This window comes from Streptomyces tamarix (genome assembly GCF_032423885.1).
Classification (GTDB): Bacteria; Actinomycetota; Actinomycetes; order Streptomycetales; family Streptomycetaceae; genus Streptomyces; species Streptomyces tamarix.
The window spans coordinates 1-54,732 of record NZ_JAWCTQ010000049.1 but is presented as its reverse complement, the minus strand read 5'-3'; the positions used below and the strand labels follow the sequence as shown (position 1 = coordinate 54,732).

Sequence of the window (54,732 nt, the reverse complement as noted above, 5' to 3'; positions counted from 1 at the left end):
GGCCGCCGCCCCGAGGCACGTCAGGGCTGCCCAGAGGGCCGTTCCCGCGGCGGGCGAAACTCTCATCATCGGCTGCCGGGCGCTCGTACTTGAGGACGGACGCGTCCCCGAATGGCGACGGACGCGTAACAGGGGTTAGGGAGGTGGGGGTCGGCGGGCACTTCCGGAGCATGAAGAACACCCCGCTCTCCCCCCGCCCCCTGTCCCGCCTCTCCGGCGTGTCCGTGCGCGTCCTGACCGCCGCGCAGCTGCGGGCGCACGGTGTGTCCGCGGCCGAGGTCGGCGCGCGGTGCCGGGCCGGCGGCCCCTGGCAGCAACTGCTGCCGGGCGTGTACCTGCTGCACCCCGGCCCGCCGACCGGTGAGGAGCTGCTGCGCGCCGCGCTGCTGTACACGGGGCGGCGGGGCGCCGCGGCGAACCCGGAAGGGTTCGGCGAGGCGATGATCACGGGGGCGGCGGCGCTCGCCCTGCACGGGTTCGACTCCGCTCCCCCGCTGTCCGCCCTGGACCGGGTCGACGTGCTCGTGCCGCGCACGCGGCGGCTGCGGTCGACCGGGTTCGTCCGGATCGTGCGGGTGACGCACGAGTTCCCCGAGGCGTGCGAGGCGGCGTCGCTGCCCGTGGCTCCCGTGGCGCGGGCGCTGGCGGACGCGGTGGCGGAGCCGGCCGACCCGCCGGCCGTGCGCCGGCTGCTGGCGGAGGCGGTACGCGGCGGCCACTGCGAACCGACGGCCGTCGTACGGGAGTTGAGCCGGGCGCGGCTGCTGTCGCGGCCGCACGTGGTGGACGCCGTGGACTCGCTGCTCGCCGAGGGGCGGGCGATGGCCGAGGACCGGCTGTACGCGATGGTGCGGGAGCACGGGCTGCCGGATCCGCTGTGGAACGTGGACCTGCACCTGCCGGGCGGCCCGCACCTGGGGGGTGTGGACGCCTACTGGCCCGACCAGGCCGTGGTGGTGGAGCTCGACACCCGGACGCCGTGCCAGGACGACGACGAGGTGTGGTCGGAGTACACCCGCAAGCGGGAGTACCTGGAGCGGCTGGGCATCACGGTCGTGCACATCACGCCGCGCAAGCTGCGCGAGGCGCGGGACCAGCAGGCGATCGTGGTGCGCACCGCCCTGATGGCGGCCGGCGACCGCGAACCGGCCGCCTACGTGGTCGTCCTGCCGAGGTGACGGCGCGGCGGCGGGGACGGACGGCCCCCGCCGGCCCGGTGGCGCCGCGGGCCCGGTGGCGCCGGGCCGGGTTCCCGGTGGCGCCGGGCCGGTCTCAGCCGTCCTCGCGCGGCGCGGCGCGGCCGGTGGCGGGGCGGTCGCGCCACAGCCGCAGGGCGGTGTCGACGAGGGGGAGGCGCGGCAGGGCCGGGACGTGGTCGAGGGGGTGCCAGGCGGCGAGGTCGGTGCTGCCGCCGACCTCGTGGCGGAGGTCGCCACCGGTGACGCGGCCCTCGTAGAGGAGCCGCAGGCTGTGGAAGTCCATCCGGCCCCGGCCACCGCGGCGCGGGTGGCGCGGTACGCGCAGGGAGTCGACGCCGAGGAGGGCGGTCACCTCGGCGCGGTAGCCGGTCTCCTCCTCGACCTCGCGGACGACCGTGTCGATCGGGTCCTCGCCGTGGTCCATGCCGCCGCCGGGAAGGCTCCACTCCCCGCCGCCCGGGGTGGCGCCCCGGGCGAGGAGGAGCCGTCCGTCGCGTACGCACACGGCATAGGCCGCCACCCTCAACCTCCGTCTCATGGGGGCAGGTTACGACGGGGCACCGACAGGGGGCGTCAACTCCCCCCGCTCCGGCGGGAGTACCGTATCGACCCCTTTGTTCCCCATGGCGGACATCCCGCGGTGGCGGATGTCCGCCACGAGGACATTCCGCCTCCAGCAGACCTCCACAAAACCCGGTCGCGTACGAAAGGCTCAGCGGTCATCCGGTACCGATTTCCGGACCGTCCTTTCATCGACAGGGATGCCGAATGACGCTCGAACCCCTCAGCCCCATACCCGGGGCGAGACGCGCGGCCCGCATCGCGGCCGCCGCGGGCCTGGTCGCCGCGCTCGTCGCGACCGGTGCCGCTCCCGCCTTCGCCGCCCCCGCCGAACCTCCGGCGACCGCTCCCGAGCCCGCCAAGACGGCTGCGGAGAAGCTCGGTTCGGACGACGCCGAACTGCTCGCCGAGGCCGAGGCCCGCGGACAGAAGAACATCACGCTCATGGTCGCCACCGCCCCCGGCGCCACCGAGCAGGTCGCCCGCCAGCTCGACGCGGTCGAGGGCGGCACGGTCGGCCGGACGTACGACGGGCTCGGTTACGTCCGCGCCACCCTCCCGACCGCCCGGGCCGAGGCCGCCATCGGCGCCGCCGCCAAGCTGTCCAGCGTCCAGGGCATCGACCTCAAGCACGAGATCGCGCTGGACGACCCGACGCCGGCCGCCGACCGCACGCGGGGCGGCTCCGCCGGCGCGACCGGGACGTACCCGGCGCCGGGCCCCCGCACCCCGGCCGTCAACCCGTACAACCCGTCCCACGAGACGGGCGCGGTCGACTTCGTCCGGAAGAACCCGACCGCGGACGGCCGCGGCGTCACCATCGGCGTCCTCGACTCGGGCATCGACCTGGGCCACCCGGCGCTGCAGAAGACCACCACCGGCGAGCGCAAGATCGTCGACTGGGTCACCGCCACCGACCCGGTCGGCGACGGCGACCAGACGTGGCGGCGCATGGACACCGCCGTCGCCGGGCCGTCCTTCACCGCCGAGGGCCGCACCTGGAAGGCCCCCGAGGGCGCCTACAAGTTCCGCACCTTCGCGGAGGCCGCCACCAAGGGCGGCGACATGGACGGCGACCTCAACCGCGACGGCGACACGACCGACGTCTGGGGCGTCCTGTACGACCAGGCCGCCGGCACCGTCCGCGTCGACCTCGACGGCGACGGCGACTTCGCCGACGAGGCGGCGATGAAGCCGTACAAGGACGGCTTCCAGGTCGGTTACTTCGGCACCGACAACCCGGCCACCGACGTCGTGGAGCGCATCCCGTTCGTCGTGGAGATCCGCAAGGACGTCGTCCACAACGCCGCCGGCGCCAAGGCCGACTACGTCAACATCGGCGTCATCGAGGGCTCCCACGGCACCCACGTCGCCGGCATCACCGCCGCGCACGGCCTCTTCGGCGGCAGGATGAACGGCGCGGCGCCCGGCGCCAAGCTGGTTTCCTCGCGCGCGTGCACCTGGAGCGGCGGCTGCACCAACATCGCGCTCACCGAGGGCATGATCGACCTCGTCGTCAACCGCGGCGTCGACATCGTCAACATGTCCATCGGCGGCCTGCCGGCGCTGAACGACGGCAACAACGCCCGCGCGCAGCTCTACACCCGCCTCATCGACACCTACGGCGTCCAGCTGGTCATCTCGGCCGGCAACAGCGGCCCCGGCGTCAACACGATCGGCGACCCGTCCCTCGCGGACAAGGTCATCAGCGTCGGCGCCGCCGTCTCCAAGGAGACCTGGGCCGCCAACTACGGCTCGGTCGTCTCCAAGCCGTACGCGATGATGCCGTTCTCCTCCCGCGGCCCGCGTGAGGACGGCGGCTTCACGCCGACCCTCAGCGCGCCCGGCGCGGCCATCAACACGACGCAGACCTGGTCGCCCGGCGGTCCGGTCGCCGAGGCGGGCTACGCGCTCCCGGCCGGCTACTCCATGCTGCAGGGCACCTCGATGGCGGCCCCGCAGGCCACCGGCGCCATGGCGCTGATGCTGTCCGCGGCCAAGCAGGAGGGCATCGACCTCACCCCGGCGAAGCTCCGCACGGCCGTCGTCAGCCAGGCCGACCGCATCCCCGGCGTGCAGGCGCACGAGCAGGGCGCCGGCCTCCTCAACGTCGTCGACGCCTGGAAGGAGGTGCTCCGCGGCGCCCACGCCCACGAGTACGCCGTCAAGGCGCCGGTCGACACCGCGATCGACCAGTTCCTCGCCGAGCCCGGCTTCGGCACCGGCCTGTACGACCGCGAGGGCGGCGCCAAGGTCGGCCAGGAGAAGGTCTACGAGATCACCGTCACCCGCACCACGGGCGCCGACCGCCCGGTCCGGCACGAGCTGTGGTTCGAGAACAACCACGAGCGCACGTTCCGCGTCGTCGGCGACGACGAGGTGCTCCTGCCGCTGAACGAGCCCGTCACGGTCAAGGTCGCCGCCAAGCCGCGCAGCGCCGGTGTGCACAGCGCGATCCTGGAGATCACCGACCCGAGGACCAAGGGCATCGACAAGCAGGTCCTGACGACGGTCGTCGCCGCCGAGCAGCTCGCCAAGCCGGCCTTCGGCCTCTCGGCGCGAGGCACCGTCCAGCGCAACAGCCACCGGTCGTACTTCGTGAACGTCCCGGCCGGCGCCCAGTCCCTGGAGATCGCCCTGGGCGGCCTGGCGAAGGACAGCCAGACCCGCTTCGTCGCGATCCACCCGTACGGCGTGCCGTCCGACCCCACGTCGACGGTGAACTGCTACGCGAACTACACCAACCCGGCCAACACCTGCCGCCCCGACCTGCGCTCCTACCCGAACCCGCAGCCGGGCGTCTGGGAGGTCGAGGTCGAGTCGCGCCGCACGTCGCCGCTGCTCGACAACCCGTACACGCTGGACGTCGCCGTGCTGGGGGCCACCTTCGACCCGGCCGTCCAGACCCTGCCGGAGGTCACCCCGGGCAAGGCCGCGCCGGTCGAGTGGACCGTCACCAACGGCTTCGCCGCGCTCGACGGCAAGCTGAAGGGCGGCTCGCTCGGCTCCGCCAAGGTGACGCGCCCGACGATCGCCCACCACGCGGTGCAGCGCACCACCGTGCAGATCGGTGAGGGCGTCGAGCGGTTCGACGTCGCCATCGGCAACGTCTCCGACAAGGCCGCCGACCTGGACCTGTCGGTCCTGCGCGACGGCGTGCAGGTCGGCTCGTCCGCGGACGGCGACTCCGAGGAGTCGGTGTCCCTGGTGAAGCCCGCGCCGGGCACGTACACGATCGTCGTCGACGGCTACTCGATCCCGTCCGGGGAGACCGCCTACGACTACAAGGACGTGTACTTCTCGTCCGCGCTCGGCGAGGTCAAGGTCGACGAGTCGAAGACGATCTCCCTGGCGAACGGCGCCTCGGCGCGGTTCGGCGCGGAGGTGCTGGTGAACGGCGCCGCCCCCGAGGGCCGCCAGTTCTTCGGCGAGGTGCGGCTGCTGAACGCGCGCGGCACCGCCGCGGGCACCGGCAGCGTCGTGATCGGCAAGGTCACTCCGTAATCTGGAGGGATACGGAGTGCGGGGGCGGGCGTCCGGCGGGACGTCCGCCCCTTCCCGTCCCCGCGCTCGCCCTCCCCCCGCGCCCGTCCCCCGCGGTCCGCCGCGTGCGGGCCGCGGCCCTTCTCACCCCCTGGACAATGGGAACAATGGATTGGCGGGGCGGCCCGGGGCGGACGCATCATGGACCAGCGCCCAGCACACACGTACGGAGGAGTCCCCGTGAAGGTAGGAATCGTCGGAGCCACCGGTCAGGTCGGCACGGTCATGCGCAGGATCCTTGCCGAGCGGAACTTCCCGGTCGAGGAGCTCCGGCTGTTCGCCTCCGCGCGCTCGGCGGGCTCCACCCTGGAGTGGCAGGGCCGTGAGATCACCGTGGAGGACGCCGCCACGGCCGACTACACCGGCCTGGACATCGTGCTGTTCTCCGCCGGCGGCACCACGTCCCGGGCGCTCGCCGAGAAGGTCGCGGGCCAGGGCGCCGTCGTGATCGACAACTCCTCCGCGTGGCGCCGGGACCCCGAGGTCCCCCTGGTCGTCTCCGAGGTGAACCCCCACGCGATCAAGGACCGCCCGAAGGGGATCATCGCCAACCCGAACTGCACCACCATGGCCGCCATGCCGGTCCTCAAGCCGCTCCACCAGGAGGCCGGCCTGGTCGCGCTGGTCGCCACCACGTACCAGGCCGTGTCGGGCTCCGGCCTGGCCGGTGTCGCCGAGCTGGACGGCCAGGTCAAGGCCGTCGCCGAGCGCGCCACCGAGCTCACCCACGACGGCGGGGCCGTCGAGTACCCCGAGCCGGGCGTGTACAAGCGGCCCATCGCGTTCAACGTGCTGCCGCTGGCCGGCTCGATCGTCGACGACGGCTCCTTCGAGACGGACGAGGAGCAGAAGCTCCGCCACGAGTCCCGCAAGATCCTGGAGATCCCGGAGCTGAAGGTGTCCGGCACGTGCGTGCGCGTCCCGGTCTTCTCCGGCCACTCCCTCCAGGTGAACGCCCGCTTCGAGCGCCCGATCAGCGTCGAGCGCGCGTACGAGCTGCTGAGGGACGCCGAGGGCGTCGAGCTGTCCGAGATCCCGACGCCGCTCCAGGCCGCCGGCAAGGACGCCTCGTACGTGGGCCGCGTCCGCGTCGACGAGACCGTCGAGCACGGCCTGGCGCTGTTCGTCTCCAACGACAACCTGCGCAAGGGCGCCGCGCTGAACGCGGTGCAGATCGCGGAGCTGGTCGCCGAGGAGCTGCGCGGCTGACCCGCGCCCGCGCGTGAGCGGCACGGCGCCGCTCGGGGTGGCTCCGCCGGACGGCGGGGCCACCCCTTTTTTGCGCTCCGTGTTCGGCGCCTCCCGTGGAAGGATGGCCCCCACAAGTCGTACATGGAGGAGATGACCGGGTGCCTGGCACAAACCTGACCCGTGAAGAGGCGCGGCGGCGCGCGGCGCTGCTGACCGTGGACGCGTACGAGATCGACCTGGATCTCCGCGGCGCGCAGGAGGGCGGGACCTACCGGTCCACGACCTCCGTGCGGTTCGAGTGCGCCGAGGAGGGCGCGGAGTCGTTCATCGACCTGGTGGCCCCGGCGGTGCACGAGGTGGTGCTGAACGGCAGGCACCTCGACGTCGCCTCGGTCTTCCGGGACTCCCGGATCGCGCTGAAGCACCTGCGGGAGGGCGCCAACGAGCTGCGGGTCGTCGCGGACTGCGCGTACACGAACACCGGCGAGGGCCTCCACCGGTTCGTCGACCCGGTCGACGGCCAGGCGTACCTGTACACGCAGTTCGAGGTGCCGGACGCGCGGCGGGTGTTCGCCAGCTTCGAGCAGCCGGACCTGAAGGCGACGTTCCAGTTCACCGTGACGGCGCCGGAGGGGTGGACGGTCGTCTCGAACTCGCCGACGCCGGAGCCGAAGGACGGCACCTGGGCCTTCGAGCCGACGCCGCGGATCTCCACGTACGTGACGGCGCTGATCGTCGGCCCGTACCACGCGGTGCACTCCACGTACGAGGGCCCGGGCGGGCAGGTCGTGCCGCTGGGCGTGTACTGCCGTCCGTCGCTGGCGGAGTTCCTGGACGCGGACGCGATCTTCGAGGTGACGCGGCAGGGCTTCGACTGGTTCCAGGAGAAGTTCGACTACGCGTACCCGTTCGCCAAGTACGACCAGCTCTTCGTGCCGGAGTTCAACGCGGGCGCGATGGAGAACGCGGGCGCGGTGACCATCCGCGACCAGTACGTCTTCCGGTCGAAGGTGACGGACGCGGCGTACGAGGGGCGGGCCGAGACGATCCTGCACGAGCTCGCCCACATGTGGTTCGGCGACCTCGTCACCATGGAGTGGTGGAACGACCTGTGGCTGAACGAGTCGTTCGCCACGTACACGTCGGTCGCCTGCCAGGCGGACGCCCCCGGCTCGAAGTGGCCGCACGCGTGGACGACGTTCGCGAACCAGATGAAGACCTGGGCGTACCGGCAGGACCAGCTCCCGTCGACGCACCCGATCATGGCCGAGATCCGCGACCTGGACGACGTCCTCGTCAACTTCGACGGCATCACGTACGCCAAGGGCGCGTCGGTGCTGAAGCAGCTCGTCGCGTACGTCGGCACGGGCGCCTTCTTCCAGGGCGTGCAGGCGTACTTCAAGCGCCACGCGTACGGCAACACGCGCCTGTCCGACCTGCTGGGCGCGCTGGAGGAGACCTCCGGGCGCGACCTGAGGAACTGGTCGAAGAAGTGGCTGGAGACCGCCGGCATCAACGTCCTGCGGCCCGTCGTCGGCACGGACGCCTCCGGGGCCATCACCTCGTTCGCGGTGCGGCAGGAGGCCCAGCCGCTGCCCGCGGGCGCGCGGGGCGAGCCGGTGCTGCGACCGCACCGCATCGCGATCGGCTTCTACGACCTGGACGACGCGGGCGGGCTGGTGCGCACCGAGCGCCTCGAACTGGACGTGGACGGCGAGCTGACCGCCGTCGACGCGCTGGTCGGCAAGCGGCGCCCGGCGGTCGTCCTGCTGAACGACGACGACCTGTCGTACGCCAAGGTCCGGCTCGACGAGGAGTCGCTGCGCAACGTCGTGGCGCACCTGGGCGACTTCACCGAGTCGATGCCGCGGGCGCTGTGCTGGGCGTCGGCGTGGGACATGACCCGCGACGGCGAGCTGGCCACGCGCGCGTACCTGGACCTGGTGCTGTCGGGCATCGGCAAGGAGACCGACATCGGCGTGGTGCAGACCCTGCACCGGCAGGTGAAGCTGGCGCTCGACCTGTACGCGGCGCCGGACTGGCGCGACACGGGTCTGGCCCGCTGGACAAAGGCCGCCCTGGAGCACCTGCGGTCGGCACGGCCGGGCAGCGACCACCAGTTGGCGTGGGCGCGGGCCTTCGCGGCGACGGCCCGCACGGACGAGCAGCTGGACCTGCTGGCGGCGCTGCTGGACGGCTCCGAGACGATCGAGGGCCTGGTCGTCGACACGGAGCTGCGCTGGGCGTTCGTCGAGCGGCTCGCGGCGACGGGCCGGTTCGGGGCGGACGAGATCGCCGCCGAGCACGAGCGGGACAAGACGGCCGCCGGTGAGCGGCACGCCGCCACGGCGATGGCGGCGCGTCCGACGGCGGAGGCGAAGGCCGAGGCGTGGGCGTCGGTCGTGGAGTCCGACACGCTGCCGAACGCCGTGCAGGAGGCCGTGATCCTCGGTTTCGTGCAGGCGGACCAGCGGGAGCTGCTGGCGCCGTACACGGAGAAGTACTTCGCGGCGGTCAAGGGCGTGTGGGAGTCCCGGTCGCACGAGATGGCCCAGCAGATCGCGGTCGGCCTGTACCCGTCCTTCCAGGTCTCCCCGGCGACCCTGGAGGTGACGGACGCGTGGCTGGCGGGCGCGGAGCCGAACGCGGCGCTGCGCCGCCTGGTCTCGGAGTCCCGCGCCGGTGTCGAGCGGGCCCTGAAGGCGCAGGCCGCCGACAGGTGACGGGAGGCGGGGTGGGGCGCCCCGGGCGTCCCATCCCGTTCCCTTCCCGCCCTGCCCGGTCCCGTCCGGCCCCGCTTCCTTCCCCGCCCCGCCGGCTCCCGCGGGCGCTACGGGCGGCCGGCCGCCTGCCGCACCGCCCCGGCGGGCGGGAGGTCCGCCGCCGCGCGGGGCCCACGCGCCCGGGAAGCGGTCTGCCCCAGCACCGTCGCGGTGAACGCGACCGCCGTCCCGGCCAGTTGCACGGGCCCCAGCGCCTGGCCGAGCGCCACCCAGCCCACCACCGCCGCCGTGATCGGCGACAGCGGCCCGAGCAGCGTCACGGACGTGGCGGTCAGCCGCTCGATGCCGCGGAACCACAGCCAGTACGCGACCGCCGTGTTCGCCAGCGCCAGGTACGCGTACCCGAGCACCGCCCCGCCGTCCAGCGCCGGCGGCGCCCCCTCGACCAGGAACGCGACCGGCGCGATGACCAGCCCGCCGGCGGTGAGCTGCCACCCGGTCATGGCGAGCGGACCGGCCCCCCGGGGCCGTCCCCACCGCTTGGTGAGGACCGTCCCGGCGGACATCGCCGCCGACGAGGCGAGCCCGGCCGCCACCCCGACGGGGTCGAACGCGGCACCCGCCGTCAGCACCACGAGGCTCACCCCGAACGCCGCCCCGATCGCGGCCAGCAGGGCCCGCGCGGTCGGCCGCTCCCCCAGCAGCAGCGCCGCCAGTCCGACGACGAACAGCGGCCCCACCGAGCCGACGACGGCGGCGACGCCGCCCGGCAGCCGGTACGCGGCGAGGAACAGCAGCGGGAAGAACGCCCCGATGTTCAGCGCGCCCAGGACCGCCGACCGCCACCACCAGGCGCCGGACGGCAGCGTCCGGGTGAGGGCGAGCAGGGCCAGCCCGGCCGGCAGGGCCCGCATCAGACCGGTGAACAGGGGCCGGTCGGGCGGCAGGAACTCGGTGGTGACCGCGTAGGTCGTGCCCCAGGAGACCGGGGCGAGCGCGGTGACGGCGATGACGGCGGCGCGGGACGGCACGGCGATCCCCTCCGAACGAGGCAGCTTGGTGGTAAGTAGCTTAGCGCTAAGCTACTTACCCACAAGGCACTTGTCAGGAAGTCGCTTTCTTGCGAGCGAGCGGGAAGGGGGCGAGACTGCCGCCATGACCGCGACCCCCGACCCCGTCGACGCCATCACCGCCCAGTGGGCGGCCGTGCGCCCCGACCTGGACACGGTTCCCATGGCCGTCTTCGGCCGCGTCTACCGGCTCACGCAGACCATGGCCGAGCGGATGGACCGCGCCTACGCGCCCTTCGGCATCTCACGCGGCGAGTTCGACGTGCTGGCGACGCTGCGCCGCTCCGGCGAGCCGTACACGCTGTCGCCGCGGCAGCTCTCGGCGACGCTGATGCTGACGACGGGCGGGATGACCGGCCGGCTGGACAAGCTGGAGCGGGCCGGGCTGCTCGGCCGGAGCCCCGACCCGCACGACCGGCGGGCGCTGCGGGTGACGCTGAGCGAGCGGGGCCTGCGGGTCGTGGACGAGGCCGTGGCCGCCGGGCTGGCGGTCCAGCGGGAGGCTCTGGAGGCGGCGCTGGACGAGCGGGAGGCGGAGCAGCTCACCGGGCTGCTGCGGAAGCTGCTCCACGCGACGGGCGCCTGAGCGCCGTACGAGGGCGGCCGTACCGGGACAGCCGTACGGTCGCGGAGGACAGCGGGGCGCCGCGCGCCGGGGACGGTTCCCCGGCGCGCGGCGCCCTGGAGGAGCGGGGGTGCGTCAGGCCTGCTTCTTGGAGCGGTCCAGCACCATGACGAGGCCGGCGATGACCGCGAACAGCGCGATCGGCGCCACCACGAACAGACCGAGCGTTTCCACGACGCTCAGACCGGGACCCGGGTCGTCGCCGTCGTCACGCGTGAGCGCGAGCGCGGGGGACGACATGAGCAGCATCATCAGCGTCGTACCGGCCGCGACGGCGCCGGCGCGCAGGGCGTTCTTCTTGTCCACGGAGCAAACGTAGCGAACGCCTAACCGCGCCGCGCGTCCGGGGGTGCCGTACGGGCCTCCGGCACGTCCAGCGCGGCCATCAGGGCGTGCAGCCGGGGCGAGGCGGCGAGTTCCTCCAGGGTGACGGGGCGGCCGTCCGCGCCGGCCACGGGCAGCCGCCAGTTCGGGTACTGGTCCCAGGTGCCCGGCAGGTTCTGCGGGCGCCGGTCCCCCACCGCGTCGGGCAGCCACACGCCGGTCATCCGCGCCGGGGTGCGGCGCAGGAACCGGTACACGGCCCGGATCTCCGCCTCCTCGTCCCGGGCGGCGCCCTCCTCCAGGAGGCCCAGCCCCCGCAGGTACGCGAGCCATTCGGCGACGTCCCCGGCGTCCTCGGCCCGCTCCTCCTCCAGCGGCCGGGCGAGCAGCCCCAGCCGGTGGCGCAGCTCCACGTGTTCCCCGCTCAGCCGGGCGGCGGTGGACGGCAGGTCGTGCGTGGTCGCCGTGGCCACGCAGTCGGCGCGCCACGCCTCCGGCGGCAGGGGGCGGCGGGTGCCCTCCCAGTCGCGCTCGAACCACATCACCGACGTGCCGAACACGCCCCGCCGCCGCAGCACGTCCCGTACGCCCGGCTCGACCGTGCCGAGGTCCTCGCCGATCACGGCGGCGCCCGCGCGGTGGGCCTCCAGGGCGAGGACGGCGAGCATCGCGTCGGCGTCGTACCGGACGTACGCGCCCTCCGTCGGCGGCAGCCCGGCGGGCACCCACCAGAGCCGGAACAAGCCCATCACGTGGTCGATCCGCAGGGCGCCCGCGTGCCGGAACAGCGACCGCAGCAGGTCCCGGTACGGGGCGTAGCCGGACGCGGCGAGGGCGTCGGGGCGCCACGGGGGCAGCCCCCAGTCCTGGCCGCGCGCGTTGAACGCGTCCGGCGGGGCGCCCACCGACATGCCGCGCGCGTACGCCCCGGCCTGCGCCCAGGCGTCGGCGCCGTCCGGGTGCACGCCGACCGCCAGGTCGTGGACGACCCCGACGGCCATGCCGGCCTCGCGGGCGGTGCGCGCGGCGGCGGCCAGTTGCTCGTCGGTCAGCCAGGCGGCCCGGCGGTGGAAGGCGACCCGGTCCTCCAGTTCGGCGCGCGCCCGCCCGGTCGCCGCCGACCGGGGGTCGCGCAGGCCCTCGGGCCACTGGGCGCGGTCGGCGCCGTACCGCTCGACGAGCGCGCACCAGGTGGCGTGGTCCTCCAGGGCCTGCCCCTGGGCGGCGCGGAAGGCGTCGAACGCCGCCCGGCGGCCGGGGCCGAGCGGGACGGTCCCGATGATCTCCAGGGCGCGCCGCTTGAGGACCCACACCGCGTCCCGGTCGATCAGCTCGCCCTTGCGCAGGACCCCGTCGCGCAGCTCCCCGGCCCGCCCGGCGAGCGCGTCGAGTTCGGCGCGGCCGGCCCCGGAGACGTACGCGAACTCGGGGACGTCCTCGATCCGCAGGTGCACCGGGTCGGGGAAGCGGCGCGAGGAGGGGCGGTACGGGGAGGGGTCGGTGGGCGTGCCGGGCACGGCCGCGTGGAGGGGATTGACCTGCACAAAGCCGGAGCCGAGCGCGCGGCCCGCCCAGCCGGCGAGCTCCCGCAGGTCGCCGAGGTCGCCCATCCCCCAGGAGCGGGCGGAGAGCAACGAGTAGAGCTGGACCAGCACGCCGTGGCAGGGCTCGGCGGGCTGCGGCACGCGCGCGGGGGCGACGACGAGGGTGGCGCGGGCGGCGCGCCCGTCGGGGGCGCGGGCCTCCAGGGCGTGGACGCCGGGCGGGAGCTGCGCCCAGGGGACGGGCGACTCGGCGGTGCCGCCGTCCTCCAGGGCGATGCGCAGGGCCGTGCCCGCGGGGAGGGCGGCGACCGGCCGGGGGCGGCCCGCCGGCTCGTCACCCTGCCACACCACGACCGTGGGCGGGAGCAGCCGCGCCGCCCGCGCCCCCTCGGCGGCGGCGAGCGCCGCGTCGACCGCCGCCGGGGTGGACGCGTCGACGTCCAGGGAAGCGAGGACGGCGACCACGGTCGCGTCGGGGACCGGGACCGTGACGCCCGGGGACGGGGAGTACGCGGTGGCGACTCCGTGCAGCGCGGCGAGCCGGGCGAGGGTCATGCGGCCTCCTGGACGCTTCGGTTCTCTACGTGCGGGGGGACTCCGGTCCGCCGGCCGTGCCGCGCGCGGTCGGTTCGCTGGTCAGGGGCGCGGCGTCGGCGAGCGGCGGTTCGCTGGTCAGGGGGGCGGCGTCGGCGAGCGGCGGTTCGCTGGTCAGGGGGGCGGCGTCGGCGAGCGGCGGTTCGCTGGTCAGGGGGGCGCAGGCGGTGGAGAGGGGGGCGGGGCCCGGGGACTGTCCCGGTACCCGTTTGGAGGGCGTGGGGAGCGGCTGGGTGGACGCGGCCATGATGGCCTCCCTGTACGAGGTGGCAGTGGGACGCCAGAGCCCTACCCATCGCACACCGGGGCATCCACGTGACGTGGCACTGCTCACACCCGACGGGCGCGCCGGTCCCGGGGCGGCTCCGCCCGGGTCCGGCGGCTCCGTGTGCAAATACGACACATCGGCCACGCACATTGACACCTTCGCCAGGGGGTGGTGGGCTCGAAACCCGTCAGTAGGACGACCCGTCCGACGACCCGTCAGAACAGCGGTACGGCCACCGGCAAAGCTACCCACAGAACCAGGCAGGACGAGGGGAGACGCGCGTGCAGTTCGGTCAGCTCGCGCAGTTCGGTCGCGGCAGGGGCACCGCGACCGCCATCGCGGTCGCGGTGATCGGCGGTCTGCTCGGCGGCGCGCCCGGCGCGCTGGCCTCGCCCGGCGTGCCCGGCGCCCCCGCCGCGGCGGCGCCCGGCCCGGACACCGGCGCGCGTCCGCCCGCCGTGTGGCCGCGCCCGCAGTCGGCGCGGACCGTGGGCGGCGCCGTGCGGCTGGGCGACGAGGTGGCGCTCGCGGTGGACGCGGCAGCCGACCCGTACGCCGTGTCGGCCCTGGAGGACGCGCTGCGGAAGGCGGGCGTGCGGCAGGTGCGCCGCGTCGCCCCGGACCGCGCGGCCGGAGGGCGCGGTCCGGTGGTGTGGCTGGGCGGGCCCGGCGCGCAGGACGTGTTGCGCGCCCTGCGGGTGCCCGAGCGCGGCGACCTGCCCCCCGGCGGCTACCGGCTCGCGGCCGGCCGCCACCAGGGCCGGGACACGGTCGCCGTGGACGGCGTCGGCGCGGACGGGCTGTTCCACGCCGTACAGACGCTCCGTCAGCTCGTCGCACCCGACCGGACGGTGCCCGGAATCGTCGTACGGGACTGGCCGGGCACGGCCGTACGCGGTCTGACGGAGGGTTTCTACGGCCGCCCCTGGAGCCACCCCCAGCGTCTGGCGCAGCTCGACTTCATGGGCCGCACCAAGCAGAACCGGTACCTGTACGCGCCCGGCGACGACCCGTACCGGCAGGCGCAGTGGCGCGAGCCGTACCCGGCGGCGCAGCGCGCCGAGTTCCGGGAGCTGGCCGAGCGGGCCCGGCGCAACCACGTGACGCTGGCGTGGGCGGTGGCGCCCGCCCAGTCGATGTGCCTGTCCTCGAAGGACGACGTCCGGGCGCTGAAGCGCAAGGTCGACGCCATGTACGCACTCGGCGTGCGGGCGTTCCAGCTCCAGTTCCAGGACTCCGCCTACGACGAGTGGCACTGCTCGCGGGACGCGGACGCGTTCGGCAGCGGCCCCGGGGCGGCCGCCCGGGCGCACGCGCGCGTGGCGAGCGAACTGTCCCGGCACCTCGCCGACCACCACCCGGACGCCGAGCCGCTGTCGCTGATGCCGACCGAGTACTACCAGGACGGGGCGACGGAGTACCGGACCGCGCTCGCCGAGGCGCTCGACGCGCGCGTGCAGGTGGCGTGGACCGGCGTCGGCGTCGTGCCCCGCACGATCAGCGGCGGCGACCTCGCGAAGGCCCGGGACGCCTTCCGGCACCCGCTGGTCACCATGGACAACTACCCGGTGAACGACTACGCGCAGGACCGCATCTTCCTCGGCCCGTACACCGGCCGGGAGCCGGCCGTCGCGGCCGGTTCGGCGGCGCTGCTCGCCAACGCCATGGAGCAGGCGTCCGCGTCCCGCGTCCCCGTCTTCACCGCCGCCGACTTCGCCTGGAACCCGCGCGGCTACCGCCCGCAGGAGTCCTGGCGGGCGGCGCTCGACGACCTGGCGGACGGCGACCCGAAGGCCCGTGCGGCGCTGGGCGCGCTCGCCGGCAACGACGCCTCGTCGCTGCTGGACCCGGACGGCGAGTCGGCCTACCTGCGCCCCCTGCTGGCCGAGTTCTGGCGGACGCGGACGGCGGTGGGCGTCCCGGCCGCGTCCCGCGACCGGGCGGCGCGGCAACTGCGCGCGGCGTTCACCGTGATGCGCGGGGCGCCGGACGCGCTGACCGCGCCCGCGGAGGGCCGCCTCGACGACGAGGTGCGGCCCTGGCTGGAGCAGCTCGCCCGGTACGGGCGGGCCGGCGAGGCCGCCGTCGACATGCTCCAGGCGCAGGCGCGGGGCGACGGCGCGACCGCCTGGCGGGCCCGGTTGGCGCTGGAGCCGCTGCACCGGGCCCTGGCGGCGAGCACCGCGGAGGTCGGCACCGGCGTCCTGGACCCGTTCCTGAAGCGGGCGCTCGACGAGGCGGACGCGTGGACCGGCGCGTCCCGGACGGTCGGCGAACCGTCCCGCACGGGCACCTCGTACACCGTGGACCTGGGCCGGGCGCGCCCCGTGGAGGCGGTCACCGCGATGGCGGAACCCGGCGCGGCCGGGGGCTCCGTCGAGGTGCGCGTACCGGGTGGGGGCTGGCGGCGGCTGGGGCCCCTGTCGCCCACCGGCTGGACGCAGGCCCGCGCGGGCGGGGTGCGCGCGGACGCGGTCCGGGTGAGCTGGGCCCCGGGCGGGGCGGAGGTGCCCGTACGGTCCCTGGTGCCGTGGTTCTCCGACGAGCCGCGGGTCAGCCTGGACCTGCCGCGCGGCGAGGCCGACGCGGTGATCGGCGGCGGCCCCCAGCGGGTGGACGCGGTGCTGTCGACCCGGCGGCCGGAGGCGGTGCGCGGGGCGTTCACGGCGCAGGCGCCGAAGGGCGTCGTGGTGAGCGTCCCGCAGGAGACGACGGTGCCGCGCGGCGTGGCCGCCAAGGTGCCGGTGACGGTCACCGTCCCGAAGGGCACCCCGGCCGGCTCGTACTCCGTGCCGCTGTCCTTCGCGGGCGAGGAGCGGACGCTCACGGTCCGGGCGTACCCGGCGACCGGCGGTCCGGACCTCGTCCGCTCCCCGGGCGCGGTGGCCTCCTCCTCCGGCGACGAGACCCCGGACTTCCCGGCGTCGGCCGCAGCCGACGGCGACCCGGAGACCCGCTGGTCGTCGCCGGCGGAGGACGGCGCGTGGTGGCAGGTCGAGCTGGCCGGGCCGGCGCGGGTGGGCCAGGTGGTCCTCCACTGGCAGGAGGCGTACGCGAAGCGGTACCGCGTCGAGGTCTCCGCGGACGGCCGCACGTGGCGCACGGCGGCGACGGTCCACGACGGCCGGGGCGGTCGCGAGGAGGTCCGCATGGACGCCCCGGACACCCGCTTCCTGCGGGTGCGGGGCGAGGAGCGGGCGACGCGGTACGGGTACTCGCTGTTCGGCGTGGAGGCGTACGCGGTCACGGAGCCGGCCACGGAGTGAGGCGGGGCGGGCCGGGCGGGTGCCGGACGGGGCGCGCCGGGCGGGTGCCGGACCTCCCGGTTCCGCGGGCCCCCGCCCCCAGGGCTCCCGGATCCCGGACCCTCCGGCCCCCGGACATCCCGGCCCCACGGGGCGCCCGCCCAGGGCTCCCGGAACCCGCGGCCTCCCGGCCCCCGGCTCCCGGGCCTTCCGCTCCCCCGGACCCTCCGGCCCCCGGGCCCCGCCCCGCGCGGGCCGGCCCGCCACCCCGTCCCGGGCGGCGGACCGGCCCGCGTACGACGGGGCCCGCGTACAACCCGGCCCGCGTACGACGGGGCCCGGACCTCAGGCGGAGACGCCGTCGATCCGGGCCAGGGCGTCGTCCGCGCCGTACGGCTGCAAGTAGGGCAGCCAGCGCGGGTCCCTGTGCCCCGTGCCGATGATGCGCCAGGCGAGCCCGGTGGGCGGCGCGGGCGGCTGGCGCAGCCGCCAGCCCAACTCGCGCAGGTGCCGGTCGGCCTTGACGTGGTTGCAGCGGCGGCAGGCCGCCACCACGTTGTCCCAGACGTGCTTGCCCCCGCGGCTGCGCGGAATGACGTGGTCGACGCTGGTTGCGACGCCACCGCAGTACATGCAGCGCCCGCCGTCGCGGGCGAACAGGGCCTTGCGGGTCAGAGGAACGGGCCCCCGGTAGGGGACCCGCACGAACCGCTTCAGCCGTACGACGCTGGGGGCGGCGATCGCTCGGGTAGCGCTGTGCATGAAGGCGCCGGACTCCTCGAGGCACACGGCCTTGTTCTCGAGGACGAGTACGAGCGCGCGGCGGAGCGGTACGACGCCGAGGGGCTCGTACGACGCGTTGAGGACCAGGACATGCGGCACGGATGCCTCCTTGTACGCCGGCGGCGCGTGGCTCGCGCCGGGACGATCTGCTCTCAGTCTCTCCTCATGCCAGGTCGAAGCGCCACCACATGGGGGTAACGGGCTGGAGGTGTTTTCGACCACAGGGTGGTCATCCCCACATGAGACAAGGCTCTCCCTCGAACACGGCGCCGAACCCCGTGGCTCCCCCCGTTTAATGGAAGCGACCCGCCCGTGACGCCAGGAGGTTCCCCGCCGTGCTGTGGTCGGCCCCGCCCGCTGTTCCCTCGACCGACTCCGACCCGTCCCCGTCGCCCGCCAACCCCGTGTCGCTGGAGGAGGCCGCCCGCCAGGCCGGGGAGGCCGCGGGCTGGGTGGAGCAGAACTGGGCCACGTGGGTCAACACCGGCCTGCGCATCCTGCTGATCATCGCCATAGCGGTCACGCTCCGCTTCCTGGTCCGGCGGGCGCTGACGAAGCTGATAGACCGCATGAACCGCAGCGTCCAGGCCGTGGAGGGCACGGCGCTGGGCGGGCTGCTGGTCAACGCCGAACGGCGCCGCCAGCGGTCGGAGGCGATCGGCTCGGTCCTGCGCTCGGTGGCGTCGTTCCTGATCATGGGTACGGCGGCGCTGATGGTGCTGGGCGCCTTCCAGATCGACCTGGCGCCGCTGCTGGCGTCGGCCGGTGTGGCCGGCGTGGCGATCGGCTTCGGCGCGCGGAACCTGGTCACGGACTTCCTGTCGGGCGTCTTCATGATCCTGGAGGACCAGTACGGGGTGGGTGACTCGATCGACGCGGGGGTGGCCTCCGGCGAGGTCATCGAGGTGGGCCTGCGGGTGACGAAGCTGCGGGGCGTCGACGGCGAGATCTGGTACGTCCGCAACGGCGAGATCAAGCGGATCGGCAACCTGAGCCAGGGCTGGGCGACGGCCGCCGTGGACGTCACGGTCCGCCCGACGGAGGACCTGGACGCGCTGCGGGGGCTGATCGAGGGCGTGGCGGAGGAGATGGCCGCCGAGGAGCCCTGGAACGAGCGCCTGTGGGGCCCCATCGAGGTGCTGGGCCTCACCGAGGTCCTGATCGACTCCATGACGCTGCGGGTCTCGGCGAAGACGATGCCGGGCAAGGCGCTGGGCGTGGAGCGGGAGATCCGCTGGCGCGTCAAGCGCGCGTTCGACGCGGCGGGCGTCCGCATCGTGGGCGGCGTGCCGCTGCCCGCGGAGGACGACCCGGCCCCCGACCCGACGGCCTCCGTGGCCGCCCCGTCCGCCTTCGCCTCCCCGACGACCCCCCAGTCGATGGCCGCCACCCCCCTCCAGCCCCCCGCCCCGATACCCCATCCGTCGACGGGCCCGAACCTGTCGAAGGGCTGATGTACGCCTGCCATGCTGCCCCGTTGACAATCAACCCCGATTCTTCGTGAGCGTCCGCTGACGGAGCTGAGATTCTGCGGTGCTGTTCCAGGACGAGTGCGTCCTGGAAAATTAAAGTGGGTTGGTTAGGGCTACAGCACACATAGCAAGAGGCCGCCGATCGAGCTGGGCGAGGACATGTTCGAACGGGTTACAGAACCGAGAGGGGACCTTGTTGACCGCTCTGATAGGTGGTGAGGGCTCCTCCGTAGCGCCACTTAACGGAGTTCAGAAGGCACCCCCGGCACCTTGTCCGCCGGAACCAGGATCCGTAGGTGTTCGCACACGGCGACGATCCGGTGCATTCGTGCGGCGGTGACGTCTACGCTCCAGCCGGACAGCACCGGGCGGGCACCAGACCAGCCGATCGGTTGAGTCGGTGACCGCCTGCATGTTCACGCCGTGACTGTGGGCCTTGTCGGAGCGGTGGCTCGGCCGTCGCCGATCCGGTCACGTATTCGGTGATGGGTGCCGTCCACCAGTATGCACCTTGGTTTCACGCGACGTAGAGCCCATAGCGGGGGATCCTTCGGGGCCAAGTGCCCGGTGCCGCTGCATACACAAGCGTGGGCGGTGACCTCGCTGATGTCGAACCCGGTGGCGATCTTCGCGAGGGTGGTGTGCTCGCGTGGGTAGACCAGGGCGACCATAGCCCGCCGGAGAGGGGCCGTCTTGCAGTGACAGCCGTCCTCGCGGGTGACGATGAGCATCATGACCCACTCCGCAAACGTGTGCGGAGGATCGAGTACGGCAGGGCAAGTCACTAACGAAGCCCCCGGAGCGGCGGACTGAGACGTCAGACATCTCGATCAACCATCCGGAGGCCTCGCTCGTCAAACCGTCCATCCATCGCTCGATCAGCGGGCAGGATGAAAAAGGTCAGTCTCCTGGAATTTCACAATACTCGACGGCTTGGCCGGCCTCATCCCAGAAAACCCAAAGACGATTGCACAGCGCACAACGCCATACATCGATGCCCCTACCGAACAAGGCAGCACCATCGACGTCTACGGCATCAAACTCCTTATATGGAAGGAGCACCATACTGTTCTCTGGGTCATCATCTCGCAATATATTTCCACACTTACACCTCATCTTAGCCATCAGCCCCTCCAATGAAGCGAACGTCACTAATGAAGCTGGTCTTTCCCCAGCTACGGATCTGATTATTCACCCGCACGAGCATCCCGTCGAACTCAGAGGCAGAGAGCCTGGTCTGAGAAAGATCGACAATCACGCCACCCCCGTGAACCTGGGAATGCTTCTTGGCGACTTTATTGACGATGGCCTTCACGGCAGTATCAGGATGGGGCGTATAAACATCCCAGGGCACACCATCCACCAAGAGGTCACTCGTTCTGCCCTGCGCCCTAGTACCCTCAGGGTCCCTCAATACAACACGCTTACCGAGAGATGCCATATATTGCGCTCCGGCAACTTCAGAAGCAGATGGCCTGGAGGCCGTCACCGTCAAGCGCCCGATCTGCGGCCCAGAAATTACGGGCCCCTTACCCACAGCACCTCGGGGGACGCCTCCAGCTTTCAATGGGGCCGGGGCCGGAGCCTCCGACATGATGGCCATGTCGATGCCCACATGAGCACAGGCCACAGGCATAGCCGCGCATACAGGAGCGAGAGCAGCTATCGCTGCCGCCCCAGCCAGTCCGTACGCCGCCACACAAGTCCACCCGCTGCACGGCCCATTCAGACTTGGGTCTCCTGCGGGATAGCCCCCCGGTACGTTGACTGTCGGGTGGTAGCCGTTGCTGGTGTCCGTGGTGGCAACGCTGGAACCACCGCTCGAGGCGCAGAAACTCGTACCCATTGCGTAGTGGCACTGAGTGTCGCCTGAGGCTGTACCGCTAGTGGAACCACCGCCACCGCCGCCGCCACCGCCGCCACCGCCACCGCCACCGCCGCCGCCGCCGCTGGGGACGGTGGACGGCTGGCCGCTCTTGCCGCCGTTGGGGTTGGTGGGGCAGGCCTCCTGGTCGGGGCCCTTGCCGCAGGCCAGGCCCAGGCCGGACGGGTCGGCGTTGGCGACCGGGTTCTGGGCGCCGTAGGTGTAGCCGGTCAGGGTCTGGTGGAGGTCGAGCTGGAGGAGCGGGTCGACGCTGAGGAACAGACCGGTGGTCGGGTCGTACTCGCGGGCGCCGATGTGGGTGAGACCCGTGGCCTTGTCCGCCGGCTTGCCCAGGAAGGACTTGTCGTCCGGCCAGGTCGGGGTCGCCGGACCGCGCTGGGCGCCGAAGGGCGTCGTGTAGCGCCTCGTGATCGCCATCGTCGTGGCGTCGAGGGCGACGCTGCCCGTGCCGTGGTGGTCCGCGACCAGGTAGCTGAGCTTGCTCCCGCTCACGCCCGCCGTCGCGGTGCGGACCGCGACGGTCTTGCCGGCCGCCGTGTAGTAGCGGGTGCCGGAGAGGGTCTTCGCGGTGCCCTTCGTGGTGAGGCGGACCTCCGTGGAGCCGAGGTAGAGGACCGTGTCGCCGTCGCCCGTGGCGCGGCGGACGAGCAGTTCGCCGGAGGCGTCGTACAGGTAGCTCGTGCCGAGGGCGGGCTTGGTGCCGGCCGCCGGTTCGGTCGTGCCGACGAGCTTGCCCTCGCTGTTCCAGGTCAGGGTCTGCTGGGCCTGGGTGCCGGGGCGGCCGGTGGTGTTGCCGGCCCTGTCGTAGGAGTAGGTGGCGTTCCTGGCGCCGGTCGTCCTGGCCAGGGGGTGCGGCTGGCCCGCCGCGGTGCCGTAGGCGTACGTGGTGGTCCTGTCGCCCGTGGCCGTGTGCTCGGTCTCCGTGGCGCGCTGTCCGGCGGCGTTGTAGGTGTAGCCGTGCCAGTACGGGGCGGCGCCGTCGAGGTTCGACACGGTGCGGCCGGTGGCCGCGCAGTCGGCGGTCCTGGGCGTCCACGCTTCGGTGAGGCGGCGGTGGCCGTCGTAGGTGAAGCACTGGTGGTCGGGCTTCGCGGTGCCGCCCTGGGTGGCGGTGTCGAAGAGGGAGGTGACGTTGCCCGCGTCGTCCTGGGTGTAGTGCAGGTCCTGCGGCATGTAGGCGTGCACCGTGTCGGTGACGTAGGAGCGCGTCAGGCGCCGGGTTCCCTCTTCGTAGGTGTAGTTGAGGTAGGCCTTGTTCGCCGCGTCGTTCGAGCTGGTGCCGAGGGTGAGCTGGCTCACGTCGCCCTGCGGGGAGTACGCGGCCCCGAGCAGGTAGCCGGTGCCGCTGGCCACCTTCGTCTCCTGGCCCAGGTCGCCGCGCGTGACGGTGACGGTCTCCGCGGACAGACCCGCCACGGCCGGCATGGCCGTGCTCCGGACCGTGCCGTCCTGGTAGTACGTGGTGGACGCGGTCAGCGTCCTGGGCACACCGGCCGCGACGAGCGGATCGCCGTCGGGAAGGTTCAGTTGGCTCCCGGTGGGCTGGTACAGGGCGTTGTAGCCGGTGACCTTCTGCGTGTACGCCCTGCTGGCCGTCTGGTTGACGCCGTTCTCGTAGCGGACCGCGGTGTCCTGCTGTCCCTTGGCGAGGACGTCGTACGTCCAGGCCGCGAGCTTCGCGGCGTCCGTCTTCGTGCCGTCCCACAGACCGGCCTTGCGGCCCAGGACGTCGTACTCGGTGATCAGGGTCCTGCCGCGGGAGTCCGTGGCGCTGACCGCCTGGTCGAGCTCGTCGTAGACGGTGGTGGTCGTCCCCTTGTCCGGGTCGGTCGCGCCGGTCTGGCGGCCGAACAGGTCGTAGGAGTAGCTCCACCTGGCCTGGTCGGGGCCGGTGACGGTGGCCTGACGGCCGCCGGGGAGGTACGTGTACGTGGTGGTGGTGTGGTCCGAACCCGTGGGCTGGGGGCCGCCGTACTCACGGCGTTCCGTCGTCCGCCCGAGGGCGTCGGTCGTCACCGCCGTGGCCTGGCCACCGGCCGGGGCCGTGGTGGTGACCGTGTCACCGGTGTAGGCGGTCTCGGTGGTCCACCGGGGGACGTTGCGGACCTTGGTGACCGACTTGGTCGCGCGGCCCGCGCCGTCGTAGGTGACGTCGGTCTGCGTCGGGGCCTGAGCGCCCTCCGTGGCGACGAGGCCGCCGGACGGGGCGTTCTTCGGGTCCCAGATGTCGGCGGAGGTGGTGACCGCGAGCCCCCGCTCGTCGTACAGGGTCTCGCTGATCACGCGGCCGCCGGACGGTGACGGTACTTGCGTCTGGCGGGGCCGGAGCAGGGTGTCGTAGATCTCGTACGTGGTGTTGTACCCGCCGCCTGCGCCCTGGATGGTGCTGGTGGACACCCACGGGAGGGTGTCACCCGAGTTGGTCACGCTGTAGGCGTAGGTGTAGTTCGGGGGCATCCCTTCGGGTTTGTTCAGGTTGGGCAGCCACACCTTCGTCACCCGGCCGAGGGCGTCGTACTCGGAGTACGTGCTCTTGCCGTTCGGGTCGGTGACCTTCGTCGCGGCGCCGGTGGCGAAGTCCAGGAGGGTGGTGGTGGCGTGCCCCTTCGCGTTGGTGACCTTGGTCGTCGTCAGCGGGCCGGCCGTGGCGGGGGTGTAGACCGTGGTGGCCGTCGTCGTGTCGTGGGTGTCCTTGACGGTCAGCACGCGGCCGAGGGCGTCGTACGTCGCCGTCGACGTCTTCTGCCAGATCGGCTGGTCGTCGGTGCCGTAGCCCTTGGCGCGGCCGGTCCACCGCGGTTCGCCCACCGTGGGCGTCTGCGACGCGGACCAGGTGGTGGAGTCGTAGGCGGTGGCCGTGTCGGAGACGACGTCGCCGGGGCGGCCGGAGTCGGCGGGCAGGTCCAGCCGGTCGTCGGTCACGCAGGTGCCCGCCGTGGTGCGGGTGCGGCTGACCAGCGAGTTGATGCCGACGGCGTCGTTGCGGGCGTACCAGGTACGGGTGCAGGTTTCGTCGCCCTCGACGGCGATGTCGCCCTTGTCGTGGACCTGGTGGGCCATGCCGTAGGCGTCGTACAGGGTCTGGACCGTGCGGACGCGGTCCCGGGCCGGGAGGTTGCCGGTGATGCGGGTCCGGCTGTGCGTGGCCGCCGTGCGGACGAAGTGGGCCTCGGTGTCGGCGTACGACTTGTGCTGGGTGGCGGTGCGCTTCGACCAGGGGTCGTTGACCTGGCCGGACACCTCGGCCTCGCCGTTGTAGGTGACGGTCTCGCGGGTGAAGCCCGCGTACTGTGCCGAGTCGGTCAGGGCCGGGGCGGCGATGCCGGTGACCGTGGCGGTCTTCCGGGCGTCCGGGTCCGGGGTCTTGCCGTCGGGGCCGAGGACGCGGTCGCCGTCCATGCCGCGCATGTACGCGGTGACGGTCCTGGAGCGGGTCTTGCCGGCGATGCCGGTGTGGTGGGTGACCTTGCCGAAGCCTCGCCAGATGGACCAGGTGCGCTCCTTGGCGGGGGTCATGGGGTCGTTGTTGTAGTGCCAGGCGCCGCCACCGTCGTACGTGTAGGTGTGCTCGACGGAGGGGGAGGAGCCGAGGCGGTCGCTGGTGGTGACCGAGCTGACCGGGTACTTGTGGAACCAGTCGAGCATCGGCTCGTCGCCGCCGTTGGGCGCCCAGACGACCGGGTAGCAGCGGCGGGTGTTGGTGTCGACCTTGGGCTTGGGCTGGCTCGCGAGGCAGTCCGCCTGCAGGTAGTTGACGATCGTCTGCGCGCCGGTCTCGGACGTGATCGTGTACAGCCGGGGCTTGTAGAGCGGCAGGATGTCGTCGGTCTCGCCGTCGACCCGGTTCGTCCGGTACTCGTGCGCGAACGTCACCGGCGGCAGCGAGACGGGCGTACCGCGCCGCCCGGTCTGGCGGATCTCCTCGAGCCAGAGGGACTGGTCGGTCGAGTCGCCCGTGTCGCCCGGGTCGAGGTACGTCTGCTTCAGGCTCCAGGAGTCCACCGGCTCGTAGGCGGGCGTGGCGGCGGCCGCGTTCCACGCCTCGGTGGTGATGCCCGTCATGCGCTTGCGGGTGTAGAAGGTCGGGCCGGTGTTGCCCGTGCACTTCTGGCCGGCCTTGCACTCGGCGTCGAAGGGGACGTCGGGCCAGTTGTCCCGGGTGTCCTCGGTCAGCGAGTCGCAGCCGGTGCCGGAGGCGACGCAGCGCTCGGCGTAGTCGAACAGCACGCGGTTCGAGGCCGCCGGCAGGGCGAACAGGGCGTCCTTGCGCTGGCCGTAGCGGATCTCCTTGAGGGTGCCGCCGCGGACGTAGGACGTGCCCGTGTCGTCGTCGCCGAGCATGTCGTAGTGGTTGTGCTCGGCGTTGTACCAGTACGACATGGCGTTGCCGTGGGTGTCCTCGACGTAGTCGAGGTTCCAGCGCCACGCCTGCTTCTCGGCCCGGCCGGAGAAGCTGCCGCTCTGCGTGTGGCCGGGCTCGCCCTCGTCGTCGCCGAAGACCGGGACGGTCCACACGGACTGCGTCGCCTGGGTCGTGGCGCCCGGCAGCTTGTTCAGGCCGAAGTGGTACTTGGTGCCGTCACCGGTGATGACGGTCCAGTACTCGCGGTCGTCGTCGCCGTTGTCCGCCCCGTCGGTGCCCGAGTGGTGCAGGACGGTGGAGGCGTCATCGTTCTTGAGGCGCCACTGGCCGTCGGTGTCGTCCTTGACGAGCTCGGTGGCGTGGCCGTTGAGGACGAGGGAGGCGTTCTCGTACTTCCAGCACAGGTCGTGCTTGTCCTTCTGGTCGTCGTCGTCGCACGAGCCGTACTTCCGCTCGATGTAGGACGACGTGATGTCGAAGCCCTCGCCGACCGTGGTGCCCTGGTTGTTGGTGGACGCCGTGCGGCCGTCGACGCTGCCCGAGTCGTAGGAGATCTTCAGGTCGGGCTTCGGGCCGGCCGCCGAGGGCGGGACCCGCAAGGGGTACGACCAGGTGAACGTGCCGGACGAGCCGCCGGCCTCCCAGGTGGAGGACGCGGCGAGCGGCGTGGCCTTGTAGTCGCCCGTCCCGGACTTGGTGCCCGCGGCGAGCGCCAGCACCATCGTCCGCTGCGCCGCGGGTGCCGGGGCGGAGCGGTCGGCCCGGGACGGGGCGGCCTTGAAGGTCAGTTCGGCCTTCAGCTGCTCGGAGCGGCGGTCGTTGGTGAAGTGCAGCGGCGTACGGGTGCGGCACGCCGCGCCGGTGGGGGTGCTCAGCGCGCAGCCGGGGAGCCGCACGAGTTGGAGACGTCCCGCCCAGTCGCCGCCGTAGGCGGACGCGAAGGCGGTGTAGTCGACGGTGAGGTCGGACGTGCCGCCCCGGGCCGGACCGGTCACCGTCATGACCAGGCCCTTGACGCCCAGTTCGGCGGCGCGCCTCTGGTCGAGGACGGTGACGGTGACGGACTCGGCCGCCTTCTTCGCCCCGCCGCTCCTGGTGAGGGTGACCGGGAGGCCACCCGGGGCGGCCTCGGCCGCGCCCTTCGAGGGCAGTTTCAGGGTGGTGGTGCCGGCGCTCGGCCACGTCACGGACGTGGCCCGGTCCTTGGCGGCCCGCTGGATCGCCCTGCGGTCCGCGGCGGCCGCCCGTTGGACGATCTCGGTCGTCCTCCTGTCGGCCTTGGCGCGGAACGGGGCGACCTCGTCCGCGCGTGGTGCCTGGAGTCCGGGCCTGCCGAGCGGGTCGACGTCGTCGGCCCATGCGGGAGCGGTCAGGAGGCCGGGTATCAGGGCCAGGCCGGTGAGCGCGGCGATCTGCCGCAGCGGCCATCTGCGCCCGCGTCTTCCGTGGGCGGCCTGCGTGAATGAATTCATCAGCTTTTATCCGCTTTTAAAGTCGTTGTGCCGGATGGGCTCGGTGATGGGTGGGAAGGGAGGGCGCGGGCAGGGGCCGCGTGCGGGAGAAGCCGGGGCCCGGGGCGACGTGTCATCGACCCCGGGCCGTTGACCAGCAGGTCAGATGTCACCCGGGTTGCCCAGGACCTTGGAGTCGATCTGGTCCTCGATCATCGCGCCGGTCCACACCCGCAGGTCGCTGACGGCTCCGGGCAGGAAGTGCCCGCTGGTGCCCTTCGCGGTTCCACGGCCCGCCGTCAGCGTTCCCGAGCCCTGGGTGGGCGCGGTGAAGGAAGTGGGCTCGTACGAAGCCTGGCCCGCGGCACCGAGGTAGAGCCGGACGTTGCCGTGTCCCGTCTCCGTCTCTTCGGCGTGGTCGAAGACGCCGGTCACCTGCACCCAGGTGTCGAGCTCGGCCGGTTCCTGGGACGACGTCCACACCGTGTACAGCACCTTCCCCGCGGCGTCGGTGGCCGTGCGGCCGAAGCGCCACCGGTAGGTCTCCTCGGAGGTCTTCTCCACCCACAGCGCCCAGGACGACTCCCCGCCCGCGGGGGTGGCCTGGCCGATCACGTAGGAGCGCGAGCCCACCGGTCTCGCCGCCAATCGGGCACTGTCCAGACGCACCCTGGCGGACACCGTGAAGGATCCGGTCTCGTCGACCACCGGACCGGTGGCCTGGGCGTGGCCCTTGGCCCCGTCGAGACGCAGCTCCGTGCCGTCGTCGCCCTCGACCAGCTGCGCGCCTTCGGCGGACAGGGTCAGCGCCGGTCTGCCGTAGCCGCTCGTCTCCGCGATCTGCGTGCCGGACGCGCCCTCGGCGTTCCAGTGCGCGACCAGTTCGGTGGCCGGGGTCTCGAGTGTCGCCGTCTCCCTGGCCTGCGACTCCTGGCGGATCTCGTCCGCGTTGAGCGCCCGCTGCCAGACGGCGGTCTCGTCGACGTACCCGCGGAAGTACTGCTGGTAGACGCCGCCCGACTTGGTCCGGCCGATCTGCAGGCCGTCGGAGGACGCCCACGGCTCGTACGCCGGGGCCGTCGCGGACAGTCTCATCGGCTGACCCTGGGGGCGGCCGTTGACGAACAGATGGATCGTGTCGTCCGTCTTGTCGGTGGTGCCCTTGGTGTCGAACACTCCGGCGAGGTGGGTCCAGACCTTGGTGGGCGGATGCAGGGTGTCACCGAAGGAGATGACGTCCGGCGACGAGCTCAGGTCCTGACTACCGCGATTGAACGCCCACCTTCCATAACCTGAGGAGTAGTAGAGCGTAAAGGCGCTGTCCTGCGCGCCCGGAGCGGACAGAACCACATGGTTGGTCGCGGTGTCCGTCAGGTACGCCCATGTGGAGACGGTGAACGAGTCCCGCGTGTTCACCGCGGGGCCCGTCGTGGCGGCGTACGCCTCCTGCTTGGCCGGGTCCGTGCTGTTCAGGTCGAGCGCGTGGTCCCCGGCACCCCGGCGGGACCGCTCCGACCACGCGGCGCCGCCCGACAGGGCCGCGTCGTGGCGGACGGTTCCCTCGGTGGCGGTGTCCTTCGTCGTCGTGCTCGTCGCCGTGCCCTGCGGGGGGTCGGCGAACTGCCAGCGGCCCACGGCGCCCTGGCCGGGCGCGACCTTGAAGACGTACTCGGCCTTCTGCCCGTAGCGCTCCCGCACGTCCCGGGCCTCCACGGTGAGGACGTGCGTCCCCGCCAGCGTGGGGGTCACGGACTGGGCCGCGGGTGAACCGCCGTTCACGGTGGAGGCACCGGTCTGGGTGATCAGCCGGTAGCGGTAGCCGGCGATGTCCGTGGCGCCGGTCGTGGCGTTCACGTCCGCCGGGTTGGGGCGGAAGGTGAACAGGCCCGCCCGGCCGGGCGCGCCCGTCGCGGGGCAGTCGTCGGTGAGGCACGGGACGTAGGGCCCGTTGCTGGTGATCTGAGGGGCCTTCGGGGCCGTGGTGTCGGTCTTGAAGTAGCACCACGGCGTGTAGGCCGACGACATGGAGAGCGTCTTGCCGTCGAGCATCCAGTAGGACCGCGTCTGCATCCTCGCCCGGTACAGGATCTGGTCGGCGCGGTGGGACATCTCGATGGTCTCTAGGTGCCCGTCCGACCGGTAGCTGGGGGACAGCGCGTCCCACGTGTGGATCCACTTGGCCGTGTTGGGGTCGTAGCGCTCGGCGTCGAAGTACACCTTCAGGGAGCCCTTGAAGGCGTTGGACGCCGGCTGCACCAGGGTCTGCGCGGCCGCCTGCACCCTCGGTGTGGCGGTGGTGATGATCAGCGGGTCGCCGCTGTTGGGGTTGCAGTACCGCGTGGTGCCGTTGCCGGGGACGATCCCGTACGGGCTCGGCAGGCCCGGCTTCGGCACGTAGTTGATCTGCAGCTGGGCGTTGTCGTCGAACCGCTTCCACGCGTCCGGGTCGTTCTCGTCCTTGGCCCGCAGCATCAGCGTGAGCCTGGGGAACTTGCCGTCCGCGAAGGACCGCACGGTGGAGGTGAGGTTCTCGTCGGTCTCCTCCGGGTTGTCGCTGAACTCGACCCACGAGTCCGGCTGCTCCGGGTCGCAGGCGGTGCCGCGGCCGGCGGACACGTCGCGGTCGCCCATGAGGTCCAGCTGCGCCGGTCCCGGCCAGCGGGTCCCCTCGGAGATGTTGTTGGTGCGCCACAGGTCGACCCACTGCGACGTGCAGGAGAACGACCACGTCTCGTAGGCGCGGAACGTCGCGTCGATCACGTACTTGCCCGACAGGTTGGTCGGCGCGAACTCGAAGTACATGCGGTTGGTGTAGTCGCTGCCGCAGTACCAGGGGCCGAGGCGGTTGCAGTTGCCCACCCCGTGGTCACCGTCGAAGTCGTAGAACCGGTCGCCGTCCGACGACAGCACGGTCCGCTCGTCGAGCGCCAGGCCCATCGGCGGGTCGATGTAGACGGGGAAGACCGTGTCCTCGCCCCGCAGGAGCTCCGGGTCCGGCCTCACCGTCACCGTGTCGGCCGCGACCGTCACGGGCAGGACCGCGCTGGCGTCCCCCTGACCGGGGTGCGCGTCGTCCTGCTCGGACGAGGGTGCGCCCGGTCCCCGTTCCTGCCCGGCCGGTGTCCCGGCCGGGGCGGCCGACAGCGTCTGCGGCCGCGGGCCCCCCTGTTCGTCCCCGGCGGAGTCCCACATCTGGCCCGCGGGTCCCGCGAAGACGGTGTTCCCGTCCTCGTCGACGGCCCGTACGCCGCCGCCGGCTCCGGGCACGATGTCCAGCCCGTCGCCGACGACGGTGAGGTCGATCTTCCGCAGTGCGGGGTTCGCCGCCGCCTCGGGCGTCTTGACGACCAGCACCTCGCGGTAGCCCTCGTCCGTCGCCGTCAGCCGCAGGTCCGTGCCGGGGAACACCTCCGGGTACGTGGCGGTGGCGCCGTCGAGCACCGGCTCGGGCAGCGGCCGGTGCCACCGCATGGTCACCGATCCCCGCTCCCCGCCGAGACGGAGGAGGTCCTTGTCCCCTCCGCCCGAGAACGCCACGTCCGCCACGGCCGCCTTCGGGCCCACAGTGCCGTCGGAGCGCCGCTCCAGCGTGACGTCGACGCTCCGCCACCCGCCGTCCTCGCCGCGGACGCGCTGCGGTCTCGTCGACTGCGTCAGCGTGTACGTACCGTCCGGGTTGGCCGTCGTCGTCGTGTACTCGGTGCGCTCCGAGACCACCTCGACCGGCTCGCCCGACTCGGCGGCCAGGGCCGACGCGTCGCTCGCGCCCGGCTGTCCCGACCGCTGCGCCGTCGTGGCCGCGGCGGCGTCGTCCGCCGGATGCGCGAACGCGTTCCCGGTCGCCATCACGGCCAGGCTCAACGCCACGAGAAATCCGCGGCCGCCCTGTCTTCGCCTGTGAGCAGGCATGGCTGAGTCACCCCCCAAGGGGCCTCCCCAGACCCCCGTTATCGAACATGCGATCCATTTAGATCACCGCTTGACGCTACGGAGTCACCCACCGCAAGGTCAACGCGTTATCGGTCACGACATGGCCGCTTACAAGAAGCTGACCCCCTGCCATGTGCCGCACTCCGTACCTTTTCCGCCCAACAGGGGGGAACGATCGGCTCCGCCCGGGATCCACCCTTGACGAGGACCGAAGGGCCACCTACGTTCGGCGTCGATAGGAAAGTTTCCTAACAGTGCCGAAAGTTGGTGCCGACCGACGTGACCGGAACCGTCCCCGGGACCCCGCGCGTGCTGCGGGCGATGAACGACCGGGCCGCGCTCGACCTGCTGCTGCGGCACGGGCCGCTGTCGCGGGCGCGGATCGGGAAGCTGACCGGGCTGTCCAAGCCGACCGCGTCGCAGCTGCTGGCGCGGCTGGAGGCGGCCGGGCTCGTCGTCGTGACCGGGACGTCCGAGGGGCGGCCCGGGCCGAACGCACAGCTGTACGGGGTGAATCCGCGGGCCGCGTACGCCGCCGGGCTCGACGTGAACCCGCGGCGCGTGCGGGCGGCCGTCGCGGACGTGACCGGGGCCGTCGTCGGGGAGTTCGAGCTGCCGACGCCCCGCCGGGGCCGGCCCGGTGCCGTGCGGCAGGTCACCGACGCGCTCGACGGCGCGGTGGGGGCGGCGGGGCTGGCCCGGCGGGACGTGCACCGGGTCGTGATCGGCACGCCCGGCGCGTTCGACCCGTCGAGCGGTCGGCTCCGGTACGCCTCGCACCTGCCCGGCTGGCACGGGCCGGGCCTGCTGGAGGAGATGGCCGCCGCGCTGCCGATGCCGGTCGAGTACGAGAACGACGTCAACCTGGTCGCCGTCGCCGAACAGCGCCTCGGTGCCGCCGCCGGGTACGGCGACTTCGTCCTGCTGTGGAGCGAGGAGGGCCTCGGCGCCGCCCTCGTGCTGGGCGGGCGGCTGCACCGCGGCCGCACGGGCGGCGCCGGCGAGGTCGGGTTCATGCCCGTGCCCGGCACCCCGCTCGTACGGAACGTCGCCAAGGCCGGCAGCGGCGGCTTCCAGGAGCTGGCCGGCGCCCAGGTGCTGCCCCGCCTCGCCCGCGGGCTGGGGCTCCCCGTGCCGTCCGGCGGCTACCCCGAGGTCGCCGTGCGGCTGCTGCGCACCGCCGCCGCCGAGGGCTCCGGCGGGTACGCCCGGCTGCTCGACGCGTACGCCACCGGGCTCGCGACCGGTCTGGCCGCGCTCGTCGCCGTGCTCGACCCCGAGCTGGTCGTGCTCTCCGGCGACGTGGTCGCGGCCGGGGGCGAGCCGCTGCGCGAACGGGTCGGCGCCGAGCTGGCGGAGCTGGCCGCCGCCCGGCCGCGCCTCGTCCTCGGCGCCGTACGGGAGCACCCCGTGCTGCGGGGAGCGCTGGAGGCGGCGCTGGCCGCCACCCGCGACGACGTGTTCGACACCTCCGCGCGATGAGCCGACGGCCCGATGTCCCGATGAGCCGACGGCCCGATGTCCCGACGGTCCGACGGTCCGACGGTCCGATGACGTGACGACCCGATGTCCCCATGCGCCTATGACCTGACGAGCCGATGACCTGATGTCCCGATGGCGTGACGACGTGATGTCCCGTACGTCCGCGCCGTACGCACGCCCGCGCCGCCCGTACGCCCGTGCGTCCGCACGAACCGCGTGATCCGCACGCCCCGCCGTCCCCCGCCGTCCCCCGTCGACAGGAGACACCGCCGTGCCCGTGCCCCGCCGGTCCCGCGCCCTCCCGCGCGGTCGTCGCCTCCCCGGCCCCGGCCGCCGTCCTCTCCGGTCGCACCGGCTCCTCCGTCGGAGGCGCCCGCGTCGACCCGAACGCCCCGGTGACGCCGACCTTCCGGCACGGCTGTTCCGCGCCGGTCGTCGTCGTGTTCCTCCTCGCCCGGAGGGCTTTCGCCGAGGCGCCGTGCCGACCGGAGCGAAGGGGCAAGGGAAACGGAGATGGGAGTGGGGATGAGTGGCATGAAACTCGTGGTCGTGGGGGGTGGCTCCACCTACACGCCGGAGCTGGTCGACGGGTTCGCGCGGCTGCGCGACACCCTGCCGGTCGGGGAACTGGTCCTCGTCGACCCGGCGGCGGACCGGCTGGAACCGGTCGGCGGGCTGGCCCGGCGGATCTTCGCCCGGCAGGGCCACCCGGGGGTGGTGACCACCACGGGTGACCTGGAGGCGGCCGTCGACGGCGCCGACGCCGTCCTGCTCCAACTGCGCGTCGGCGGGCAGGCCGCGCGACAGCAGGACGAGACGTGGCCGCTGGAGTGCGGCTGCGTCGGGCAGGAGACCACCGGGGCGGGCGGGCTCGCGAAGGCCCTGCGGACCGTGCCGGTCGTCCTCGACATCGCCGAACGGGTGCGCGCCGCCAACCCGGAGGCCTGGATCATCGACTTCACCAACCCGGTCGGCATCGTCACCCGCGCCCTCCTCCAGGCCGGGCACAAGGCGGTCGGCCTGTGCAACGTCGCGATCGGCCTGCAGCGGAAGTTCGCCGCGCTGCTCGGCGCGGCGCCGGCGGACGTGCACCTGGAGCACGTGGGGCTGAACCACCTGACGTGGGAGCTGGGCGTACGACTCGGCGGGCGCGACGGGACGGACGTGCTGCCGCGGCTGCTCGCCGAGCACGGCGACGCCGTCGCCGGCGACCTGGGGCTGCCGCGCGGCCTGCTGGACCGGCTGGGCGTCGTCCCCTCGTACTACCTGCGGTACTTCTACGCCCACGACGAGGTCGTGGACGAGCTGCGCGGCAAGCCGTCGCGGGCCGCCGAGGTCGCGGCGATGGAGCGGGAGCTGCTGGAGATGTACCGGGACCCGGCGCTGGACGAGAAGCCGGCGTTGCTGGCCCGGCGCGGCGGGGCGTACTACTCGGAGGCGGCCGTCGACCTGACCGCGTCGCTGCTGGGCGGCCGGGGCGGCGCCACGCAGGTGGTGAACGTCCGCAACGCCGGTGCGCTGCCGTTCCTGCCGGACGACGCGGTGGTGGAGGTGCAGGCCGAGGTGGACGCCGACGGCGCCCGGCCGCTGCCGGTGCGGGAGCTGGACCCGCTGTACGCGGGGCTGATCGCGCACGTCACCGCGTACGAGGAGCTGGCGCTGGAGGCGGCGCTGCGGGGTGGCCGCGACCGGGTGTTCCGGGCGCTGCTGGCCCACCCGCTGGTCGGCCAGTACGCGTACGCCGACACGCTCACGGACCGGCTGATCGCGCACAACCGGGAGCACCTCGCGTGGGCGTGAACGCGGTGCCGGCCGTGCTGGCGATCGACGCGGGCAACAGCAAGACGGACGCGGCGCTCGTCGGCGCGGACGGGTCGGTCCTCGGGACGGGTCGCGGCGGCGGCTTCCGGCCGCAGCTGGTGGGGGTCGGGGCGGCCGTCGAGGCGCTGGCGGCCGCGGTCGGGGAGGCGGCGCGGGAGGCCGGGCTCGCCGACCTCGGGCCGCCGGACGGCCCGGCGTGCGCGGCGCACGTGTCGGCGTGCCTCGCCAACGCCGACCTGCCGGTGGAGGAGGAGGAGCTGGCCCGCGCCGTGGCGGAGCGCGGCTGGGGCGCGTCCGTGCGGGTGCGCAACGACACTTTCGCGGTGCTGCGGGCCGGGGTGGACGAGCCGCGGGGCGTGGCCGTCGTGTGCGGGGCGGGCATCAACTGCGTGGGCGTGCGCCCGGACGGGCGCACCGCGCGGTTCCCGGCGGTGGGGCGCCTCTCCGGCGACTGGGGCGGCGGATGGGGCCTGGCGGAGGAGGCGCTGTGGTACGCGGCGCGGGCGGAGGACGGGCGGGGCGAGCCGACGGAGCTGGCCCGGGCGCTGCCCGCGCACTTCGGCCTGGAGTCCATGTACGCGCTGATCGAGGCGGTGCACCTGGGCCGCCTCCCGGGCGGGCGGCGCCACGAGCTGGCGCCCGTGGTGTTCGCGGTCGGCGCGGCCGGTGACCCGGTGGCGCGGGCGCTGGTGGAGCGGCTGGCGGAGGAGGTCGTCACGATGGCGGTGGTCGCCCTGGAGCGGCTCGGGCTGCGGGACGCGCCGGAGCCGGTGCCGGTGGTGCTGGGCGGGAGCGTCCTGGCGGCCGGGCACCCGGAGCTGAACGGTCGGATCGGCGAGCTGCTGCGGGAGCGGGCGCCCGCGGCGGTGCCGCGGGTGGTGGACGCGCCGCCGGTGCTCGGCGCGGCGCTGCTGGGGCTCGACGACGTGGGGGCGTGCGCGGCGGCCGGGAGGGCGCTCAGGGCGCACTTCGCGCCGGGGCGGAACCGCGTGGGAGCGGATCGCGTTCTGTGAACGGGGGGTTCGAATGACGGTGCGAAGGGGACGCCGGGCGCGATAAGTACAAGATCCGGTCAAGCCCGTGTCCCCGGCGCCCCCCTGCGGCCATACTGCTGGCCGGGCCGCCGCCCCCCGGTGCTCGGGGAGGCGGCGGGCCGACGCCGGAGACCGAGGGGGAGGTCACGTGTCAGACGCGCGGAACGCGCGGCCCGCACCGGCGGGCGCGCCGGTGCCTCCGGGCGGAGCCGGCGCCCCGCGCGGTGCCTCCCGGCGCGGGCTGCCGGCCCGGCTGCGGGCCGCCGCGACCACGCCGCCCGGCCGGCTGCGGCTCCTGGGCGCCGTACTCGCCCTGCTGGTCGTCGCGTTCGGCGCGGTCACCGCCCTGGAGGTCACCGGCCGGTCGCACGCCGCCGGCGACGTGGTGGGCCGGAGCCAGCCGCTCAGCGCCGACGCCGCGCACATCTACCGCTCCCTCGCCGACGCCGACACGGCCGCCGCCAGCGGGTTCCTCGCCGGCGCGAAGGAGCCCGCCGACGTCCGGGAGCGGTACGAGGAGGACATCGCGACCGCCGCCCGCCTGCTGGTGAAGGCCGCGGCGAACACGGACGGCTCGTCCGCGTCGGCCGCCGAGATCACCACCCTCAACGAGCAACTCCCCCGCTACACGGGCCTCGTCGAGCAGGCCCGTGCCGCCAACCGGCAGGGCCTGCCGCTCGGCGGCGCCTACCTGCGGTACGCGAACCAGCGGATGACGGCCCGGTTGCTGCCCGCCGCCGAGCGGCTGTACGAGGCGGAGACGGCGCGGCTCGCCGAGGACGAGGGCCACGCGCGCGCGTGGCCCGCGCTCTCCCTCGCCGCGGGTCTGCTCGTCCTGGCCGCGCTCGCCTGGGCGCAGTGGCGCGACCACCGGCGTACGAACCGGATCCTGAACCCGGGGCTGCTGGCCGCGACGGCCGCGACGGCGGCGGCGCTGCTGTGGCTCGCGGGCGCCCACACGGCGGCGCGGGCCGGCCTGGGTGACGCCCGCGCCCACGGTCAGGATTCGCTCAAGGTGCTGAACGAGGCCCGGATCGGTTCCCTGAAGGCCCGTGCGAACGAGAACCTGACTCTCGTGGCACGTGGCGCGGTACTCACCGACGACGGCAGGAGCGACAAGTACGCGACCGACTACGGCGCGGCCATGGCCGGGCTGGACCGGGCGCTCGCCGAGGCGCGGCGGCTGGCCGACGACGCGGCGGGCGGCGACCCGGTGGCGGACGCCGCCCGCTGGACCGGCGAGTGGCGGACCCGGCACACGGCGGCGCGGCACACGGACGAGGCGGGCGACTACGACGGGGCGCTGAGGCAGGTCATAGGGGGCGAGGCGTCGACGGGCGCCGCGTTCGACCGGGTCGACGCGGCGCTGCGGAAGGCCCTCGACCACGAGCAGGGGGAGTTCACCCGGGCCGCCGGCCGCGCCCGCGACGCCCTGTCGGGCCTCCCCGAGGGGGCCGCCGCCCTGACCGTGCTGGGCGCGGTCGGCGTGGTGGCGGGCGTCAACCGCAGGCTGGCGGAGTACCGGTGACCGGCGGGGGGAGGGGTGCGGTGGACGACCGTGGAACACGGCGCGGCCGACCGCGCCGCCGGGGAGGGGCGGACGCCCTGGGCGCCGCCTGCCTGCTGGCGGCGGCCTCGGCCCTCGTACCGCCGGGGCCCGGCCCGGCCGGACCTCCCGGCACGGACCCGGCGCGGGCGCTGCCCGCCGCGGCCGGGCAGGCCGCGTCCGCCGGGGAGACCGCCGTCAGGGAGATCGCCGCCGGGCAGGCCACGACTGCCGGTCAGATCGCAACCGCCGGGCAGGCCGCGGAGGACTGCGCGGACCCGGAGGCGTCGCTGCCGCCGTCCGCCGCGGACGGGCCGACGATCGCCGAGATCAAGGCGCGCGGGAAGCTCGTCGTCGGCGTCGACCAGAACAGCTACCGCTGGGGCTACCGCGACCCCGTCAAGGGCACCCTGGAGGGCTTCGACATCGACCTGGCGCGGGCCATCGCCGCGGACGTCCTCGGCAGCCCCGACGCGGTGATCTTCCGCGCCGTGCCCACCAACCAGCGCGTCGCCGCGCTGGAGGGCCGCAAGGTCGACCTGGTCGTCCGGACGATGACGATCAACTGCGCCCGGGCCAGGCAGGTCGCGTTCTCCACCGCCTACTTCGAGACCGGCCAGCAGGTCCTCGCCGCCAAGGACTCCCCGATCACCGGGTACGACGCGTCCCTGGCCGGCAAGCGCGTCTGCTCGGCCGAGGGCTCCACGGCGTACGAGGCGCTGGAGCGCGAGTCGTACGGCGCGGTCCACCGCGACGAGCACGACGGCACCCCGCGCGACCCCGACCGGTACACCGTGCCGAACCAACTGGACTGCCTGGTGCGGCTGCAGGCGGGCGAGGTCGACGCGGTCGTCACCGACAGCGCCCTCGCCGCCGGCCAGGCCGCCCAGGACCCGACCGTGGAGCTCAAGGGCGCCCCGTTCACGACCGAGTACTACGGCGTGGCCGCCAGGCTGGGCCACGACGACCTGGTGCGCCGCGTCAACCACGTCCTCGTGGCATACCGTGCCGGACCGTGGACACGCGCGTACGAGAAGTGGCTCAAGGCGGACCTGCCCGGCATATCCGGGCCGCCCGCGCCCAAGTACCGGACGAAACCGTCCCCCTGAGAGCGAGAGGTGATCGATGGGCGTCACGGGTCCCCCCGGTCCGGTGATGGACCGGGACGAGGTGGACCGTGCGCTGGCACGCCTCGGCGCGGAGCACAAGGCGGTCGAGGACTCGCTGCTCGCGCTGCAGGACCACGCGGGCCGCAGGCTGCTCGAAGGCACCGCGCTGACCGGGACGACCGCGGAGCGCTGGGCCGCGACCGAGCGGACGACGGCGCTGCTGTGGACGTACTTCGACGCGTACACGGACGCGCTGCGCGCCGCCCGCGAGGTGCGCGCCCGGCGCCGCTGGCCGGAGCGCGAGGAGCTGGTGGAGCTGACGGAGCGGCTGTGCGGCGAGAGCGTCGCCGTGCCGGACGCGGCGGAGCCCGGGGCGCCGCCGAAGTCCTCCGCGTGCGCGCGGGTGGAGCGGTTCACGCTGGACCGGCTGGTCGCGCGGATGAACGAGCTGTATGCGCGCTCCCTCGACGTCGTCGTGTCGGCGGACGCCGTCTGGTCGGCGCTACCCGCCCGGATAGACCTGCTCGCGGCGGAGCTGAACCGGACGCGGTCACTGGCGCGTTCCGTCGGCGTGCGGCCCGGGGAGCACCCGGCGGGCGACGACCTGGAGGCCATCACCGAGGAGCTGACCGCGCTGCGCGCCCAGGTCGTCAGCGACCCGCTGGCGTTCTGGCGGCCGGCCGCGGGCAGTTCGGCGCCCGGCAGCGGACGGCCGGACACGGACCGGTACGACCGGGCCGCGCGGGCGCTGGAGGACGTACGCCGGGAGATCGAGGCGGTCCTCCAGGTGCGGCAGGACTCCGAGTCGCGGCTGCTGCGGCTGCGGGACCTGCTGTCGCGGGCCGACCGCACCCTCGCCGAGGCCCGCACCGCGCGCGTCGAGGTCCTGGCGAAGATCGCCGCGTCGGAAGTGCCGGTGGTGAGCGGCCCGCCGACCGCGCTGTACGAGCGGCTGGCGACCGCCGCCGAGTACCGGCGGCACGCCCGCTGGCACCGGCTGTCCCCGCTGCTGGAGGCGCTGGAGCGGGAGGCCGAGGAGGAGCTGCTGCGCGCCCGCGAGTCGCTGGCCGCGGTGACCGCGCCGCTCGCCGTCCGCGCCGAACTGCGCGGGCGCCTCGACGCGTACCGGGCGAGGACGGCCCGGCACGGGCTGGCGGACGACCCGGTCCTGAGCGAGCGGTACGACACGGCGCGCCGCATGCTGTGGAGCGCCCCGTGCGACCTGCGCGCCGCCGAGCGGGCCGTCCTGCGCTACCAGCGGGCGGCGAGCGAGGTCCTGTCGGCCGGGGGGCGCGGATGAGACCGTGCCAGCGCCCGGACTGCGACGGCGCGTACGAGGACGTGGGCGGCGGCGAGCTGTACTGCGACACGTGCGGGCTGGCCCCGGTCGTCGCCCCGGACGGCGCGGTGTCGTCACCGCCGACGAGCGCGATGTCGTCGCCGACGACGGGTGCGGTGGGCGGCGGGCCGGAGGGGGACGGCCCGGCGGGGTCGCCGTCCGCGCGCCCGTCCCGCTCCTCCGCCCGCCCGTCCCACCCGTCCCGTTCGGCGGGCTCGGCGGGTTCGCGCCGGTCGGGGTCCGGGCGGCCGGCGCGGGTCCTGTCGGGTCCGGCGACGGCGCGGTCCGTGTCGGTCCGCAGCTCCGGTTCCTCCAGCGGCCGTTCGGCGCGCGGACGGCTGGGCGCGGGCCTGGTGGCGGTGCCGGCCGTGCCGCGTCCCGATCCGCGTTCGGCGGTGATGGAGCGCCCGGAGGTGCCCGAGCGGCGGCGGTTCTGCTCCCGCTCCGACTGCGGGGCGCCGGTCGGCCGGGCGCGCGGCGGGCGGCCGGGCCGTACGGAGGGGTTCTGCACCCGGTGCGGCCACCCGTACTCGTTCGTGCCGAAGCTGCGGGCGGGCGACGTGGTGCACGGCCAGTACGAGGTGGCGGGCTGCCTCGCGCACGGCGGGCTCGGGTGGATCTACCTCGCCGTGGACCGGGCCGTCTCCGACCGGTGGGTGGTCCTCAAGGGCCTGCTGGACACGGGCGACCAGGACGCGATGGCGGCGGCGATCTCGGAGCGGCGGTTCCTCGCCGAGATCGAGCACGCCAACATCGTCCGCATCTACAACTTCGTGGAGCACCTGGACCAGCGGACGGGTTCGCTGGACGGGTACATCGTCATGGAGTACGTCGGCGGCAAGTCCCTGAAGGAGATCGCGAACGGGCGGCGCGGACCGGACGGCCGGCGCGACCCGCTGCCGGTCGAGCAGGCGTGCGCGTACGGCATCGAGGCGCTGGAGGCGCTGGGACACCTGCACAGCAGGAACCTGCTGTACTGCGACTTCAAGGTCGACAACGCGATCCAGAGCGAGGACCAGCTGAAGCTGATCGACATGGGCGCGGTGCGGCGGATGGACGACCACGAGTCGGCCGTCTACGGCACGGTCGGCTACCGGGCGCCCGAGGTCGCGGAGGTGGGCCCGTCGGTCGCGTCGGACCTGTACACGGTGGCGCGGACGCTGGCGGTGCTGACGTTCGACTTCCACGGCTACACGAACGTGTTCGCGGACTCGCTGCCGGAGCCGGAGCACATCGAGGTGTTCCGGCGGTACGAGTCGTTCCACCGGCTGCTGGTCCGGGCGACGGACCCGGACCCGGCACGGCGGTTCGCGTCCGCGCAGGAGATGGCGGAGCAGCTGACGGGGGTCCTGCGGGAGGTCGTCGCCCTCCGGACGGGCACGCCGAGACCGGCCCTGTCGCCCCTGTTCGGCCCGGAGCCGCGGGTGGCGGACACGGTCCTGTTCGCGGAGCCCGGCGGGGAGGTCTCCCTCCTGGGCCCGCGCGCGCGGCGCCGCAGAAAGGGCGCCCCGGCGGCGGTCGGGCCGGTGCCGCTGCTCGCCGCGCCGGACGCGCGGGGCGCGGCGCTCGCGCTGCCCGTGCCGCACGTCGATCCGGACGACCCGAACGCCGCGTTCCTGGCCGGGCTCGTGGCGTCCGGCCCGGCCGAGCTGGCGGCCGCCCTGCGGGCCGCCCCGGCCGACTCGCCCGAGCTGCGCCTGCGGGAGCTGCGGGCCCTGCTGGAGCTGGGGGACGCGCCGGCCGCCGTACGCGTGCTGGACGCGTTGGAGCGGTCGTACCCGGACGACTGGCGGGTCGTCTGGTGCCGCGGCGTCGTCTCCCTGGCGACCGGCGGCACGGCCACGGCCGCGGCGGCGTTCGACGCGGTGTACGGCGCCTTCCCCGGGGAACCGGCGCCCAAGCTGGCGCTGGCCGTCTGCGCCGAGGTGCTCGGCCGGCCGGACGGCGCCGCCGCGTACTACCGCCTCGTGTGGACGGCGGACCCCAGCCACGTGGGCGCGGCGTTCGGCCTGGCCCGCGTCCAGCTGGCGGCGGGCGACCGGGGGGCCGCGGTGCGTACGCTGGAGTCCGTGCCCGAGTCGTCGATCCACTACACCGCGGCGCGCGTCGCGGCGGTGCGCGCGCGGCTCCGCCGGCGGGACCCGGCGGAGCCGCTGCGGGACGACCTGTACGCGGCGGCGCGCCAGGTGGCGGCGCTCGACACCCTGGGGCTCGACCCGGTGCGGCGCGAACGGCTGTCGGTGGAGGTGCTGGGCCTGGCCCTCGACTGGTGGCTGTCGGGGCGGCCCGGCGGCCTGCCCCCGGACCAGGAACTGCTGGGCAGCGAACTCCACGAGCGCGGGCTGCGGTTCGGCCTGGAGCGCTCGTACCGGGGGCTCGCCCGGCTCGCCCAGCGGGGCGATGAAAGGATCGAACTGGTGGAACGGGCCAACCGGTTCCGCCCCCGGACGTGGGTGTGATCGATGTCTCAGACGCATCAACTGTCGGCCTGCCCGGGCTGCTCGGAGCCGCTGGAGGCGGGTGACCGGTTCTGCGGGGCGTGCGGGTACGACCTGTCGGCCGTGCCCGAGCCGCCCCCGGACCACCCCACGGTGGCCCTGGCCACCCCGCCGCCCGCGCCCCCGGCGGCGCCCCCGCCGCCCGGTCCGCCCGGACCGTCCGCGGCGCCCGGCGGCCCGGCGTACCCGGCTGCGGCTCCCGCGCCCCCGCCCGGTCCCGTACCGCCGCCGGTCGCCGCGCCGTCCCCCGCGCCCCCGGCGCCCTGGACCGGGCCGACGCCCCCGGCGCCCGCCGCACCCCCGCAGGGCCCGCAGGGCCCGCAGGCCCCACCGGTCCCGCTCACGCCGCCGGACGCCCCCGAGCCGTCCGTGCGGCACGACGACCCCCACGGGGACTTCGAGCTCGCGGCGCCCGACCCCCGGGTCGCCCTCCGCCCCGCCGCCACCGGCGGGACCCGCTGCGTGGCCTGCCGGGCCGGGCGGGTCGCGGCGGACGGGTACTGCGAGAACTGCGGACACAAACAGCCACGGGAGCGGGACCACATGGAACGGGAGATGGGGCGCGCCGTCGCCGCCGTCAGCGACCGGGGGCTGCGGCACCACCGCAACGAGGACGCGTTCGCCGTGTCGACCGCCCCCCTCCCGGACGGTTCGTCCGCCGTCGTCGCGATCGTCTGCGACGGCGTGTCCTCCGCGTACCGCCCCGACGACGCCTCGGCCGCCGCCGCCCGCGCCGCCGACGCCTCCCTCCGGGCCGCGCTCCCCCTCGGCGCCAGCCCCCGGCAGGCGATGCACGACGCCATCGTCGCCGCGTCCGACGCCGTCAACGCCCTCGCCGTCGAGCCCCCCGCCGAGGGCCCCGACGGCTTCGAGCACGACGCGCACCGCCACCGCAACGCCCCGGCCTGCACCCTCGTCGGCGCCGTCGCCGCGAACGGCCTCCTCGTCGTCGGCTGGGTCGGCGACAGCCGCGCCTACTGGGTGCCCGACAACCGCGCCGTCCCGGCGGCCCGGCTCACCGAGGACGACTCGTGGGCCGCCCAGATGGTCTCGGCGGGCCTGATGGACGAGGCCGAGGCGTACGCGGACGAGCGCGCCCACGCCATCACCGGCTGGCTCGGCGCCGACGCCTACGAACTGGAGCCGCACACGGCCGTGTTCCAGCCGGACCGCCCCGGCGTGGTCGTCGTCTGCACGGACGGCCTGTGGAACTATGCCGAGGCCGCCGGCGACATGGCCCGCGTCCTCCCCGCCGACGCCGCCGAGCGCCCCCTGCACGGCGCGCGCGTCCTGGTCGGGCACGCCCTCGACGGCGGCGGCCACGACAACGTCACGGTGGCGCTGGTGCCGTTCGCCGTGCCGGAGCCGGGGGCGGTGTCGGCCTGACCGGGGCGCGAGCCCGCTTCCGTCCGTTGTTGTGGAGCACCAAGGAGCCCGGGAGACGACCAGATGGCGAACTTCTCCAAGTCCAGCGTGCCGCGGTTCTCGGTGGACGTGTACCAGAACGAGTACCTGCCGGAGGGCGGGCGCGAGGTGAACGCCGTCGTGACGGTCTCCGCCACGGGCGGCGGTACGACGGGCGGGGCGCCGCTGCCCGCCGAGGCCGCCCGGCACGTACCGCACCAGCGCGACCCGGCGCACGACCGCCGGGCGCCCGGCGGCTCCGGGCACGGCACGGCGGCCGGGCCGCGGCGCGACGCCGCGGTCGTCCTGATGGTCGACTGCTCCGGCTCCATGGAGTACCCGCCGGCGAAGATGCGCCACGCCCGCGACGCCACCGCCGCCGCGGTCGACACCCTCCGCGACGGCGTGTGCTTCGCCGTCGTCGCCGGCACCCACGTCGCCCGGGAGGTGTACCCGGGCGACGGCCGCCTCGCCACCGCCTGCGCGAGGACGCGCGCCGAGGCGAAGGAGGCCCTGCGGCACCTGGTCCCCGGCGGGGGCACCGCCATCGGTACGTGGCTGCGGCTCGCCGACCGGCTGCTCGCGGCCTCCGGCGCCGCCATCCGCCACGGCGTCCTCCTCACGGACGGGCGCAACGAGCACGAGGCGCCGCAGGACCTGCGGGCGGCGCTCGACGCCTGCGCGGGCCGGTTCACCTGCGACGCGCGGGGCGTCGGCACCGACTGGGAGGTGAGGGAGGTCACCGGCGTCGCCTCCGCGCTGCTCGGCACGGCCGACATCGTCGCCGACCCGGCGGGCCTCGCCGCGGACTTCACGCGGATGATGGAGCACGCGATGGGCAAGGAGGTCCCGGACGTCGCGCTGCGGCTGTGGACACCGGCCGGCGCGGAGATCGTCTTCGTGAAGCAGGTCGCACCGGCCGTGGAGGACCTGACGGGCCGCCGTACGGAAGCGGGGCCGCGCGCCGGGGACTACCCGACGGGCTCGTGGGGCGACGAGTCGCGCGACTACCACCTGTGCGTGCGGGTACCGGCGGCCGGCCTCGGCCAGGAGATGCTCGCCGCGCGCGTGTCCCTGGTCCAGGCCGACCCGGCCGGGGGGCCGCCCCGGACGCTGGGGCAGGGACTCGTACGGGCGGTGTGGACGGCCGACGCGGCGGCTTCGTCCCCCATCGACCCGCAGGTCGCGCACTACACGGGCCAGGCCGAACTCGCCCGTGCCATCCAGCAGGGTCTGGAAGCACGCAAGTCGGGCGATCTGCACGGCGCGACGGCCAGGCTCGGGCGCGCGGTGCAGTTGGCCGCCGCCTCGGGGAACGCGGACACCGCGAAGCTGCTTTCGAAGGTGGTCGACGTCGTCGACGCGGCGACGGGTACTGTGCGACTGAAGGCCAAGGTCGCGGACGCGGACGAGATGACGCTCGAGACCCGGTCCACGAAGACGGTTCGCGTGAACCGGACGCACAGGAAGAAGCCGTGACGACGGCCGCAGCGGCGGCCGGCGTGGAGAGGGGGAAGGGCCGAGATGCCGACCTGCCCGAACGGACACCAGTCGGGTGCCGACGACTGGTGCGAGGTCTGCGGCCACCGCATGGCCGGGGCGGGCGCGCCTGCGGGTGCCGTGCCGCCGCCTCCTCCCCCGCCCCCGCCGCCGGCGGCCCCCGGGTACGGCTACCCGGGCCCCTCGGGCGGCGACCCCCACGCCACGCAGCAGGCGGAGCTGTGCCCGCAGTGCCGTACGCCCCGGGAGGCGATGGCGCCGTTCTGCGAGGAGTGCCGGTGGAACTTCCTCACCAACACGGCCACGTCGTACACGCCGATCTCCCCTCCGCCGCCCCCGTCCCGGCCGGGCGGCGGGCTGAACCTGCCGCCCGGCTTCACGTCGGCGCCGCGCCCGCCGGACCCGTACGAGTACCAGGGCTCCCGCCCGTCGCAGGTGAACCGCCCGGCAGAGCCCCTGCCCGCTGAGCCCGGCCCGCGGGAGCCCTCCTTCGCGCCGCCCCCCGGCCAGGAGTCCTCCCCCTTCGACGGTCCCCGCCCGGACCGGTCGGCGGGCCCCGACCGGGGCGGCCCGGCGTTCGGCCGCGACGGCGCGCCCGCACGGGGGCCGCACGGCGGACCGGGCACGCCCCACCAGCCCTTCGGCCCCGGCAACGGCCCCGGCCCCGCGGCCGGCGGCCCGTCCTTCGGCGGACACCCGGGCGGCCCGACTCCCGGCGGTCCGACCCCCGGCGGTCCGGCGTACGGCCCGGGTGGCCCCGGCCACACCCCCGGAGCCCCCGGACAGAATCCCGGGTCCCCCGGTCAGGGTCCCGGAGCCCCCGGTCAGGGTTCCCCCGGTGGCCCCGGCAGCCCCTCTCACGGCGCTCCGGCCTTCGGCCCGGGGGCCGCGCCCGCTTCCGGCGGCGCACCCGGCCAGGAGACCGGCCCGGGGAGCGGTGGGCCCGCGTCGGCGCAGGCCGCGCCCGGCTCTGCGACGCCCCGGGCGTTCCGACAGCCCGACGCCGTCGGCGACGACGACTGGGTACTGCCTCCGCCGTCCCAGCCGCAGCACGGGCAGCACCCGCAGCCACCCGCACAGGGGCAGCCCCCGCACGGACAGGCACACCCGCAGCACCCGCAGGGACAGGCCCCGCCGCCCCAGCCGCAGTACGGGCAACCCCCGCACGGGCAGGCGCAGCAGCACGGGCAACCCCCACAGCACGAGCAGCCACAGCACCCGCAGCACCCGCAGCACCCGCAGGCGGACGCGCCCGCCGGGTGGGCCGTCGTCGTGCGGCCCGACCGCGAGTACTTCATGGCCATGATGCGCCGCAGCGGCCCCGAAGCGGCGAGCCTCAACCTGCCCGCCTACTCGCCCGAGCGGCGCGTGCCGCTGACCGGGCAGCAGGTGACGGTCGGCCGCCGCCGGCAGTCGACGGGCGAGTCGCCGGACATCGACCTGTCGGTGCCGCCGGAGGACCCGGGCGTGTCGCACCAGCACGCCGTGTTCGTGCGGCAGCCCGACGGCTCCTGGGTGGTGATGGACCAGAACTCCACCAACGGCACGACCGTGAACGGCTCCGACGAGCCGATCCAGCCCTACGTGCCCGTACCGCTCCAGGACGGCGACCGCGTCCACGTGGGCGCCTGGACGACGCTCACCGTCGTACGGGGCTAGCCGCCGGCCCGGTCCCGCCGGGCCGGCTCCCCCAGGGGCCAGGCGTACGGGCCCTCGGGGTCGTCCAGCCACGCCCACTGCCGGCCGCCGCGAACGGTCACGCCGTACCGCTCGCGGGCCGGGCGGCCCTCGCGCCGCCACAGGTCGTACGCCTCGTGCGGGTCGAGGCGGCCCGACACGAGGGTCAGCAGGAAGCGGAACAGGTCGCTGTCGAGCGCGCGCCGGGGCAGCCCGCCGGTGCGCGGCTCCGGCGCGGCCGGGAGGGCGCCGCGCAGCGGGACGAAGTACGCGGACGTGGGGAGGAACCGGCCCTCCGCGTGCTCGGCGTCCTCGACGCGCAGCCGGACGATCCCCGTGGACAGCGGCGCGACGACGTACGCGCCCGGCCGGCACTGGGCCGGCCACCCGGGCGGTACGGACGGCAGGGCGCAGGTGGCGACGATCCGGTCGAAGGGCGCCCGGTCCGGGCAGCCGCGGGCGCCGTCGCCGGTGACGACGGCGGGGTGGTGGCCGGCCGCGTGGAGGTGGGCGCGGGCGGCGTCGGTGATGTCGGCGTCGATGTCGACGGTCGTGACGTGCGCGTCGCCCAGCCGGTGGGACAGGAGGGCCGCGTTGTACCCGGAGCCGGCGCCGATCTCCAGCACGGTGTCGCCGTCCCGCACGTCGAGGGCGTGCAGCATGTCGGCCATGAGGGACGGTTGGCTGGCGGACGACACGAGGTCGCCGCCGCGCAGCCGGGTGCCCAGCGGCTCGTCCTCGTACGCGCCCTCCAGCCAGCGCCGCCGGCCCTCCGGGTCGGGGTCGTCGTACCGCAGCCGCTCGTACCCGCCGAGGGTGCCGACGTAGTAGTACGGCACGAACAGGTGGCGCGGGACCTCCTCGAACGCCGCCCGCCAGGCCGGGTCGGGCAGTGCGCCCCCGGCGGCGAGCGCGGTCACCAGCCGGTGCCTCGCCTCGGCGGCGGCCTCGGCGAACGGGTCCCGCTCTCGCTCCACACCCACAGCCATATGTCCACTATCGCCGTTTTTCCATGGGGAGGGCGCGGGTCCGGCGGTCCTAGGGCCGGGGTCTTCCGCCGGCGCGTCTGAGACGATGGACGGGTGAATGAGATTCCGCGCGGCACTCTCCAGGAGCAGACGTTCTACGAGCAGGTGGGCGGCGAGCAGACGTTCCGGCGGCTCGTCCACCGCTTCTACCAGGGCGTCGCCGAGGACCCGCTGCTGCGGCCGATGTACCCGGAGGAGGACCTGGGCCCGGCCGAGGAGCGGCTCGCGCTGTTCCTGATGCAGTACTGGGGCGGCCCCCGCACGTACAGCGACCGCCGCGGGCACCCGCGGCTGCGGATGCGGCACGCCCCGTTCGTGGTGGACAGGGCGGCGCACGACGCGTGGCTGAAGCACATGCGGGACGCCGTGGACGAGCTCGGGCTGTCCGAGGAGCACGAGCGGCAGTTGTGGGACTACCTCACGTACGCGGCCGCGTCGATGGTCAACACCGCCGGCTGAACCGGCGGCGCGCGGCGGGTCCGCGCCCGAACGGCCCGGCGGCCCCGGAGCAGCGGCCCCGGAGCGGCGGATCTCAGGGTGGCCGGCCCCAGGGTGACTGCTCCCCAGTCCGGCGGATCTCAGGGTGGCCGACCCCAGGGCGACTGCTCCCCGGTCCGGGGGATCTCAGGGGCGGAGGCCCCGGGTCTCAGGGGCGGCGGACGGGGGTGACGCCCAGCTTCCCGAGGCCCGTGGCCGTGCGCACGGCCACGGAGCCGTAGGGGGTGCGCAGCCGCAGCCACGGCCCGGCGGACAGCAGCACCACGGGCACCTCGTGCGGGACGGCCCCGGCCGGCGGCAGGAAGCCCAGCGCCTGGGCGGCGTGCGCGGCGCGCAGCGGAAGCCCCGTGCCGGCGAGGGCACGGGACCATATCTCACGGCCGATCCGGTCGCGTTCCGCACGGGTGCGGTGCTGCGGCGGCAACTGCTCGTCCCGCGCGCGGAACTCGGCGACCGCCGCGGCGACGGCGCCGCGCAACCCGGCGGCGTCCGGCAGGCCGGGCACCTCGCGCCAGCCGCCGCGCGGCGGGAGGAGCCCGCTCCACGGCGGGCCGGTGACGGGCGCGGGCACGATCGCCTTGCCCGCCGCCTCCTCGATGCCGTCGAGCAGCTCACCGGCGGAGACGGTCGTGTCGAGGGCCGTGTCGTCGAGGAGGGCCGCCGTGCGGACGGCGAGGACCTCGAACGACGGCGGGCGACCGAAGACGGCCAGGGCCCCGCCGCCCGCCTGGAGGCGGACGGCGGCGGCCCGGTCGTAGTGGATCAGCCGGGCCAGGAAGGCGGCGATGCCCGCCGCCTCCCGGCCCTCGGCGAAGTGCAGCGGCACCGTCATGCGACGGCGCCCTCCGAACGCATCCCGTCGTCCACGTACTCCTGGAGGAACGCCCGCTCCTCGGCGGTGATGCGGCGCGGGCGCTGCGCCTGGAGGTCGTAGGGGACGACCACCGTGGAAGCCCGTACGTACACCTGGTCGGGGTCCTTGATCTCGTACGCGATCGTCAGGGACGCCGCGCCGATCTTGGTGACCCAGGACTCGATGGTCACCGGCTCGTGCCGGTGGACCAGCGGCCGTACGTAGTCGATCTCGTGGCGGGCCACGACGGACCCGCCGGAGAACGACGGGGAGCCGTCCCCCGGCGCCAGCCGGAACATGAAGTCGATCCGGGCCTCCTCCAGGTAGCGGAGGAAGACCACGTTGTTGACGTGCCCGAAGGCGTCCATGTCCGACCAGCGCAGGGGGCAGCTGTAGATGTGCCGAGCCACTCGAAGCGCCGCCTCAGCCCCGGGTGAGCTTCTTGTACGTGGCACGGTGCGGACGGGCCGCGTCCGGGCCGAGGCGCTCGACCTTGTTCTTCTCGTACGACTCGTAGTTGCCCTCGAACCAGAACCACTTGGAGTCGCCCTCGTACGCCAGGATGTGCGTGGCGACGCGGTCGAGGAACCAGCGGTCGTGGGAGACGACCACGGCGCAGCCGGGGAACTCCAGCAGCGCGTTCTCCAGGGAGGACAGGGTCTCGACGTCGAGGTCGTTGGTCGGCTCGTCGAGGAGCAGCAGGTTGCCGCCCTGCTTGAGGGTGAGCGCCAGGTTGAGGCGGTTGCGCTCACCGCCGGAGAGGACGCCGGCCGGCTTCTGCTGGTCCGGGCCCTTGAAGCCGAACGCGGACACGTAGGCGCGGGACGGCATCTCGACCTGGCCGACGTTGATGTAGTCGAGCTCGTCGGAGACCACGGCCCACAGGGTCTTCTTGGGGTCGATGTTCTCGCGGCTCTGGTCGACGTAGCTGATCTTGACGGTGTCGCCGATGCGGATGGTGCCGGAGTCGGGCTGCTCCAGTCCCTGGATCATCTTGAACAGCGTGGTCTTGCCGGCGCCGTTCGGGCCGATGACGCCGACGATGCCGTTGCGCGGGAGGGTGAAGCTGAGGTCGTCGATGAGGACCTTGTCGCCGAATGCCTTGCTGAGGTTCTCGACCTCGACGACGACGTTGCCCAGGCGCGGGCCCGGCGGGATCTGGATCTCCTCGAAGTCCAGCTTCCGCATCTTGTCGGCCTCGGCGGCCATCTCCTCGTACCGGGCGAGGCGGGCCTTGGACTTGGCCTGCCGGCCCTTGGCGTTGGAGCGGACCCACTCCAGCTCTTCCTTGAGCCGCTTGGCGCGCTTGGCGTCCTTCTGGCCCTCGACCTTGAGGCGGGCCTGCTTCGTCTCCAGGTAGGTGGAGTAGTTGCCCTCGTAGCCGATGGCGCGACCGCGGTCGAGCTCCAGGATCCAACCGGCGACGTTGTCGAGGAAGTACCGGTCGTGGGTGATGGCGACGACGGTGCCGTCGTACTTGGCGAGGTGCTGCTCCAGCCACTGGACGGACTCGGCGTCCAGGTGGTTGGTGGGCTCGTCGAGGAGGAGCAGGTCGGGCGCCTCCAGCAGCAGCTTGCAGAGCGCGACGCGGCGCTTCTCGCCACCGGAGAGGTTGGTGACCTGCCAGTCGCCGGGCGGGCAGCCCAGGGCGTCCATGGCCTGCTCCAGCTGGGCGTCGAGGTCCCAGGCGTTGGCGTGGTCGAGCTCCTCCTGGAGCCTGCCCATCTCCTCCATCAGCTCGTCGGTGTAGTTGGTCGCCATCTCCTCGGCGATCGCGTTGAACCGGTCGAGCTTGCCCTTGACCTCGGCGACGCCCTCCTGGACGTTCTCCAGGACGGTCTTCTCCTCGTTGAGCGGGGGCTCCTGGAGGAGGATGCCGACCGTGTAGCCGGGCGACAGGAACGCGTCGCCGTTGGAGGGCTGCTCCAGACCCGCCATGATCTTGAGCACGGTGGACTTACCGGCGCCGTTCGGGCCGACCACACCGATCTTCGCGCCGGGCAGGAAGCTCAGCGTCACGTCATCGAGGATGACCTTGTCGCCGTGCGCCTTGCGCGTCTTGCGCATCGTGTAGATGTACTCAGCCAAGAGAAACCGTCCGGCAATCAGTAGGAGTCGATTCGCGGCTCCGCCGCATGAGGGCAGATACACCCCATCTTGCCTGACCGCCACCCCCAGACGAAAACGAGTAGGTGGGGGGCCTCTGACCTGCGACGCAGTGCGGGCCGTTCGAGTTGATCAGGTGGTCATTGGTGGCCGTTGGTGACTGTTGGCGGCCCTCTGACGGCCCAGAGACGGCCCAGGAAAGGCCGGGAAGCGCAGCTCAGGCAGCCAGAACCTTGCACACGCACCCTCGCTTCCAGCGCGGGTGACGGCGACGAAGAGAGATTCGAATGGCAGAGTCAATCGCTCGGCTCCCTCGATACGCTGGCCAGCAACAGCCGTCGATCCGGGAGTGTGCGCCGAGGATGGGACCCAAGACGCAGAGGGTCTACGAGACGATCCGGTCCTGGATCGAGTCGGGTCGGTACGGACCGGGAGACAAGCTGCCGTCGGAACGCGCGCTGAGCGCCGAGCTGGAGATCGGCCGTACGGCGCTGCGCCAGGTCATGGCACGGCTCGCCAATGAGCGGTTCATCAAGGCGTACGACCGCAGCGCCTACCGGGTCGCGGGTGGAGAAGGGGTCCCCACGCCGCCCGACCTGGATTCGTGGCAGATCCACGGCAGCCGTCGCATCTACGAGAACCGCTGGGTGAATCTCGACCTGGTGGACGTCGAGCCGCCTGGGGTGGAGCGCTTCGAGCACCACGTCGTCCGGCTGCACCACGTCGCGATCACCGCCGTGGTCGACGACCAAGAGCGCGTCCTCATGTTGTGGCGGTACCGCTTCGTCCCCGACCAGTGGGGTTGGGAGCTTCCCGGTGGCATCGTGGACGCGGGCGAGGACGCCGCCGTCACGGCCACCCGTGAAACCGAGGAGGAGACGGGCTGGCGACCGACGAAGGTCGAGCATGTCGTCACGTACCAGCCAATGATCGGCATGGTGGACTCGCCACACGAGATCTTCGTGTCGCGCGGCGCCACAAAGGTCGGGGAGCCGACCGACGCGGAGGAGGCCGGGCACGTCGCCTGGATTCCCCTGGACGAGATTCCCAGGCTCATGGGCGAGGGCAAGCTGCTGGGGTCAGGAACGCTGGTGGCTCTCCTTCACCTCCTCTCCTCGCGGCCTACAGCCGCCCGGTAAGCAGCTCCACGCGTCGGCGGTACCGCACAGACCCGGTTCGGTTCGCCAGCAGTCTGGCCTGCTGTAGGTGGGTACGCGCCTCGTCCAGCTCGTTGCGGGCGAGGTGTGCTTGCGTGAGGTCGCAGTGCAGGCCCGACCGCGCGCGGACAAAGGACGGGTCAGCGCTGTCCAGGGAGGCATACAGCTCGTCCATCGCTGACCCGTCTCCGAGTTTGGCCAGCACGTTTCCGCGCCATCGGGCGAGGTGTCCCGTGTTGAGGAAGATGCTCAGCATGTCGGGATCGCGCGACTCTCCGTCGTCCGGCAGCAGGGCTGTTGCCCGGTCCATGGCTGCCCGAGCGTCCGACTCCATCCCCCCGGCGGCGGCACACAGTTCGGCCTCCGCTGCGGCGAGCCATGCACGCAGCCGGGGCGACTGCTGCTCGGGCTGGGTCTGCTGCGCGGTCCGCACCAGTTCGACGGCGAGCTGCGGGCGGCCAGCATCGGCCAGCACGTACGCCTGCTCGCCCATGGCATGCGCCAGGTACAGCGGTGACTCGGCATCTTGGGCAGCCTTCTTGGCCAGCTCGTACCGCCTCCACGCTCGTTCGACGGCGCCCGCGTCCAGGGCCTGCCACGCGGCGAGGGTGGAGGCCCCGGCGAGGGCTGTCGCGATGGGGCGTCGCGTGCCCGGCAGTACCGCGAAAGTCAGCGCGTCCTCCATGGCCGCGAGGTGACCGTTCATCTGGTCGATCAGACCGGTAGCACCCATCTGCCGGTCCATGGTCCGCAACAACTCGGTCTGGTCGTAGAACGACTGGACCATGGACTCGCTGAGACTGCCCGCCGAGTCGATACGGCTCAGGAGATCTCCGTACCCGTCCGCTTGGGGAGGAGGCGACTCAACCTCTCCTCGCAGCTCAGCATCGGTGACACCGAGAAGTGGCCGCAGTATCCCGGCGTACCGGTCACTGACCGTACGGCGCCCGTTCTCCCACTCGGAGACGTACGTCTTCAGGCTCGCCGCCGAGGCGATGTCCAACAGCCGCCGCTCCGCGAAGCGCTGCATTTCGTAGATCAAACGGTCCTGCGACCAGCCTCGCGCCATCCTGGCTGCCCTTAACCCCGTCGCCATGCCGCCTCCATAAAGCCGCAGGTGAGAGCTGGTTAACACCCTTGAGGTTAACCCCCGTTGGCTACCGAGGCACCCCGTTCCGGCCGTTCCCTGGAGACGCACGCCGACACCAGTTGCACCGCAAGGGTTGCATCTGGTGCGCACCAGATGCCAATCTGTTGGTGCGCACCAGATGGCTTCTCGGAGCGGAATGGCGCGCATGGGAGGGCCTTCTTTGGGCTGCTCCCGACGCCCGGAGGGCCCCCGCGAGACGGGATCAGCTCGAAGGAAGCGATTGCTGGCTTGAGAACTCAATAGGGGACATTCAGGCATCTGCGACAAGCCGTAGGCCCTGCCGCGCGAGTAGCAAGCACCTTCTCCCAGGCCGCCCTTGCGGGGTGGACAAGTGATCCGTGCGCGCGGTGAGACAAGGGCAAAGTTCGCGGGCCCCGCTGGGGCCGTAACGCTTCGCCACCTCCGCAGCCATCGGTTGCGGCCGGTTGCCTCCTCTGCCCGTCCGGGACCTCTTGCGGGGTGTCGTACGGGCGGGGTTGAGGGGAGCCGGAAGGCCCGTTCCCGATCCGTAGGAGCCCGTCATGAGCGCCACTGTTGAGATCGTTTCGTTCGGCTACCTGCACGCCCCCGAGCCCAAGGCTCACCTGACCATGGATCTGCGTCAGCACTTCCGTGACCCGCACGTCAGCCCGGAGCTGCGGTACATGACCGCGGATGACGCGCCGGTCCGGGATGCCGTGATGTCCACGCCGGGCATTGCCGCGCTGGTCGAGGCGACGGCGGCCGCGGTCGTCGCGTTCGCGTCGGGCCCGAGTGCCGGGCCGGTGGTCGTGGCCGACGGATGCGCCGGGGGCCGTCACCGCGCGCCGACGTTCGCCCGTGCCCTGGCCGCCCGCCTCCGGGCCGATGGCCACACGGTCACGGTGCACCACCGGGACCTGGACAAGCCCGTCGTCCAGCGCTGAACCCCTGCCTCTGGTCGGTTGCCTGTGGTCCCGGACTCGTTCCTGGGCCGCTGGGAGCCGGGACAGTCCCGAGCCCGCCGCATTCCACAAGGAGTCCTCATGGGTGCCGCCCGTCACTTCTTCCGCCGCTCCGAGGTGTCCGACGCGCAGGTCGCCGCCGACATCAAGGCTGACGTCGAGTCCTCCCGCAAGGCGGAGCGCACGTTCATGGCCGCTGGCCAGCACCGCCTGGCGGAGGACATGCGCAAGGCCACCGACGAGTACCTGGACGAGTACAACGACCTGAAGTCGGGCCGCTGGTCCCCCAAGCACGCCCGCTGACCCTCGCACACCCCCGAAACGGCAAGAGGCCCCGGAGTTGCAGCTCCGGGGCCTCGTTCTGGGCCGTTCCTGTCTGAAGGGATGCACGACCCAATGAAGTCCATCGCTGCACTTCACGCGGCTGTTACGGCCGTGCCGTTCGACGGTGAGCCGTCGGCGGCGGAGCTGGACGCGATCGAGCAGGAGCTTCCGCTGATCCTGGCGGAAGTGGACCTGCTGGACGCGCAGATCATGACCCTGGACCGGCCGGTCACGGAGCTGGACACCCGGCGCATGCGCCGGGCCCGCCACCGCGTCCTGACCGCCCGCCGGAACCTGACGAACCGCGCCGGTACGGCGCTGGCGGGAGGTGCGGCATGAAGCCCAGCGCGCGCCTGTCCAACAGCTTCGCCGGTGAGTGGGAGCTGTACGTGGTCACCAACCTGACCAGCCTCAACTGGCCCGAGCACTCCTTCGAGCGGACCGGGCCGATTCCGACCCTGGAGGAGCGGGCCGACGCGCTGGCGCTGCTGGGCTACGCCGTCGTGGAGGGT

Annotated in this window: 36 protein-coding genes; 23 read left to right on the top strand and 13 right to left on the bottom strand. The window is 73.7% G+C overall.

The window, feature by feature from the left end; translation table 11 throughout:
• The first annotated feature begins 170 nt into the window (after positions 1-170).
• The gene (locus RND61_RS27935; protein ID WP_315880905.1) at positions 171-1,178 is read left to right on the top strand and encodes a hypothetical protein; all 1,008 of its coding nucleotides are present in this window, start codon (positions 171-173) and stop codon (positions 1,176-1,178) included.
• Between the two features lie 94 nt (positions 1,179-1,272).
• Here the strand turns inward: RND61_RS27935 and RND61_RS27930 are convergent, their stop codons facing one another.
• The gene (locus tag RND61_RS27930) at positions 1,273-1,737 is read right to left on the bottom strand and encodes an NUDIX hydrolase (protein ID WP_315880904.1); all 465 of its coding nucleotides are present in this window, start codon (positions 1,735-1,737) and stop codon (positions 1,273-1,275) included.
• 230 nt (positions 1,738-1,967) lie between these two features.
• Here RND61_RS27930 and RND61_RS27925 point away from each other — a divergent pair, with 230 nt between their 5' ends.
• The 3 genes from RND61_RS27925 (at position 1,968) to pepN (ending at position 9,217) form a co-directional block, all read left to right on the top strand.
• Positions 1,968-5,264 carry a S8 family serine peptidase gene (locus RND61_RS27925; RefSeq protein WP_315880903.1) on the top strand — a complete coding sequence of 1,099 codons (3,297 nt, stop codon included), beginning with the start codon at positions 1,968-1,970 and terminating at the stop codon, positions 5,262-5,264.
• A 219-nt stretch (positions 5,265-5,483) separates the two neighbouring features.
• Positions 5,484-6,512, top strand: coding sequence for an aspartate-semialdehyde dehydrogenase (locus RND61_RS27920; protein WP_315880902.1), 1,029 nt, complete (start codon positions 5,484-5,486; stop codon positions 6,510-6,512).
• A gap of 140 nt (positions 6,513-6,652) precedes the next feature.
• Complete coding sequence (gene pepN, locus RND61_RS27915; protein WP_315880901.1) at positions 6,653-9,217, top strand: aminopeptidase N; 2,565 nt, start codon at positions 6,653-6,655, stop codon at positions 9,215-9,217.
• Positions 9,218-9,324: 107 nt separating this feature from the next.
• On the opposite strand, the gene RND61_RS27910 is transcribed toward pepN, so the two are convergent.
• A complete protein-coding gene (locus RND61_RS27910; RefSeq protein ID WP_315880900.1) occupies positions 9,325-10,248 on the bottom strand; it encodes an EamA family transporter in 924 nt (307 codons plus the stop codon).
• Between the two features lie 124 nt (positions 10,249-10,372).
• Between RND61_RS27910 and RND61_RS27905 the strand changes: the two genes are divergently transcribed.
• Complete coding sequence (locus RND61_RS27905) at positions 10,373-10,873, top strand: MarR family winged helix-turn-helix transcriptional regulator (protein ID WP_315880899.1); 501 nt, start codon at positions 10,373-10,375, stop codon at positions 10,871-10,873.
• Between the two features lie 114 nt (positions 10,874-10,987).
• Here the strand turns inward: RND61_RS27905 and RND61_RS27900 are convergent, their stop codons facing one another.
• The 3 genes from RND61_RS27900 to RND61_RS27890 are packed head-to-tail and all read right to left on the bottom strand — an operon-like array spanning position 10,988 to position 13,621.
• The gene (locus tag RND61_RS27900; protein ID WP_315880898.1) at positions 10,988-11,218 is read right to left on the bottom strand and encodes a hypothetical protein; all 231 of its coding nucleotides are present in this window, start codon (positions 11,216-11,218) and stop codon (positions 10,988-10,990) included.
• 20 nt (positions 11,219-11,238) lie between these two features.
• Complete coding sequence (malQ, locus tag RND61_RS27895) at positions 11,239-13,335, bottom strand: 4-alpha-glucanotransferase (protein WP_315880897.1); 2,097 nt, start codon at positions 13,333-13,335, stop codon at positions 11,239-11,241.
• Positions 13,336-13,360: 25 nt separating this feature from the next.
• Positions 13,361-13,621 (bottom strand): hypothetical protein, encoded by a 261-nt coding sequence (locus RND61_RS27890; RefSeq protein WP_315880896.1) that lies wholly within the window; start codon positions 13,619-13,621, stop codon positions 13,361-13,363.
• 302 nt (positions 13,622-13,923) lie between these two features.
• Between RND61_RS27890 and RND61_RS27885 the strand changes: the two genes are divergently transcribed.
• A complete protein-coding gene (locus RND61_RS27885) occupies positions 13,924-16,908 on the top strand; it encodes a beta-N-acetylglucosaminidase domain-containing protein (protein WP_315880895.1) in 2,985 nt (994 codons plus the stop codon).
• Between the two features lie 324 nt (positions 16,909-17,232).
• On the opposite strand, the gene RND61_RS27880 is transcribed toward RND61_RS27885, so the two are convergent.
• The gene (locus RND61_RS27880; RefSeq protein ID WP_315880894.1) at positions 17,233-17,769 is read right to left on the bottom strand and encodes an HNH endonuclease; all 537 of its coding nucleotides are present in this window, start codon (positions 17,767-17,769) and stop codon (positions 17,233-17,235) included.
• 236 nt (positions 17,770-18,005) lie between these two features.
• On the opposite strand from RND61_RS27880, the gene RND61_RS27875 reads away from it, so the two are divergent.
• A complete protein-coding gene (locus RND61_RS27875) occupies positions 18,006-19,124 on the top strand; it encodes a mechanosensitive ion channel family protein (protein WP_315880893.1) in 1,119 nt (372 codons plus the stop codon).
• A 1,135-nt stretch (positions 19,125-20,259) separates the two neighbouring features.
• On the opposite strand, the gene RND61_RS27870 is transcribed toward RND61_RS27875, so the two are convergent.
• Positions 20,260-26,862, bottom strand: a complete 6,603-nt coding sequence (locus RND61_RS27870; protein ID WP_315880892.1) for an RHS repeat-associated core domain-containing protein — start codon at positions 26,860-26,862, stop codon at positions 20,260-20,262.
• A 141-nt stretch (positions 26,863-27,003) separates the two neighbouring features.
• A complete protein-coding gene (locus tag RND61_RS27865; RefSeq protein ID WP_315880891.1) occupies positions 27,004-30,687 on the bottom strand; it encodes a LamG-like jellyroll fold domain-containing protein in 3,684 nt (1,227 codons plus the stop codon).
• 405 nt (positions 30,688-31,092) lie between these two features.
• On the opposite strand from RND61_RS27865, the gene RND61_RS27860 reads away from it, so the two are divergent.
• The 10 genes from RND61_RS27860 (at position 31,093) to RND61_RS27815 (ending at position 46,163) form a co-directional block, all read left to right on the top strand.
• Positions 31,093-32,253 (top strand): ROK family transcriptional regulator, encoded by a 1,161-nt coding sequence (locus RND61_RS27860; protein ID WP_315880908.1) that lies wholly within the window; start codon positions 31,093-31,095, stop codon positions 32,251-32,253.
• 534 nt (positions 32,254-32,787) lie between these two features.
• Positions 32,788-34,053, top strand: coding sequence for a 6-phospho-beta-glucosidase (locus tag RND61_RS27855; RefSeq protein ID WP_315880907.1), 1,266 nt, complete (start codon positions 32,788-32,790; stop codon positions 34,051-34,053).
• Complete coding sequence (locus tag RND61_RS27850) at positions 34,044-35,087, top strand: N-acetylglucosamine kinase (protein ID WP_315880890.1); 1,044 nt, start codon at positions 34,044-34,046, stop codon at positions 35,085-35,087. The genes RND61_RS27855 and RND61_RS27850 overlap by 10 nt, the downstream gene beginning before the upstream one ends.
• Positions 35,088-35,256: 169 nt before the next feature.
• A complete protein-coding gene (locus RND61_RS27845; RefSeq protein WP_391654283.1) occupies positions 35,257-36,636 on the top strand; it encodes a hypothetical protein in 1,380 nt (459 codons plus the stop codon).
• 20 nt (positions 36,637-36,656) lie between these two features.
• On the top strand, positions 36,657-37,763 hold the full coding sequence (locus RND61_RS27840; protein ID WP_315880889.1) for a glutamate ABC transporter substrate-binding protein: 1,107 nt from the start codon (positions 36,657-36,659) through the stop codon (positions 37,761-37,763).
• A 16-nt stretch (positions 37,764-37,779) separates the two neighbouring features.
• Entirely contained in the window at positions 37,780-39,063 is a 1,284-nt protein-coding gene (locus RND61_RS27835) for a hypothetical protein (RefSeq protein WP_315880888.1), read from the top strand.
• A complete protein-coding gene (locus RND61_RS27830) occupies positions 39,060-41,561 on the top strand; it encodes a serine/threonine-protein kinase (protein WP_315880887.1) in 2,502 nt (833 codons plus the stop codon). Before RND61_RS27835 ends, RND61_RS27830 begins: the two co-directional genes overlap by 4 nt.
• Positions 41,562-41,564: 3 nt before the next feature.
• Entirely contained in the window at positions 41,565-42,986 is a 1,422-nt protein-coding gene (locus RND61_RS27825) for a protein phosphatase 2C domain-containing protein (protein WP_315880886.1), read from the top strand.
• A 63-nt stretch (positions 42,987-43,049) separates the two neighbouring features.
• Entirely contained in the window at positions 43,050-44,483 is a 1,434-nt protein-coding gene (locus RND61_RS27820; RefSeq protein WP_315880885.1) for a vWA domain-containing protein, read from the top strand.
• A gap of 45 nt (positions 44,484-44,528) precedes the next feature.
• Complete coding sequence (locus RND61_RS27815) at positions 44,529-46,163, top strand: FHA domain-containing protein (RefSeq protein ID WP_315880884.1); 1,635 nt, start codon at positions 44,529-44,531, stop codon at positions 46,161-46,163.
• On the opposite strand, the gene RND61_RS27810 is transcribed toward RND61_RS27815, so the two are convergent.
• Positions 46,160-47,170, bottom strand: coding sequence for a methyltransferase domain-containing protein (locus tag RND61_RS27810; protein WP_315880883.1), 1,011 nt, complete (start codon positions 47,168-47,170; stop codon positions 46,160-46,162). The genes RND61_RS27815 and RND61_RS27810 overlap by 4 nt on opposite strands.
• 93 nt (positions 47,171-47,263) lie before the next feature.
• Here RND61_RS27810 and RND61_RS27805 point away from each other — a divergent pair, with 93 nt between their 5' ends.
• Positions 47,264-47,668: a globin gene (locus tag RND61_RS27805; RefSeq protein WP_315880882.1), complete on the top strand. Its 405-nt coding sequence runs from the start codon at positions 47,264-47,266 to the stop codon at positions 47,666-47,668.
• A 187-nt stretch (positions 47,669-47,855) separates the two neighbouring features.
• Here the strand turns inward: RND61_RS27805 and RND61_RS27800 are convergent, their stop codons facing one another.
• The 3 genes from RND61_RS27800 to ettA are packed head-to-tail and all read right to left on the bottom strand — an operon-like array spanning position 47,856 to position 50,648.
• Complete coding sequence (locus RND61_RS27800; protein WP_315880881.1) at positions 47,856-48,539, bottom strand: hypothetical protein; 684 nt, start codon at positions 48,537-48,539, stop codon at positions 47,856-47,858.
• On the bottom strand, positions 48,536-48,970 hold the full coding sequence (locus tag RND61_RS27795) for an acyl-CoA thioesterase (RefSeq protein ID WP_315880880.1): 435 nt from the start codon (positions 48,968-48,970) through the stop codon (positions 48,536-48,538). Before RND61_RS27795 ends, RND61_RS27800 begins: the two co-directional genes overlap by 4 nt.
• A 13-nt stretch (positions 48,971-48,983) precedes the next feature.
• A complete protein-coding gene (gene ettA, locus RND61_RS27790) occupies positions 48,984-50,648 on the bottom strand; it encodes an energy-dependent translational throttle protein EttA (RefSeq protein ID WP_315880879.1) in 1,665 nt (554 codons plus the stop codon).
• Between the two features lie 380 nt (positions 50,649-51,028).
• On the opposite strand from ettA, the gene RND61_RS27785 reads away from it, so the two are divergent.
• On the top strand, positions 51,029-51,805 hold the full coding sequence (locus RND61_RS27785; RefSeq protein WP_315880878.1) for an NUDIX domain-containing protein: 777 nt from the start codon (positions 51,029-51,031) through the stop codon (positions 51,803-51,805).
• Here the strand turns inward: RND61_RS27785 and RND61_RS27780 are convergent.
• Complete coding sequence (locus tag RND61_RS27780) at positions 51,789-52,919, bottom strand: helix-turn-helix domain-containing protein (RefSeq protein ID WP_315880877.1); 1,131 nt, start codon at positions 52,917-52,919, stop codon at positions 51,789-51,791. The genes RND61_RS27785 and RND61_RS27780 overlap by 17 nt on opposite strands.
• Positions 52,920-53,494: 575 nt before the next feature.
• On the opposite strand from RND61_RS27780, the gene RND61_RS27775 reads away from it, so the two are divergent.
• The 4 genes from RND61_RS27775 to RND61_RS32770 form a co-directional block, all read left to right on the top strand.
• Complete coding sequence (locus RND61_RS27775; RefSeq protein WP_315880876.1) at positions 53,495-53,878, top strand: RapZ C-terminal domain-containing protein; 384 nt, start codon at positions 53,495-53,497, stop codon at positions 53,876-53,878.
• Positions 53,879-53,977: 99 nt separating this feature from the next.
• On the top strand, positions 53,978-54,199 hold the full coding sequence (locus tag RND61_RS27770) for a hypothetical protein (RefSeq protein WP_315880875.1): 222 nt from the start codon (positions 53,978-53,980) through the stop codon (positions 54,197-54,199).
• Between the two features lie 93 nt (positions 54,200-54,292).
• A complete protein-coding gene (locus RND61_RS27765; protein WP_315880874.1) occupies positions 54,293-54,559 on the top strand; it encodes a DUF6284 family protein in 267 nt (88 codons plus the stop codon).
• The coding region (locus RND61_RS32770) for a DUF6303 family protein (RefSeq protein ID WP_391654290.1) at positions 54,556-54,732 on the top strand (177 nt) is incomplete at its 3' end. The genes RND61_RS27765 and RND61_RS32770, both read left to right, overlap by 4 nt.

What these genes read in the sequence shown, in the direction of transcription:
- RND61_RS27935 (WP_315880905.1), top strand. Translation starts at nt 171, where the DNA reads ATGAAGAACACCCCGCTCTCCCCCCGCCCCCTGTCCCGCCTCTCCGGC.
- RND61_RS27930 (WP_315880904.1), bottom strand. Translation starts at nt 1,737, where the DNA reads ATGAGACGGAGGTTGAGGGTGGCGGCCTATGCCGTGTGCGTACGCGAC.
- RND61_RS27925 (WP_315880903.1), top strand. Translation starts at nt 1,968, where the DNA reads ATGACGCTCGAACCCCTCAGCCCCATACCCGGGGCGAGACGCGCGGCC.
- RND61_RS27905 (WP_315880899.1), top strand. Translation starts at nt 10,373, where the DNA reads ATGACCGCGACCCCCGACCCCGTCGACGCCATCACCGCCCAGTGGGCG.
- malQ (WP_315880897.1), bottom strand. Translation starts at nt 13,335, where the DNA reads ATGACCCTCGCCCGGCTCGCCGCGCTGCACGGAGTCGCCACCGCGTAC.
- RND61_RS27890 (WP_315880896.1), bottom strand. Translation starts at nt 13,621, where the DNA reads ATGGCCGCGTCCACCCAGCCGCTCCCCACGCCCTCCAAACGGGTACCG.
- RND61_RS27870 (WP_315880892.1), bottom strand. Translation starts at nt 26,862, where the DNA reads ATGAATTCATTCACGCAGGCCGCCCACGGAAGACGCGGGCGCAGATGG.
- RND61_RS27865 (WP_315880891.1), bottom strand. Translation starts at nt 30,687, where the DNA reads ATGGCGACCGGGAACGCGTTCGCGCATCCGGCGGACGACGCCGCCGCG.
- RND61_RS27860 (WP_315880908.1), top strand. Translation starts at nt 31,093, where the DNA reads ATGAACGACCGGGCCGCGCTCGACCTGCTGCTGCGGCACGGGCCGCTG.
- RND61_RS27855 (WP_315880907.1), top strand. Translation starts at nt 32,788, where the DNA reads ATGAAACTCGTGGTCGTGGGGGGTGGCTCCACCTACACGCCGGAGCTG.
- RND61_RS27835 (WP_315880888.1), top strand. Translation starts at nt 37,780, where the DNA reads ATGGGCGTCACGGGTCCCCCCGGTCCGGTGATGGACCGGGACGAGGTG.
- RND61_RS27830 (WP_315880887.1), top strand. Translation starts at nt 39,060, where the DNA reads ATGAGACCGTGCCAGCGCCCGGACTGCGACGGCGCGTACGAGGACGTG.
- RND61_RS27825 (WP_315880886.1), top strand. Translation starts at nt 41,565, where the DNA reads ATGTCTCAGACGCATCAACTGTCGGCCTGCCCGGGCTGCTCGGAGCCG.
- RND61_RS27820 (WP_315880885.1), top strand. Translation starts at nt 43,050, where the DNA reads ATGGCGAACTTCTCCAAGTCCAGCGTGCCGCGGTTCTCGGTGGACGTG.
- RND61_RS27815 (WP_315880884.1), top strand. Translation starts at nt 44,529, where the DNA reads ATGCCGACCTGCCCGAACGGACACCAGTCGGGTGCCGACGACTGGTGC.
- RND61_RS27810 (WP_315880883.1), bottom strand. Translation starts at nt 47,170, where the DNA reads ATGGCTGTGGGTGTGGAGCGAGAGCGGGACCCGTTCGCCGAGGCCGCC.
- RND61_RS27800 (WP_315880881.1), bottom strand. Translation starts at nt 48,539, where the DNA reads ATGACGGTGCCGCTGCACTTCGCCGAGGGCCGGGAGGCGGCGGGCATC.
- RND61_RS27785 (WP_315880878.1), top strand. Translation starts at nt 51,029, where the DNA reads ATGGGACCCAAGACGCAGAGGGTCTACGAGACGATCCGGTCCTGGATC.
- RND61_RS27780 (WP_315880877.1), bottom strand. Translation starts at nt 52,919, where the DNA reads ATGGCGACGGGGTTAAGGGCAGCCAGGATGGCGCGAGGCTGGTCGCAG.
- RND61_RS27775 (WP_315880876.1), top strand. Translation starts at nt 53,495, where the DNA reads ATGAGCGCCACTGTTGAGATCGTTTCGTTCGGCTACCTGCACGCCCCC.
- RND61_RS27770 (WP_315880875.1), top strand. Translation starts at nt 53,978, where the DNA reads ATGGGTGCCGCCCGTCACTTCTTCCGCCGCTCCGAGGTGTCCGACGCG.
- RND61_RS27765 (WP_315880874.1), top strand. Translation starts at nt 54,293, where the DNA reads ATGAAGTCCATCGCTGCACTTCACGCGGCTGTTACGGCCGTGCCGTTC.